Origin of the sequence: Streptomyces sp. cg40, assembly GCF_050320165.1 — a bacterium.
GTDB lineage: Bacteria > Actinomycetota > Actinomycetes > Streptomycetales > Streptomycetaceae > Streptomyces > Streptomyces hokutonensis.
In genome coordinates, this window is record NZ_CP190128.1 from 8,922,788 (window position 1) to 8,979,357 (window position 56,570).

The 56,570-nt window shown below is 71.9% G+C and carries 51 protein-coding genes and 2 pseudogenes (2 of these 53 running past the window's edge); 22 read left to right on the forward strand and 31 right to left on the reverse strand.

What is annotated here, in order from left to right; genetic code table 11:
- A protein-coding gene (locus tag ACQHII_RS40280) for a DedA family protein (RefSeq protein ID WP_427923873.1) crosses the window boundary here: on the forward strand, positions 1-260 show its end. 385 nt of this gene lie to the left of the window's left edge; the window shows 260 of its 645 coding nt (coding positions 386-645); its start codon lies off the left edge, out of view; the stop codon is at positions 258-260.
- Positions 261-344: 84 nt separating this feature from the next.
- Here ACQHII_RS40280 and ACQHII_RS40285 read toward each other — a convergent pair whose 3' ends face one another.
- Positions 345-872, reverse strand: coding sequence for a gamma carbonic anhydrase family protein (locus ACQHII_RS40285; RefSeq protein WP_427923874.1), 528 nt, complete (start codon positions 870-872; stop codon positions 345-347).
- A 108-nt stretch (positions 873-980) separates the two neighbouring features.
- Here ACQHII_RS40285 and ACQHII_RS40290 point away from each other — a divergent pair, with 108 nt between their 5' ends.
- Positions 981-1,778 carry an acyltransferase gene (locus ACQHII_RS40290; RefSeq protein ID WP_427923875.1) on the forward strand — a complete coding sequence of 266 codons (798 nt, stop codon included), beginning with the start codon at positions 981-983 and terminating at the stop codon, positions 1,776-1,778.
- Between the two features lie 49 nt (positions 1,779-1,827).
- Here the strand turns inward: ACQHII_RS40290 and ACQHII_RS40295 are convergent, their stop codons facing one another.
- Entirely contained in the window at positions 1,828-2,685 is an 858-nt protein-coding gene (locus tag ACQHII_RS40295; protein ID WP_427923876.1) for an EamA family transporter, read from the reverse strand.
- Between the two features lie 116 nt (positions 2,686-2,801).
- On the opposite strand from ACQHII_RS40295, the gene ACQHII_RS40300 reads away from it, so the two are divergent.
- Positions 2,802-3,386 carry an XRE family transcriptional regulator gene (locus tag ACQHII_RS40300; RefSeq protein WP_427923877.1) on the forward strand — a complete coding sequence of 195 codons (585 nt, stop codon included), beginning with the start codon at positions 2,802-2,804 and terminating at the stop codon, positions 3,384-3,386.
- Positions 3,387-3,417: 31 nt separating this feature from the next.
- Positions 3,418-3,975, forward strand: a complete 558-nt coding sequence (locus ACQHII_RS40305) for a YbaK/EbsC family protein (protein WP_427923878.1) — start codon at positions 3,418-3,420, stop codon at positions 3,973-3,975.
- 2 nt (positions 3,976-3,977) lie between these two features.
- Here the strand turns inward: ACQHII_RS40305 and ACQHII_RS40310 are convergent, their stop codons facing one another.
- Positions 3,978-5,012, reverse strand: coding sequence for a cation diffusion facilitator family transporter (locus tag ACQHII_RS40310; RefSeq protein WP_427923879.1), 1,035 nt, complete (start codon positions 5,010-5,012; stop codon positions 3,978-3,980).
- 71 nt (positions 5,013-5,083) lie between these two features.
- Between ACQHII_RS40310 and ACQHII_RS40315 the strand changes: the two genes are divergently transcribed.
- The gene (locus ACQHII_RS40315) at positions 5,084-5,431 is read left to right on the forward strand and encodes an ArsR/SmtB family transcription factor (protein ID WP_427923880.1); all 348 of its coding nucleotides are present in this window, start codon (positions 5,084-5,086) and stop codon (positions 5,429-5,431) included.
- Between the two features lie 7 nt (positions 5,432-5,438).
- Here the strand turns inward: ACQHII_RS40315 and ACQHII_RS40320 are convergent, their stop codons facing one another.
- From ACQHII_RS40320 to ACQHII_RS40340, 5 genes are all read right to left on the reverse strand, one after another.
- Positions 5,439-6,659 carry a 4-hydroxybenzoate 3-monooxygenase gene (locus tag ACQHII_RS40320; RefSeq protein WP_427923881.1) on the reverse strand — a complete coding sequence of 407 codons (1,221 nt, stop codon included), beginning with the start codon at positions 6,657-6,659 and terminating at the stop codon, positions 5,439-5,441.
- A gap of 79 nt (positions 6,660-6,738) precedes the next feature.
- Positions 6,739-7,164: a hypothetical protein gene (locus ACQHII_RS40325; protein ID WP_427923882.1), complete on the reverse strand. Its 426-nt coding sequence runs from the start codon at positions 7,162-7,164 to the stop codon at positions 6,739-6,741.
- A gap of 87 nt (positions 7,165-7,251) precedes the next feature.
- A complete protein-coding gene (locus tag ACQHII_RS40330) occupies positions 7,252-8,889 on the reverse strand; it encodes an APC family permease (protein WP_427923883.1) in 1,638 nt (545 codons plus the stop codon).
- 166 nt (positions 8,890-9,055) lie between these two features.
- On the reverse strand, positions 9,056-9,469 hold the full coding sequence (locus tag ACQHII_RS40335; protein WP_427923884.1) for a CoA-binding protein: 414 nt from the start codon (positions 9,467-9,469) through the stop codon (positions 9,056-9,058).
- 384 nt (positions 9,470-9,853) lie between these two features.
- A complete protein-coding gene (locus ACQHII_RS40340; protein ID WP_427923885.1) occupies positions 9,854-10,849 on the reverse strand; it encodes a LacI family DNA-binding transcriptional regulator in 996 nt (331 codons plus the stop codon).
- 193 nt (positions 10,850-11,042) lie between these two features.
- Here ACQHII_RS40340 and ACQHII_RS40345 point away from each other — a divergent pair, with 193 nt between their 5' ends.
- Positions 11,043-13,001, forward strand: coding sequence for a hypothetical protein (locus tag ACQHII_RS40345; RefSeq protein WP_427923886.1), 1,959 nt, complete (start codon positions 11,043-11,045; stop codon positions 12,999-13,001).
- A gap of 13 nt (positions 13,002-13,014) precedes the next feature.
- On the opposite strand, the pseudogene ACQHII_RS40350 reads toward ACQHII_RS40345, so the two are convergent.
- Positions 13,015-15,070: pseudogene (locus tag ACQHII_RS40350) on the reverse strand (BTAD domain-containing putative transcriptional regulator).
- A gap of 119 nt (positions 15,071-15,189) precedes the next feature.
- Here ACQHII_RS40350 and ACQHII_RS40355 point away from each other — a divergent pair.
- The 4 genes from ACQHII_RS40355 to ACQHII_RS40370 all read left to right on the forward strand — a co-directional run bounded on the left by ACQHII_RS40355 (position 15,190) and on the right by ACQHII_RS40370 (position 17,806).
- On the forward strand, positions 15,190-16,074 hold the full coding sequence (locus tag ACQHII_RS40355) for an alpha/beta fold hydrolase (protein WP_427923887.1): 885 nt from the start codon (positions 15,190-15,192) through the stop codon (positions 16,072-16,074).
- Positions 16,075-16,138: 64 nt separating this feature from the next.
- Positions 16,139-16,471 carry a DUF190 domain-containing protein gene (locus ACQHII_RS40360; RefSeq protein ID WP_427923888.1) on the forward strand — a complete coding sequence of 111 codons (333 nt, stop codon included), beginning with the start codon at positions 16,139-16,141 and terminating at the stop codon, positions 16,469-16,471.
- A gap of 31 nt (positions 16,472-16,502) precedes the next feature.
- Positions 16,503-17,267: a hypothetical protein gene (locus ACQHII_RS40365; protein ID WP_427923889.1), complete on the forward strand. Its 765-nt coding sequence runs from the start codon at positions 16,503-16,505 to the stop codon at positions 17,265-17,267.
- Positions 17,264-17,806: a SixA phosphatase family protein gene (locus ACQHII_RS40370; protein ID WP_427923890.1), complete on the forward strand. Its 543-nt coding sequence runs from the start codon at positions 17,264-17,266 to the stop codon at positions 17,804-17,806. The genes ACQHII_RS40365 and ACQHII_RS40370 overlap by 4 nt, the downstream gene beginning before the upstream one ends.
- 8 nt (positions 17,807-17,814) lie before the next feature.
- Here the strand turns inward: ACQHII_RS40370 and ACQHII_RS40375 are convergent, their stop codons facing one another.
- Both ACQHII_RS40375 and ACQHII_RS40380 read right to left on the reverse strand, forming a co-directional pair.
- On the reverse strand, positions 17,815-18,639 hold the full coding sequence (locus ACQHII_RS40375; RefSeq protein ID WP_427923891.1) for an SDR family oxidoreductase: 825 nt from the start codon (positions 18,637-18,639) through the stop codon (positions 17,815-17,817).
- A 5-nt stretch (positions 18,640-18,644) separates the two neighbouring features.
- Complete coding sequence (locus tag ACQHII_RS40380; protein WP_427923892.1) at positions 18,645-20,630, reverse strand: amino acid transporter; 1,986 nt, start codon at positions 20,628-20,630, stop codon at positions 18,645-18,647.
- A 125-nt stretch (positions 20,631-20,755) separates the two neighbouring features.
- Between ACQHII_RS40380 and ACQHII_RS40385 the strand changes: the two genes are divergently transcribed.
- Positions 20,756-21,382, forward strand: a complete 627-nt coding sequence (locus tag ACQHII_RS40385) for a YigZ family protein (RefSeq protein WP_427923893.1) — start codon at positions 20,756-20,758, stop codon at positions 21,380-21,382.
- A gap of 27 nt (positions 21,383-21,409) precedes the next feature.
- Here the strand turns inward: ACQHII_RS40385 and ACQHII_RS40390 are convergent, their stop codons facing one another.
- Positions 21,410-23,389, reverse strand: coding sequence for a protein kinase domain-containing protein (locus ACQHII_RS40390; protein ID WP_427923894.1), 1,980 nt, complete (start codon positions 23,387-23,389; stop codon positions 21,410-21,412).
- Positions 23,390-23,489: 100 nt separating this feature from the next.
- The gene (locus ACQHII_RS40395; protein WP_427923895.1) at positions 23,490-24,218 is read right to left on the reverse strand and encodes an IclR family transcriptional regulator; all 729 of its coding nucleotides are present in this window, start codon (positions 24,216-24,218) and stop codon (positions 23,490-23,492) included.
- A gap of 315 nt (positions 24,219-24,533) precedes the next feature.
- Between ACQHII_RS40395 and ACQHII_RS40400 the strand changes: the two genes are divergently transcribed.
- Positions 24,534-25,697: an exonuclease SbcCD subunit D gene (locus ACQHII_RS40400; RefSeq protein ID WP_427923896.1), complete on the forward strand. Its 1,164-nt coding sequence runs from the start codon at positions 24,534-24,536 to the stop codon at positions 25,695-25,697.
- A 166-nt stretch (positions 25,698-25,863) separates the two neighbouring features.
- Positions 25,864-28,854, forward strand: a complete 2,991-nt coding sequence (locus tag ACQHII_RS40405; RefSeq protein WP_427923897.1) for an AAA family ATPase — start codon at positions 25,864-25,866, stop codon at positions 28,852-28,854.
- A gap of 11 nt (positions 28,855-28,865) precedes the next feature.
- Here the strand turns inward: ACQHII_RS40405 and ACQHII_RS40410 are convergent, their stop codons facing one another.
- Complete coding sequence (locus ACQHII_RS40410) at positions 28,866-29,312, reverse strand: Lrp/AsnC family transcriptional regulator (RefSeq protein WP_200711081.1); 447 nt, start codon at positions 29,310-29,312, stop codon at positions 28,866-28,868.
- A gap of 125 nt (positions 29,313-29,437) precedes the next feature.
- On the opposite strand from ACQHII_RS40410, the gene ACQHII_RS40415 reads away from it, so the two are divergent.
- Together ACQHII_RS40415 and ACQHII_RS40420 are read left to right on the forward strand one after the other, a co-directional pair.
- The gene (locus tag ACQHII_RS40415; protein WP_427923898.1) at positions 29,438-29,878 is read left to right on the forward strand and encodes a rhodanese-like domain-containing protein; all 441 of its coding nucleotides are present in this window, start codon (positions 29,438-29,440) and stop codon (positions 29,876-29,878) included.
- Positions 29,879-29,972: 94 nt separating this feature from the next.
- Complete coding sequence (locus ACQHII_RS40420; protein ID WP_427923899.1) at positions 29,973-30,491, forward strand: immunity 21 family protein; 519 nt, start codon at positions 29,973-29,975, stop codon at positions 30,489-30,491.
- A 76-nt stretch (positions 30,492-30,567) separates the two neighbouring features.
- On the opposite strand, the gene ACQHII_RS40425 is transcribed toward ACQHII_RS40420, so the two are convergent.
- A complete protein-coding gene (locus tag ACQHII_RS40425) occupies positions 30,568-32,259 on the reverse strand; it encodes a DUF885 domain-containing protein (protein WP_427923900.1) in 1,692 nt (563 codons plus the stop codon).
- 33 nt (positions 32,260-32,292) lie between these two features.
- Positions 32,293-32,787, reverse strand: coding sequence for an Lrp/AsnC family transcriptional regulator (locus tag ACQHII_RS40430; RefSeq protein WP_388110137.1), 495 nt, complete (start codon positions 32,785-32,787; stop codon positions 32,293-32,295).
- Positions 32,788-32,847: 60 nt separating this feature from the next.
- Here ACQHII_RS40430 and ACQHII_RS40435 point away from each other — a divergent pair, with 60 nt between their 5' ends.
- A complete protein-coding gene (locus tag ACQHII_RS40435) occupies positions 32,848-34,119 on the forward strand; it encodes a trans-sulfuration enzyme family protein (RefSeq protein WP_427923901.1) in 1,272 nt (423 codons plus the stop codon).
- On the opposite strand, the gene ACQHII_RS40440 is transcribed toward ACQHII_RS40435, so the two are convergent.
- The 5 genes from ACQHII_RS40440 to ACQHII_RS40460 all read right to left on the reverse strand — a co-directional run bounded on the left by ACQHII_RS40440 (position 34,088) and on the right by ACQHII_RS40460 (position 43,053).
- A complete protein-coding gene (locus tag ACQHII_RS40440) occupies positions 34,088-35,539 on the reverse strand; it encodes a GNAT family N-acetyltransferase (protein WP_427923902.1) in 1,452 nt (483 codons plus the stop codon). The two genes, ACQHII_RS40435 and ACQHII_RS40440, sit on opposite strands and share 32 nt — an antisense overlap.
- A gap of 144 nt (positions 35,540-35,683) precedes the next feature.
- On the reverse strand, positions 35,684-38,347 hold the full coding sequence (locus ACQHII_RS40445) for a DUF6493 family protein (RefSeq protein ID WP_427923903.1): 2,664 nt from the start codon (positions 38,345-38,347) through the stop codon (positions 35,684-35,686).
- Positions 38,344-39,747 (reverse strand): SWIM zinc finger family protein, encoded by a 1,404-nt coding sequence (locus tag ACQHII_RS40450; protein WP_427923904.1) that lies wholly within the window; start codon positions 39,745-39,747, stop codon positions 38,344-38,346. The genes ACQHII_RS40445 and ACQHII_RS40450 overlap by 4 nt, the downstream gene beginning before the upstream one ends.
- A gap of 141 nt (positions 39,748-39,888) precedes the next feature.
- Positions 39,889-41,472, reverse strand: a complete 1,584-nt coding sequence (locus ACQHII_RS40455; protein WP_427923905.1) for an alkaline phosphatase D family protein — start codon at positions 41,470-41,472, stop codon at positions 39,889-39,891.
- A gap of 105 nt (positions 41,473-41,577) precedes the next feature.
- Complete coding sequence (locus ACQHII_RS40460; RefSeq protein WP_427923906.1) at positions 41,578-43,053, reverse strand: PLP-dependent aminotransferase family protein; 1,476 nt, start codon at positions 43,051-43,053, stop codon at positions 41,578-41,580.
- A 47-nt stretch (positions 43,054-43,100) separates the two neighbouring features.
- On the opposite strand from ACQHII_RS40460, the pseudogene ACQHII_RS40465 reads away from it, so the two are divergent.
- A pseudogene (locus ACQHII_RS40465) lies at positions 43,101-43,937 on the forward strand (DMT family transporter); the annotation flags it as partial.
- A 45-nt stretch (positions 43,938-43,982) separates the two neighbouring features.
- On the opposite strand, the gene ACQHII_RS40470 reads toward ACQHII_RS40465, so the two are convergent.
- A complete protein-coding gene (locus ACQHII_RS40470) occupies positions 43,983-44,813 on the reverse strand; it encodes an alpha/beta fold hydrolase (RefSeq protein WP_427923907.1) in 831 nt (276 codons plus the stop codon).
- 110 nt (positions 44,814-44,923) lie between these two features.
- Positions 44,924-45,577 carry an NADPH-dependent F420 reductase gene (locus ACQHII_RS40475; RefSeq protein WP_427923908.1) on the reverse strand — a complete coding sequence of 218 codons (654 nt, stop codon included), beginning with the start codon at positions 45,575-45,577 and terminating at the stop codon, positions 44,924-44,926.
- A 109-nt stretch (positions 45,578-45,686) separates the two neighbouring features.
- On the opposite strand from ACQHII_RS40475, the gene ACQHII_RS40480 reads away from it, so the two are divergent.
- Together ACQHII_RS40480 and ACQHII_RS40485 are read left to right on the forward strand one after the other, a co-directional pair.
- The gene (locus ACQHII_RS40480; RefSeq protein ID WP_427923909.1) at positions 45,687-46,571 is read left to right on the forward strand and encodes an RNA polymerase sigma-70 factor; all 885 of its coding nucleotides are present in this window, start codon (positions 45,687-45,689) and stop codon (positions 46,569-46,571) included.
- Between the two features lie 239 nt (positions 46,572-46,810).
- On the forward strand, positions 46,811-47,572 hold the full coding sequence (locus ACQHII_RS40485) for a GntR family transcriptional regulator (protein ID WP_427923910.1): 762 nt from the start codon (positions 46,811-46,813) through the stop codon (positions 47,570-47,572).
- A gap of 172 nt (positions 47,573-47,744) precedes the next feature.
- Here ACQHII_RS40485 and ACQHII_RS40490 read toward each other — a convergent pair whose 3' ends face one another.
- The 3 genes from ACQHII_RS40490 to ACQHII_RS40500 all read right to left on the reverse strand — a co-directional run bounded on the left by ACQHII_RS40490 (position 47,745) and on the right by ACQHII_RS40500 (position 50,830).
- On the reverse strand, positions 47,745-48,899 hold the full coding sequence (locus ACQHII_RS40490) for an ROK family transcriptional regulator (RefSeq protein ID WP_019070977.1): 1,155 nt from the start codon (positions 48,897-48,899) through the stop codon (positions 47,745-47,747).
- A gap of 99 nt (positions 48,900-48,998) precedes the next feature.
- Positions 48,999-49,661, reverse strand: a complete 663-nt coding sequence (locus tag ACQHII_RS40495; RefSeq protein ID WP_427923911.1) for a response regulator transcription factor — start codon at positions 49,659-49,661, stop codon at positions 48,999-49,001.
- Positions 49,662-49,675: 14 nt separating this feature from the next.
- Positions 49,676-50,830, reverse strand: a complete 1,155-nt coding sequence (locus tag ACQHII_RS40500; RefSeq protein WP_427923912.1) for a sensor histidine kinase — start codon at positions 50,828-50,830, stop codon at positions 49,676-49,678.
- Positions 50,831-50,938: 108 nt separating this feature from the next.
- Between ACQHII_RS40500 and ACQHII_RS40505 the strand changes: the two genes are divergently transcribed.
- From ACQHII_RS40505 to ACQHII_RS40515, 3 genes are read left to right on the forward strand one after another with little or no spacing between them, the layout of a single operon-like run.
- Positions 50,939-51,859 carry an ATP-binding cassette domain-containing protein gene (locus tag ACQHII_RS40505; RefSeq protein ID WP_427923913.1) on the forward strand — a complete coding sequence of 307 codons (921 nt, stop codon included), beginning with the start codon at positions 50,939-50,941 and terminating at the stop codon, positions 51,857-51,859.
- 2 nt (positions 51,860-51,861) lie between these two features.
- On the forward strand, positions 51,862-52,584 hold the full coding sequence (locus ACQHII_RS40510; RefSeq protein WP_427923914.1) for an ABC transporter permease: 723 nt from the start codon (positions 51,862-51,864) through the stop codon (positions 52,582-52,584).
- Between the two features lie 58 nt (positions 52,585-52,642).
- Positions 52,643-53,059: a hypothetical protein gene (locus ACQHII_RS40515; protein ID WP_427923915.1), complete on the forward strand. Its 417-nt coding sequence runs from the start codon at positions 52,643-52,645 to the stop codon at positions 53,057-53,059.
- Between the two features lies 1 nt (position 53,060).
- Here the strand turns inward: ACQHII_RS40515 and mug are convergent, their stop codons facing one another.
- The 5 genes from mug to ACQHII_RS40540 form a co-directional block, all read right to left on the reverse strand.
- On the reverse strand, positions 53,061-53,633 hold the full coding sequence (gene mug, locus ACQHII_RS40520) for a G/U mismatch-specific DNA glycosylase (RefSeq protein WP_427923916.1): 573 nt from the start codon (positions 53,631-53,633) through the stop codon (positions 53,061-53,063).
- A gap of 8 nt (positions 53,634-53,641) precedes the next feature.
- On the reverse strand, positions 53,642-55,084 hold the full coding sequence (gene purB, locus ACQHII_RS40525) for an adenylosuccinate lyase (protein ID WP_019070970.1): 1,443 nt from the start codon (positions 55,082-55,084) through the stop codon (positions 53,642-53,644).
- Between the two features lie 73 nt (positions 55,085-55,157).
- The gene (locus ACQHII_RS40530; protein ID WP_427923917.1) at positions 55,158-55,499 is read right to left on the reverse strand and encodes a DUF4326 domain-containing protein; all 342 of its coding nucleotides are present in this window, start codon (positions 55,497-55,499) and stop codon (positions 55,158-55,160) included.
- Between the two features lie 6 nt (positions 55,500-55,505).
- Entirely contained in the window at positions 55,506-56,288 is a 783-nt protein-coding gene (locus ACQHII_RS40535; RefSeq protein ID WP_427923918.1) for an SGNH/GDSL hydrolase family protein, read from the reverse strand.
- 67 nt (positions 56,289-56,355) lie between these two features.
- Positions 56,356-56,570: the end of a hemolysin family protein gene (locus ACQHII_RS40540; RefSeq protein WP_388110167.1), read on the reverse strand. The gene runs 799 nt beyond the window's last position; only the last 215 of its 1,014 coding nucleotides appear in the window; its start codon lies off the right edge, out of view — the gene reads right to left on this strand; the stop codon is at positions 56,356-56,358.

Consider the following 56,570-nt stretch of genomic DNA (forward strand, 5'->3'; position numbering starts at 1 on the left):
CGCTCGCGGGCGTACTGCACATGCCCTACTGGAAGTTCCTGACCGCCAACCTCCTCGGCGGAGTCGTCTGGGCAGGCGGCACGACGGCAGTCGTCTACTACGTAGGCATCGTCGCCGAGGACTGGCTGAAGCGTTTCTCGTACTTCGGCCTGGCAGCGGCGGTACTGGTGGGCCTGGCCTCCATGCTGATGGTGAGGCGCAAGGCCCAGAAGATGTCAGCAGAGAAAAAGGAACCCGCACCGGCAAACGCCGGCGAGTAACGAAGGGGCGCGGGGCTGTGTTTGATATGCGGCTCCGCCGCGTGGGCGCGCCCAGCCACAGCCAACCCGCACCCGCCAGCCGGTCTACTGATGCACTTCGCGATGCGCCTTGGCCAACTCCGCGTACATGGTCCCGTTGAGGGTCAACCCTTCCCGTTCCTCACTGGTAAGTGCCCGCCGCACCTTCGCCGGCACCCCCGCGACCAGTGACCCCGCCGGCACCACCATCCCCTGCGGCACCAACGCCTGCGCGGCAACCAGCGAACCCGCCCCGATCACCGCCCCGTTGAGCACCGTAGCCCCCATCCCGATCAAACAGTCGTCCTCGACGGTCGCCCCGTGCACAACGGCGTTGTGCCCCACGGACACCCGCTCCCCGACAGTCACCGGAAACCCGGGATCGGCGTGCAGCGTGCAGTTGTCCTGGATATTGCTGCTCGCCCCGACGGTGATCCGCTCGACGTCACCGCGCAACACGGCGCCGTACCAGACGCTCGCCCCCGCGGACACCGTCACATCCCCGATCAGCGACGCCGTGGGGGCGACGAACGCCGACTCGTCGACCTTCGGTTCCCGGCCGCCGATACCCGTGATCAACGCCTTGTGCGTCATCGTGCTCTCCCTCTCGTCGAAGACACCCGCACCGTATGTCATGCGGTGGGGCGAAGATCACAGCGGCCGGACCTCATGGGTGCGGCTCACGCTGAGTACCGTGAGCGGGTGCCCAAGCGCAAGAACACGTTCTCGAAATGGCCGCGCCACCTCGCGCAGCGCGCCGTCCACACAGGCTGGGCCTGGGTGCAGCGCACGGGCTCGGTGACGGCCGAGAACCCCGGCCGCTTCCGCTTCGGCTCCATCGGCGAGGCCACCCGCCTCGCCTTCCCGCTCGGCACCGTCTTCGGTGAACCGTGGATCCACCTCGGCGCCCACTGCATCGTCGGCGAACAGGTCACCCTCACCGCGGGCCTGATGCCCGACCTCGACCTCGGCCCCGACCCGATCCTGCGGCTGGGCGACGGAGTCGTCCTCGGCCGCGGCAGTCACGTCATCGCCGACACGACGGTCACCATCGGCAGCGACTGCTACTTCGGGCCGTACGTCTACGTCACCTCCACGAACCATTCCTACGACGACCCGCACGAGCCCATCGGCAAGCAGTGGCCGCGCATGGAACCCGTCGAGATCGGACCGGGCTGCTGGATCGGCACCGGCGCGGTGATCCTGCCGGGTGCGCGGATCGGCCGGAACGTGGTGGTGGCGGCCGGCGCGGTGGTCCGGGGGACCGTGCCCGACCACGCCGTGGTGGCGGGGGCGCCCGCACGGGTCGTACGCCGCTGGACTCCGGCGGAGGGCTGGCAGCCGCCGTTGCGGACGCCCGCGCCGGTGCCGATCCCCGAGGGCGTCACGCCGGACCAGTTGAACGCGCTGGCGGGCCTGGACGAGGAGACCGCGGCGCGGCTCGCCGAACTCGACGACGACACGATCGCGCGGCTGGCTGAACTGGACGCGGAAGCCTGATCCCGCACCGGGGCGGAGGCCCGCACCGGCCCCCACCCTCCGTTGCTGCTCACCCCGTGGCGAGCAGCAACGTCCCCACCAACGCGAGCCCCGCCCCCGCGGCCTGCACAGCCCGCAGCCGCTCACTCAGGAATCCTCGCGCGGCCAGGGACGTCACCACCGGATAGAGCGAGGCGAGCACCGCAGCAACGGTCACCGGCCCGTGCTGCGCGGCGATCGAGTACGTCCCGTTGGCCGCGACATCGGCGAGCCCCACGAAGGCCAGCGCGGGCAGCGAACCCCAGCGGAACCCGCCTTCCGGGAGCGCGATCCCGCCCCGCCGCACGGAGACGTAGAGCGCGGCCCCACCCGTGGCCACGTTCGTCAGCCGCTGCACGAACAGGGCGAGGAACAGGCCGGTGACGGTGGTGGACGCCTCCGCGATCAGCGCGAACACCGTGCCGAAGCCGAGCGCGGCGATCAGCGTGAGCAGGATGGTCTGCCGCTGCACGGGCGCACCGCGCAACTGCGGTCCGCCCGCCAGGACGACTCCGGTAACGGCGACGGCGATCCCCGCCACCTGCATCAGACCGGGCCGCTCCCCGAGGAACAGCCCGACGCCGACCGGCACGGCGACGCTCAGGGTGGCGAGCGGTGAGACGACGCCCATCGGGCCCAGCGCGAGCGCCTTGTAGAAGGAGAGGAGCGCGATCGGCCCCACCAGTCCCGCCGCGAACGCGAACCACAGGCGCGGCCCGGCCTCGCTCCAGCCTCCGGTGGCGATCACGACCGCGCCGAGCACGGCCGCCGCGATCCCCTGCGACACCACGACGACCGTCAGCGCGGGGGACCTCCGGGTCAGCAGACCTCCGCCGAAGTCGGCCAGCCCCCACAGGAGGCTGGTGGCCAGGGCGAAGAATGCTGTCACGGGGTGCCTCGCAGTACAGTTCGGTGAACAATCGGGTGCATCACACCGTAGTTCAGCAAAGTGAACTCTGTCATCCATGATATTGAACTAAATCGAACTGAAGGTATGGACGGAACGTGTCGGACCTCGACCTGCTGAACCAGTCCCTGGCGCGCAACGTCAAGCACTGGCGCTCGGTGCGCGGCTTCACCCTGGACGTACTGGCCGCGCGGGCCGCCGTCAGCCGGGGCATGCTCATCCAGATCGAGCAGGCCCGCACCAATCCCAGCATCGGTACGGTCGTCAAGATCGGCGACGCCCTCGGGGTCAGCATCACCACCCTGCTCGACTACGAACAGGGCCCGAAGGTCCGCATCGTCCCTGCCGACCGGGCGGTACGGCTGTGGCACACCGAGGCCGGCAGCTACAACCGCCTCCTCGCCGGCACCGAGGCGCCCGGACCGCTGGAGATGTGGGACTGGCGGCTGATGCCGGGGGAGAGCAGCCCCTCCGAGCCGCACCCCACCGGCACCGTCGAACTCGTCCATGTCACCGCCGGCGAACTGACCCTCACCGTGGACGGCGAGGACCACCTCGTCCCGGCCGGCGCGAGCGCCACCTTCGAGGCCAACACCCTGCACACATACGGGAATCGGGGCGAGGTACCGATGGAGATGGTGATGGCGGTGTCCGTCCCGCCGGTGCACCGGGACGCCCCGTGAACGGCCGCCGCACGACTGTTAGCGTGCCGTCATGCGCGCACCCATCGGACACTTCGACCACGCCACCCCGGCCCCCGACTGCCTCGGCGAACTGATCCGCCCGGTCGCCGAGGCAGTGCGCGGCTGGCACGGCAGCGTCCCCGCCGAGCAGATCGTCTACGTCGACACCGACCCGGAGTGGGCCGACACCGCCACCTTCGTCGAGCACTACGGCCGGGAGCTGCTGGAGCAGTCCGCGAACTGCGTGGTCGTCGCCGGGAAGCGCGGCGGCGAGACCACACTGGCCGCCTGCGTGGTCCTGTCCACCACCCGCGCCGACGTCAACGGCCTGGTCCGCCGCCAACTAGGCGCCCGCAAGGCCTCGTTCGCCTCCATGGACACGGCGACCGGCGAGAGCGGCATGGAGTACGGCGGCATCACACCCATCGGACTCCCCGCCGACTGGCCGGTGTTGGTGGACTCCGCCGTCGTCGACCTCCCGTACGTCCTGGTCGGCAGCGGACGCCGCCGCGGCAAACTCCTCGTCCCCGGCAAGGCGTTCGCGGAGATTCCGGGCGCGGTCGTACTCGAAGGTCTAGGGGTCGCCTGACCTCAGGCCATGCTGTGGTGGTGGGCCAACTCCCCGTGCGGGTCGGCCTCGCCCGGCACCGGTGCCGGGTCGGCGTGCACCAGAGCCGCGGTGAGCCTCGGCACCGCGTGCAGCAGCGCGTGTTCCGCCGCCACGGCGACGGCGTGGGCCTGCCGTACCGTCGCCTCCCCGTCCACGACCACCGCCACCTCGGCGCGCAGCCGGTGCCCGATCCAGCGCAGCCGCAACTCGCCCACCCCACGCACCCCTTCGACCTCCCGGACGGCGTGCTCGGCCCGGTCCACGAGTTCGGGATCCACGGCGTCCATCACCCGCCGGAACACCTCGCGCGCCGCGTCCCGCAGCACCAGCGCGATGGCGGCGGTGATCGCCAACCCCACGAGCGGATCGGCGAGTTGCCACCCCAGCGCCGAACCGCCGGCGCCGATCAGCACGGCCAGAGAGGTGAACCCGTCGGTACGGGCGTGCAGTCCGTCGGCGACCAGCGCGGCCGACCCGATCTCCCGCCCGACCCGGATCCGGTACCTGGCCACCCACTCGTTGCCGACGAAACCGGCCAGCGCGGCCCCGGCGACCGCCATGACATGCGTGACCGGCCGTGGATCGAGCAGCCGGTCCACCGCCGCCCAGGCCGCGAAGGCCGCCGACGCGGCGATCGTCAGCACGATCGCGATCCCGGCCAGGTCCTCGGCCCGGCCGTAGCCGTAGGTGAAGCGCCGGGTCGCCGCGCGGCGGCCGAGCACGAACGCGATGCCCAGCGGTACGGCGGTCAGCGCGTCCGCCGCGTTGTGCACGGTGTCGCCGAGCAGCGCGACCGACCCGGAGACGACCACTACGACCGCTTGCGCCAGGGACGTCGCACCGAGCACCGCGAGCGACACCCAGAGCGCGCGCATCCCGCGGGCCGAGGACTCCAGGGCGGAGTCGAGCTTGTCGGCGGTCTCGTGGGAGTGGGGGGTGAGGAGGTGTCGGATGCCCTTGGGGGAGTGGTGATGATGGTGCTCGTGATCATGGGTGTGGTGGTGCTGGTCGCTCACGTGCGTCCCCTTCCGGTGCGTGGGTGGACGTACGGCGCCCACAGAACCATTATGTGCGTATGGGTGCACGCATGCACCTATCGCCTGCGCACGATGCGCATCCGCGCACCCCGGGCGAGGAACAGTTCGCGCTGGCCGCCGAACTCCTGGCCCTGCTCGGCGACCGCACCCGCCTGACCCTCCTCCATGCCCTGGCGGCGGGCGAGGCTGACGTCACCACGCTCACGGAGGCGTGCGACGCGGCCCGCCCGGCCGTCGGCCGGCACCTGGCGCGGCTGCGTCTCGGGGGCCTGGTGACCACGCGGAAGGAGGGCCGCCGGGTGATCTACGCGTTGAGCGACGGTCATCTGCGACGGCTCGTCGACGAGGCGTTGAACGTGGCGGACCACCGGGTGAGCGACCGCCCGCCGCACGACTGACGGTCCGTCAGCCGGCCGGGTCCTTGCCGAGGTACGACTCCGCGAACGCGAGCCCGGCGGAAGGGGATTGGAAGACCCGGCGCAGTCGCGCGAGGGTGGTGCCCGCGAGGTACGGGTCGCCGGACGAGGCGCCGTGGTACACCTCGGAGAGCCAGCGGGAGAACTCCTGGTACTCCCAGACCCGGCCCAGACAGGCCTCGGAGTAGCCGCCCAGGCCCGCCGATTCGCCCCTCGTGAGGTGGGCGACGAGCGCGTCGCCGAGCAGGAAGGCGTCGTGCAGGGCGAGGTTCATGCCCTTCGCGGCGATGGGCGCGGTGAGGTGGGCCGCGTCGCCCGCGAGATGGAGCCGGCCGAACACCATCGGTTCGACAACGTAGTTGTGCATGTCGAGCACGCGCTTCTCGATCAGCCGGCCCTCGGTCAGCGGCGGGGCGCCGGTCGCGGCGAGCCGGTGCTGCAACTCCGACCAGACGCGGTCGTCCGACCAGTTGGCGGGGTCGTCGCCGGGCGGGCACTCCAGGTAGTAGCGGGTGACCTCGGGGCTGCGCGCCATGTGCCCGGCGAAGCCGCGCGGATGAACGCCGAACAGGACGCAGTCCGAGGACGGCGGCGCCTCGGCGAGCAGCGCGAGCCAGCCTATGCCGTAGTCGTGCCGCGCGACGCGGGCCCGCTCCGGGGGTATCGCGGCCCGGCTCACCCCGCGCGCACCGTCGCAGCCCGCGACGAAGTCCCCGTGCACGAGCTGCCGTTGACCGGTCTCGTCGGTGTACGACACCGCCGGACGGTCGGTGTCCAGGTCGTGCAGCTCGACGTCCCGCACGCCGAAGCGGATCTCGCCGCCGCGCACGTCCGCGTACTCCCGCACCAGGTCCGTCACCAGCAACGGCTGCGGATAGACGTAGTGGTGATGCCCCGTCAACTCCGTGTAGGAGAACCGGTGCCGCTGCCCGCCGAAGCGGAACTCGCACTGGGTGTGCCGCTGTGCCCGTTCCAACAGGTTCTGGGCGAGGCCGCGTTGCTCAAGGCCGCGGACGGCCCACTCCTCGATGACCCCGGCCCGGGGCCGCTGTTCGATGAACTCCCTGGTCTCGGTCTCCAGGACCAGACAGTCGACTCCGGCCGCGCGCAGGATGCAGCCGACGGTGAGCCCGGCGGGTCCCGCGCCCACGACGACGACCGGAAAGCGGGGAGCGGAGGGCGAGTTGGGGTGGGGGGAGGCAGAAGTCACCGGCCCAGTATGACGGTGTCCGGACAACCCGAAACCGGCCGCCGGGACGGGGGCCGGTTCGGATCGCGGGGAAGTCGGATCAGGAGTGGATCTTGATGGGGGTGGTGCAGAGGCTCTTGGCGGCGATGTCGCCGGTGACCTCGCTCAGGCAGAGCCGCATGGTGGTCCCGTTGGCGTACTTCTTGTTGAACTTCGCGGGGAAGTAGACGCCATAGTCGTCTTCGGTCTTCGGCGACTTCTTGCTGGAGGCCAGCTTCCCATTGATGTACAGCGTCAACTTCGGCTTGCCCGAAATCCCCATGAAGCGCCCGTAGATTGAACTGACGGTCCGGCCGGTTCCCTTCACTTCGAGGCACACCATGTTCGACTCCTCAGTCGTCACCTGGTGAGTCGAGCACTCATGCGCCGACGCGAACGCGGTGCCGGTACCGGTGAAGACGAAGACAGTGGTCAGTAGCGGTGCAAGGAGGGCCAGGGCGGCGGTCCGCAGGTTTCTGGTCTTCACTGTGTGCTGGTTCCCCGTTCTGTGTTCTGAGTAATTCCGCCTGATATTCAGGGTCTTGTTCGATGTTCGCCGCAGTGGCGAGGGAGGTCAGTGCGCGGGCGCGTCCGTGATCACGACCTCGTCGATGCTGCGCTCGATGTCCTCGACCGTGGACGAGGTCGCCTTGGCCCAGTAGTAGATGACTAGGGAGAAGGCGGCGATGAGCAGGATGTCCCACCACAGCGGGATGTTGCCCTGGCCGCCGAAGCCGCCCTGCCAGGAGATCAGGCCCATGCCCAGGAGGTAGACGGGCAGCCACTGCGCGGCCTTGAAGTCCAGTCGGGGCGCGTCCGGCAGGTTGTTGCTGTGGGCGTAGTAGGCGTAGCCGCCGAGCAGGAGGTAGCCGAGCAGGATCGCCAGGCCGAGCCGCCACAGGGTGTCCCAGCCCGCCCAGTAGATGATCAGGTTGGCGACCACGAACGACAGCGGGGAGATCAGCTTGCCGGCCGGCAGTCGGTACGGGCGTTCCAGGCGCGGCAGTTTGTCGGCGAAGACGCCGTAGGCCAGCGGAGCGCCCGCGTACATCAGCACGCTCGCCGAGGTGATGAAACCGACCAGCTTGTGCCAGCTGGGGAACGGCAGGAAGCAGATCACGCCGGTCACGAAGGACATGATCAGGCCGAACCACGGCACACCGCGCGCGTCGGTCTTCGTGAAGAGCTTGGGGGCGTAGCCGTTCTTCGCCAGGCCGTAGGAGACGCGGGAGGTGGCCGTGGTGTAGATCAGGCCGGTGCCGCCGGGGGAGATGATCGCGTCCAGGTAGAGGATCCAGGCCAGCCAGCTGAGGCCGAGCAGAGTCGCGAGGCCGGCCCACGGGCCGCTGTCGCCCTTGAACGCGAGGTGGCCCCAGCCGTTGGCGAAGGTGCTGTGCGGCAGTGCGGCGATGAACACCACCTGGAGCAGGACGTAGATGACGGCACCGATCGCGACCGAGCCGAGCGTGGCGCGCGGCAGGTCCCGCTTCGGGTTGCGGCTCTCGCCCGCCAGCTGGATGGCCTGCTCGAAGCCGAGCAGAGCGAAGATGATGCCGCTGGTGCTGATCGCGGTGAGGACGCCCTTGGCGCCGAAGGGCGCGAAGCCCTCCGAATGGAAGTTGGCGGGGTGGAAGTTGCTCGCGGCGACGATGAAGATCGCGCCCAGTGGGACGGCTATCTTCCACCAGGTCGCGGCGCTGTTGGTGTGCGCGAGCACCCGTACGCCGAAGAAGTTCACGGCGACGAAGACCGCCATGAGCACGATCGCCACCAGCAGACCGCTGGTGGTCAGGGTCTTGTCGGCGTGCTGGAAATGCTGCGCCCACTTCCAGTGACCGGCGTAGCCGATCATGGCCTCGACCTCGATCGGCGCCACGGTCGCGGCCTGAAGCCAGGAGAACCAGCCGAACGACATCCCGGCGAGTCCGCCGAACGCGTAGTGCGGGTAGCGGGCCGTACCGCCCGCCACCGGGAACATGCCGCCGAGTTCGGCGTGCACCAGCGCCAGCAGCACGATCGCGACCGCGCCGATCACCCACGAGATGATCGCCGAGGGACCGGCCTGGATGACCGCGTCGTGTGCGCCGTACAGCCACCCGGAGCCGATGATCGAGCCGACCGACGCCCATGTCAGCCCGATCAGGCCGACATCCCTCCGCAAGCCGCTCGGATCCCTGGTGGCCTCCGGGACGGACTGGTCAACACTCACCATGTCAAGAGGCCTCTCGAAGTCAGCACGCATGCTTAACGGACGGGAGGCCTCAGGCTAGGAATGAATGAACACTTACAGAAGTCCGTTGCCTGAAATTTGACTTGCCTTCGAGGGCTTCTTTGACATGCCCACAGGCTTCTTACAGGGCCTTCTTACTCTGTCCGCCTCAGCCGCGGCCGAGCCGCGGTATCTCGATCGCCGGGCAGCGGTCCATCACCATCTCCAGACCCGCTGCCCGGGTCCGCTCGTACGCGGTCTCGTCGATCACGCCCAGCTGGAACCAGACGGCCTTCGCGCCCTTGGTGACCGCCTCGTCCGCGACCGCCCCGGCGAGGTCGCTGTTGACGAACACGTCGACGACGTCGACCTCGAAGGGGACGTCCGCGAGCGAGGCGTACCCCTGCTCGCCGTGCACCGTCTCCGCCTTCGGATGGACGGGGACGACGCGCTTGCCGAAGCGCTGGAGCACCTCCGCCACGCCGTACGCCGCGCGGGACCGGTTCGAGGACAGGCCCACGACCGCCCAGGTGTCACCGGACTCGGTGAGGATCTTGCGGACCGTTGCTGAGTCGCCGTACACGCTCGGCCTCCTTGATGTGCGTGCGGAGTCTGACGCGTGACACAACGGCGCACGGCGGGCGGGGATTCCCTCAGTGCGAGACCACCGAGGTGTCGAGGCAGCTGTCGTGGTGGTTGTGGGCGATCTCGATCCCGTGCTGCCCGTGAAGGCGATGGAGGCATACAGCTCACGCGTCTCGGCCCGCCCCGGGTAGAGCTGGCAGGTCCCCTTGGAGAAGGCGATTCTGACCGGTCGGCCGTGATCGACCTTCTTCGCGTGCCGCAGCGCCGCGACCACGGCGGGCGACGGGTCCTCCGCCGCCCACGAGCAGCGCGAGCACCACCCCAAGAAACACGGACCTGGACCGAGACCTAGCCCCTCAATGGTCTTGACGAGCAAGGGAGTTCAGGCTTTCGGCGCCGCCGTGCTCGCGCGGATCACCAGCTCGGGGTCGAAGAGGAGCTCGCCGACGGGGACGTCACGGTTGCCGACCAGGGCGAGGACACTGCGGCCCGCCTCCGAGGCCAGCCGGTCGGCCGGCTGGCGGACCGTGGTGAGCGGCGGGTCGACGAAGTCCATGATCATGGAGCCGTCGTAGCCGACCACCGACACATCGCCCGGGACGTCGTACCCCTGCCGGCGCGCGCCGCGGATCGCGCCCAGCGCCATGTAGTCGCTGGCGGCGACGATCGCCGTCGCGCCCCGGCCGAGCAGCGAGATCGCGGCGGACTGGCCGCCCTCCACGGTGTACGACTGCCGGACCACCCACTGCTCCGCGTCCTGGACCCCGCGCTTGGCGAGCGAGGCGACGAACCCGCTGACCCGCCGGTCGGCCGGCCGGTTGCCGACCGGCCCCGAGGCCATGCCGATACGGCGGTGGCCGAGCCGGTACAGGTGGTCCACCGCGAGTTCGGCGGCCAGCAGATCGTCCGTGGAGAAGACCGGCGCCTCGCTCACGCCCTCGAAGCGGCCGTTGATCCCCACGAACGGGATCCGGCGCGAGCGCAGGAGTTCGTACGCCTGCGGATCCGCGCCCTCGATCGTGTTGCTGGCCGAGAGGAAGACCACGGCGGCCACACCCCGGTCGGCGAGGGAGGTCACGAAGTCCAACTCCTGGACCCCGCCCGGGAAGCACGGGCACAGCACCGTCTTCAGACCGTGCGGGGCGAGCACCGACTCGATCCGTTCGGCGACATCGGCGAAGAACGGGTTGGAGACCAACTCGGTTACCACCGCGACGAGTTGCCCCCGCGTCTGCCGCTCGTAGCCGAGGTCGGCCATCGCCTGCTCGACGGCCTCGCGGGTCCTGCGCGATACGCCCTGGCGCCGGTTGATGACCCGGCTGACCGTGGCCTCGCTCACCTGCGCCCGGTCCGCGACTTCGGTGATGCCGACCTTCATACGGTTCCCTCCACCCCAACTTGCAGCAGTCGACTGAAAACTTTCAGTCCAACCTCCCGCGCAACATAGCAGCGAAACTGCGTGTCTTCCACGTTTCTTGCGCATGACCATTGAACCGCCACTTCGGCCCCTGCTAGCTTTCCGGCCACCACGCGGCGCCCATCCCGCAGTGACCGAAGACCCGGGAGACCCGATGAAGCCCTCAAGGCTCATGCTGCTCACCGCTGTTGCCCTGCTCGCACCGATGGCGCCCGCTCTGTCGGCCACCGCGTCCGCCGCTCCCCGCCCCCAACTCGCCATTCCCGACCCCGGGTTCGAGAACGGCGGCGTGGGCTGGACCTTCACCCCGGGCGCCGGCGTCGGCACCGGCAACAGACACGGCGGCCAGCGCTTCCTCTACCTCGACTCCGGCGCCGGCAAGAGCGGCCAGACGACCGTCGTCGCGCCCCGCGACGGGAGTTACGACTTCTCCGCGTGGATCGGCAGCGCGGGCACCGGCGGCACGTACACGGTCCGGCGCAACGGCGTGACCGTGGGGACCATCACCTTGCCGCAGCACCCCGGCTACGCCCGCTACACCATCAGCGACGTCAGGCTGAGGACCGGCGACCGGCTCCAGATCGAATTCGGCTCCGGCACCTCCTGGGTCAACGCCGACGACCTGATGATCTCGCCCGCCGCGCCCGCCGACCCCAAGGTCACCTCGTCCGACCCCTCGGTGGTCGAGATGTTCGCCTGGGCGCAGAAGAAGGCCAACAGCTGGGTCCAACTGCCCGGCACGGTGGGCCCGGTCAACGTCGACGAGCACCAGACCGGCGGCACCGGAACCGCGACGTACGAGCCCACCTACTGGGCCGGATACGCCAACCGCAGCGCCTACTACTCCCGCGACATGACCCACCAGCTCGTCGGCGCCCACCTCATCGGCCTCGACACCGAGAACGAGACGATGCTCCGCTCGTACGCGGCGTCGGCCACCGCCGAGAGCAAGTACTTCCCGGTCTGGTCCCTCAACTTCGACGCGAAGACGTACCTGAGCATCGACTACAAGAGCCCGGACAAATTCGTCCGCGAGGTGCCGGCCACCTTCGAACTCGTCGAGAAGGCAGCCCAGGCCTACCTCTGGACCGGCGACCGCAGATACGTGGACGACCCGGTGCTGTGGGACTTCTACCGCCACGCCACCGAGCAGTTCATCGACCTGCACAACTCCGCCAAGGACAACGGCAAGGTCAAGGTCGCCGAGGGCACCGGCCAGGGCATCTTCGCCGGCGCCGCCAGCTACAACGAACAGGACGGCGACGACCTCGCCGAGGCCGGCGACACCATCGCCACCGAGTACCAGGCTTACCTGGCGATGGCCGTGCTCGCCCGTGGCAAGGGCGACACCAAGCTGGCGAAGTCCTACGACAAGAAGGCCGCCGACCTGAAGACGTACTTCAACGACACCTGGAGCGGCACCGGCAGCGGCGCCGACATGGTCCGCGCCTACACCGTCTCCGGCACCCCGGTCACCGGCTGGGGCAAGGAGAACAGCGTCTTCATGCCTATGAAGCAGATCATCGACCCCGGCGCGCGCAACAACGCCTACCTCGACTACATCCAGCAGCAGGAACTGGGACCGCAGGGCTCACCCAACATCGAGTCGACGACCTACCTGCCCGACATGTTCTTCAAGAACAACCGCCCCGACACCGCCTGGCAGTGGATGCAGAAGATCTACGGCGAGCGCGAGACCCAGCACGTCAACTCCAGCCAGGGCCCCGACGGCGACTACCCCGAGGTGTCGTTCACGCTGGTCAGCCAGACCATCCAGGGCCTGATGGGCATCACACCGGACGCGCCGGACCACAAGGTGACCACCCAGTCCCAGCTGCCGACCGGAATGAAGTGGCTCCAGGCGGCGGACGTCCCCATCGGCACGGACACGGTCACCGTGCGGCACGACGGCGCCACGAAGACCACGCTCACGAACAACTCCCGCAAGGACTCCTACAGTTGGGAGGCCCGCTTCCCCGGCGTCCACAAGAAGATCGAGGTCAACGGCGTCGCACAGCACGTGCGCGTGAAGACGGTCCACGGCGTGACCTACACCTACGCGACGCCGACCGTCCGGGCCGGGGCGACGGCGGTCGTGCAGGTCGGCGGCTGACGCGAACTCCCGCTCACCGAGGGCCCCGTAGCGCGCCGGCGAGATCGTCGAGATACCGCGCGACGGGGCCCAGGGCGACCAGGCCACTGCCCGCCCCGGCCAACTCGGCTGCGGCGGGCGTCAGTTCGGCGTGTGCACGCTCCATCATGTCCCGGTCGCCCACGCCGATCGCCGCCCGCGCGGCCAGGCACCACAGTGCCTCGAACAGCAGGTCGCGCGGCGGCTCCGGGAGGGAACGCAGCGCGGCCCGGGCGTCGTTGGGCCGCCCCTGGGCCAGCGCCACGAGCGGCCGGGCCCACGGTTCGTACGGACCCCAGTCGACGGGTTCGTCGGTCTGCGCGGGCCGCCCGTTCCGCACCCGCAGACACAGCAGGGCCAGCGGCAGCAGCCCGTGCTCCAGCCCGGGCATTCCGGCTCCGTCCAGCCGCAGCGCCGCGTCCTGGTAGGCAGCCTCCACGTCCTCCGGCCGCGCACTCCCGCTCTCGGCGATCCGCACCACCCGGTACCACTGGGTGAACACGCCCACCAGCGGCAGTTCATGACGCTCCGCCAGCTGCTCGGCGGCGGCCGCGTGCCGGTCCGCTCCGCCGAAGTCGGCGAGGGCGCTACGAGCCTGGAGCCGGACGAGATGGCCGAGCACTTCGTGGGTGACGAGGCCGTGCCGGGCGGACAGGGCGACCAACTCGGCGCCGATTGCGTCCCGTTGCGGGGCGAGGCCGGCGCGCTCGAAGGTCTGCATGAACACCCCGTTGAGGGCGAAGGCCAGCAGCGCGGGGTCGTTGAGCCGGCGGGCGATGCCTTCCGCCTGGCGGGCGGCCTGGGGCCCGCGCGCGGAACGCGTACCGCGTGACTCCTGAGCGATCGTGGCCAACAGGCGGGCCCGCACCGCGAGTTGGGCGTCCGGCGGGAGCGCGGCAAGGGTGCGCTCGGCGGCGGCCACGGTCTCCGCCGCCAGCCGGGGATCGTCTACACGGGTCCAGATCGCCGGGACGTCGTAGGCGCCGATCACCCGCGCGGTGAGCTCCGGATCGCCCAGCTCGGCCGCTGCCGCGATCGCCGCGAGCCGATGCCCACGGGCCGCCTCCAGCCCGCCCCCACCGGTCACCGCGAGATCCCGCAACAGCCCCACGGCCGACTCCAGCCGCACCCGGGCACCGGCCGCCACGGTCCGGTCGTAGGCGGCGGTGGCGGCTGCCCACACTTGGTCCGCGGGACCGCTGTCCGCTGGCGAGTGGCCTTGTTCGTGTGGGCCGTTTGCTGCCTGTGCCTGTGCCTGTGCCCGTTCCCGCGGACTGCCGGGCCCGGTGTCGAGGTGCGGAGCATGCTCCAGGATGTCCGCCTCCAGCCGGCGCAGGGCCGGCCCCGGGTCCGCGCCGAGTTGTTCCACCAGGAGGGTGCGCGCGGCGCAGTACCGCGAGGGCGTCGCCCTGGCGGCCGGTGCGGTACAGGGACAGTGCCAGCAGTCGCCAGGCGTTCTCGCGCCAGGGGTGTTCGGCCGTATGCGCGTCCAGGTCCGGCACCGCCTCCGCGGCCCGGCCCAGGGTGAGTTGGGACTCGGCGCGGCGTTCGACGGCGTGCAGGCGCAGCTCGGCGAGGCGGGAGCGTTCCGTGCGGGCCCAGGTCTCCGCGTCGAAGTCGGCGTAGGCCGGTCCGCGCCACCAGCCGAGGGCCTCCTCCAGGTGGGTCAGTGCCCGTTCCGCCGGCAGGGTTCCGGCGGCGGTCACCGCCCGCTCGAAGCGCCAGGCGTCCACGGCCTCCGGTGCGGCCCGCAGCGCGTAGCCCGGGCCTTCGGTGACCAGCAACTGGGCCGGTGCGCGCGGTGGGCGCTCCGGTTCCAGGGCCCGGCGCAGGGCGGCGACGAACGTGCGCACCGCGCCCACCGCGTCGGCGGGCGGCTCCTCCCGGCCCGCCCACAGATCCTCGACCAGCCGCCCGACCGGGACGACCCGGCGCCGGGCCACGAGCAGCCGGGCCAGCACCGCCCGGTGTCGCGGCCCCCGCAGGGCGATCACGTTCCCGGCACCGTCCCAGGCCGTCACCGGCCCCAGCACCCCGAACGCGATCTCCATCACCGACCACCCTTTCCGGGGCATCGCCCCAGGTCACGGTAGCGCGCTCACCCGTTGCTCATCGGCGGGCGGCACGCTCGAAGACAGCAACGACAGCACAGACGAAAGCAGGGCGCACCATGCCACCGACCATCCCCGGCTTCACCTACCACCGCGTTCCCGTCGCGGACGGCGTGTCCCTGAACGCGGCCGTGTCCGGTTCCGGCAGCCCGGTCGTGCTGCTGCACGGCTTCCCGCAGACCCACCTCATGTGGCGCCATGTCGCCGCCGACCTCGCGGCCGACCACACCGTGATCTGCCCCGACCTGCGCGGCTACGGCGCGAGCGACAAGCCCGCCGAGACCGACGGGTCCGGTGACGGCTACGCCAAGCGCACCATGGCCGACGACATCGTGAACCTGGCCCACGCCCTGGGACACGAGCGCTTCGCCCTCGCCGGTCACGACCGCGGCGCCCTCGTCGCCTTCCGCGCCGGACTCGACCACCCGGACACCGTGACCCACCTCGCCTGTCTCGACGTACTCCCCACCCTCGACATGTGGGACGTGATGCACGGCGTCACCGCCGCCGTCGGCTTCCACCTCTACCTGATGGCCCAACCCCCGGGCCTGCCCGAGGAGTTGATCGCCGCCGCGCCCGACGCGTTCTTCGGCCACTTCCTCGACCTCTGGACCAACGACCCGCAGGCGATCCCCGCCGACGTCCGCACCGCCTACCTGGACGCCTGCCGCGCCGCGGTCCCTTCCATCGTCGCCGACTACCGAGCCTCGGCCGGCGTCGACCTCGCCCACGACCGGGCCGACCGGGACGCCGGAAACCACCTGCGGATGCCGGTCACCGTGCTCCAGCAGGACTGGGGCGCCGCCCTCGGCTTCGACGCGGCGGCGCTGTGGCGCGACTGGGCGCCTGACCTGCGGCACTCCACCGTGACCTGCGGCCACTTCATGGCGGAGGAGGCACCCGCCGACGTGGCCAAGGCACTCCGGGACCTGCTCGCCCGCTGACCGCGTTCCCCCTTGCCGGACCGCGCAGTACCGTCGGGACAGTCCCCACGGCAGGGGGTGCCCGATGCCCGCGCCCGACCCGCTCGCCGCCCGTCTCACCGTCCACCTCGACGCTTCCGCGCTCTGGCACCACAGGCCGGCCTACGCCGAACTCGTGCACCGCGCCCACCGCGAGGGCCTCGCCGGAGCGAGCGTCTTCCACGGTGTGACGGGGTTCGGCGCGGGCGGGACCAGGGCCCGGCATCTCCGCGATCACGGGCCCTGCCTGGTGATCATCGTGGACGACGAGCGACGGCTGCGTTCGTTCCTGCCGTGCGTGGCCGACCTGCTGGCCGAGACGGCGGCCGTCGCGACCCTGGACCAGGTACGGATCCATGTGCCGGACAGGCCTGCATGACCCCCGCGACTCCGGCCGGAAGAGAGCGAACATGCGTGCGTACGGCCCTCCACCCGCCTACGCTCGGGCCGTGCTGCGCATCATCGACGCCCGAACCGGCGACTCCACCGAAGCCGCCCCCGCCCGCCGTGGCCTGACCAGGGTCGAGGCGCACGCGTCGGGCCTCGATCCCACGGCACTACGTGTCCTCCTCGTCGCCGACCTCCTCGTACGCGCCCTCGAACTCGGCGGCACACCCGTGTGGGCCCTGCTCACCGGCGATCACGAGCAGGCCGAACTCCGGGCCGCCGTCGGTGCGTTGGGCATTCGCCCGTTCGAGCACGGCGGAGACGTCGGCTCCGGACTCGGCGAGGCGCAGGTCCTCCACGTGGCCGCCGGGAGCGAGGCGACACCAGGGGGAGTCCTGGTCGCCGTAGCGCCCGTGGAATCCCCTGCGACCGCTGCCCCGGACCTCTCCGACCCGGGTGCGTTCCGGCTCGCCCTGCTCTCGCACCCGCGGGACCTGCCGGTGCGGCTCGACGCGGACGGGCTGGAGGAGGCGCGGCGGACCCTCGCGCACTGGCGGGCGTCGGTCGCCGACTGGGCGCGGCGGCCCTCGCGGCCGGTGCCCGACGAGGTGCGGGCCGAGCTGCGGAGCGCCTGGGAGAACGACCTGAACGTGCCTGCCGTGCTGGGGGTGTTGCGGCGCGTGGAGACCTGGCCCGACCTGCCGGACGGTGCCCGCTTCGAGACGTACGCCTACGCCGACCGGCTCCTCGGGCTCGAACTCACCCGTGACATCGGGTCGTTGGCGTGAACGCCCGTTCCGGGGCCCGCCCGCTGCGCCGACTGGTCGTGCTGCGGCACGCCAAGTCGGCCTGGCCCGAAGGCGTTCCCGACCAGCTACGGCCCCTTGCCCCGCGCGGTCTCCGCGACGCCCCGGCCGCCGGGATCGCGCTCGCCGAGGCGGACTCCCTGCCGGACCTCGCGCTGTGCTCCACGGCCGTACGGGCGCGCCAGACCTGGGAGTTGGCGTCGTCCCAGTGGGGCACCCCGCCGCCGGTGCGGTACGAACCGCGGCTCTACGCGGCCGATGTGGAGGATCTGCTCGACGCCGTGCACCAAGTGCCGCACGAGGTCGAGACGTTGCTCGTCGTCGGGCACAACCCCGGCCTGGAGGAACTGGTCCTCGAACTCGCCGGTGACAGTCTCGACGACGCGCTCGACGAGGTCCGGGTGAAGTTCCCGACCTCGGCCATCGCGGTCCTGGCCTGGCACGGCCGCACCTGGCAGGACCTCGCCCCGGGCACGGCCCTGCTGACGGGCCTGACCGTGCCGAGGGGCAAGAAGAAGTAGGCCCGCTTCTAGGGGAGTCGGAGGAACTCCCGGGCTCCGCGCAGCCGGGTGCCCAACCGCTCCTGCGTGGCCCGGCCGTCGAGGCGGACGTCGAGGGCCATGGACGTCCCCTCTCCCCGCCCGGCGGGGAGCCGGCTCGCGTCGAGTCCGTCGCGGCGGGCGATGAGCACGCCGAGCTCGTGGCGGCTCAGGGCGTCCGGGCCGGCCAGATGGAACATGCCGGATCCGTCGGACAGCGCGAGTTCCAGCAGTGCGGCGGCCAGGTCCCCGACATGGACCGGGCAGCGGACGACATCGGTGAACAGAACGCCCTCGCGGGCACCGGCGGCCAGTTCGTGCACCATGCGCTCGTGCGCGGAGCCGCCGTGGCCGACGATCAGCGAGGTGCGCGCGACCGCCGCGGCCGGTGTCAGGAGGCGTACGGCGGTCTCGGCGGCGGCCTTCGCCGCGCCGTACGGGGTGACCGGGTCGGGCGGGCAGGACTCGTCGTAGGAGATCCGCGAACCGGAGAACACGGCGTCGCTGGAGACATGGACCAGGCGGTGGCCGTGGCGTGCCGCCGCCATCGCCACGCGGACCGAACCGTCGGCGGTGACCGCCCAGTCGCTCAGTCCGCTGGTCGCGTTGATGATTACGTCCGGAGTCAACTCGGCCAGGAGGTCGTCGAGTCGGTCGGGCGCGCGGAGGTCGAGCCGGTGCCAGGAGACGCCGAGCGGCGCGGTCTCGGGGCGTACGGAGCAGTACGTGGCCGCCGTGGCCTCGCCCGCCGCGCTCGCCCGGCGTACCAGTTCCGTGCCGAGGAAGCCGCTGCCGCCGACGATCAGGAGCCTCACGGCGGTCAGCCGACGTGGACGCGGGGCCGAAGGTGCCGGTCCGGTTCCGCGCGGCGCAGTACCTCGCGGGTGACCGGGGCGACCTCGCCGTCCCCGAAGACCAGGAAACGGATCAGATGACTGACCGGGTTGCCCTCGGTCCAGTCGAAGTAGGCGTGCGGGACCTCACCGGTGCGGTCCCGCAGGGCGAGCAGCACCGCGGCGATCGAGTTGGGCACGGTGGGGCCTTCGACCCGGAGCCGCCGTACCCCGTACTTCTTGTCGCCGCGCACGGCGATGTCCGCCGTGAAGTCCGAGGAGTCGCGGACGATGACCTCCACGAAGAGCACCGGGCCGCCCTCCGGGATGTGGGTGTGTTCGCGCTGGCTGTACTCCTTGGCGCGGTACTCCCGACTGCTGTGCTCCTGCGGCTCGTTGGCGATCAGCCGCAGCGGCCCGGAGCGTGCCGCCTCGTCGATGAACCGGGCCGCCGTGTCGTCGAACGTGACCTCGGCGGCACGGAGTTCGAACGCGCGGTGGATGCGGGAACCGAACGACGTCGCGAGGATCAGCACGATGAAGATCCCGGCGATCTTGATGCCGTCGGGCCGTTCGATGACGTTCGTGACGAGGGTGTACGCGAAGACGGCGGTGATCGTGCCGAACCCGAGCGTGGCCTTGCGGTGGCCGCGCTTGTGCACGGTGACCGTGGAGGCGAAAGCGGCGGACAGCATCAGGACCAGCACCCCGGTCGCGTACGCGCCGCTCTGCGCGTCGACGCTCGCGTGGAACCAGAGCGTGATCAGCACCGCCGTCACCATGAACACGAGGACCAGCGGCCGCACCGCCCGCGTCCACTCGGGCGCCATGCCGTAGCGCGGCAGATAGCGGGGCACGAGGTTCAGCAGTCCGGCGAGTGCGGAGGCGCCCGCGAACCACAGGATCGCGATCGTCGAGACGTCGTAGAACGTGCCGAAGACCTGGCCCAGGTGCTCGTGCGCGAGGTAGGCGAGGGCGCGGCCGTTCGCCGGGCCGCCGGTCTTGAACGCGCTCTGCGGGATGAGGATGGTCGTCGCCAGGCTGGACAGCAGCAGAAAACCGGACATGATCACGGCGGCCGTGGTGAGCAGCTTGCGGGTCTCGCGGATACGGCCCGTGGGCTTCTCCCAGGTGTCCGTGGGATCGCCCTTGACCTGCGGCATCACCGCCACGCCCGTCTCGAAGCCGGACATGCCGAGGGCGAGCTTCGGGAACACGAGGAGCGCGACGCCGACCATCGCGAGCGGTGAGGAGTGTGCGGCCGTCATCGCGTCCGTCCAGTCGCCGATCTTCACCGGATGGCTCAGCACCTCCCAGGCCGACACCGCGAGCACCACCAGGTTGAGCGTGAGATACACGCCCACCAGCACCACCGCGATCCCGATGGCCTCCCGGAAGCCCTTGAGGAAGACCGCGCCCAGCGCGCCGACCAGCACCAGCGTGATCCAGGTGTTGCCGCCGTGCATCCAGCCCGGCGCGAAGGGGTTCTCCACGACGTGCGCCGCCGCGTCCGCCGCCGACAGGGTGACCGTGATCATGAAGTCGGTCGCCGCGAAGCCCAGCAGCACCAGCACGAAGATCTTCCCCGACCACCACGGCAGCAGTCGCTCCAGCATGGCGATCGACCCCTCGCCGTGCGGGGACTCGTGCGCCACCCGCCGGTACACCGGCAGCGCCCCGAGCAGCGTCAGCGCGATCAGCACGACCGTGGCCAGCGGCGACAGCAGCCCTGCCGCGAGCGCGGCGATACCCGGCTGATAGCCCAGCGTGGAGAAGTAGTCGACGCCGGTCAGACACATGACCCGCCACCACCGGTGCCCCTCGTGCTCCGGGTTCGGCGTGGCGTGCGGCCCAGGATGCCGGGCACTCTGCTCGCTCAGCCCCTCCAGCAGCCAGGCCCGGCAGCGCTCGGCGGCGGACCCCGAATCGCCGGACTCCACGCTCTCCGTCGGGTCCACCTGCGCGCCGGTCATGCCGAGAACTCCCTGAGGTCGAACGCCCGCGCCCGCCACCCGGGCAACGAGCAGCGAGTATCCACCACATCGTCACCCGTACCCGGACCGGGGGCGACCCCTGACCCTGTGCATAGGCTGGCCGGATGCAGGACGAGTACCGCACAGTGGCCCGGCCGGGCGTGCACGAGACCGAGGTCAATCGCTCGCGCTTTCTGTGCGCCCTCGCCCCGGCGGGCACCGAGCAGGAGGCCCAGGACTTCGTCGCCCGTATCCGCAAGGAGCACGCCGACGCCACGCACAACTGCTTCGCCTACGTCATCGGCGCCGACGCCGCGATCCAGAAGGCGAGCGACGACGGCGAACCCGGTGGCACGGCCGGTGTCCCCATGCTCCAGATGCTGCTGCGCCGCGACATGCGGTACGTCGTCGCCGTCGTCACCCGCTACTACGGCGGCGTCAAGCTCGGCGCGGGCGGCCTCATCAGGGCCTACGGCGGCTCGGTCGGCGAGGCGCTCGACGCCCTCGGCACCCTCACCCGCCGCCGCTTCCGGCTGGCCACCGTGACCGTCGACCACCAGCGGGCCGGCAAGATCCAGAACGACCTGCGCGCCACCGGCCGCGAGGTTCGCGATGTCCGCTACGGCGAGGCGGTCACCATCGAGATCGGGCTGCCGGACGCCGATGTGGACGCCTTCCGGGCGTGGCTGGCCGATGCGACGGCGGGGACGGCGGCGCTGGAGCTGGGCGGCGAGGCGTACGGGGACGCCTGACCAGCTCCGAGTCTTTCTGATGCTTCGTCAGGAGTGCCAGTTCCAGACCTGGTTGGGGCTGCCCGCGCAGCCGAAGGTCTGGACGGGCTGACCGTCCTGCCCCGACTTGTCGGCCTCCGCGTCCAGACAGAAGCCGTCCGGGGCGCTCACCAGGGTCCCGGCGCTGCCCAGTTGCCAGCGTTGTGCGCTCAGTCCGTCGCAGGTCCTGGCCCGGATCTTCGAGAAGTTCTGGCCGACCGTATCGGCGTCGGCGTCCAGGCAGCCGTGGTTGCCCTGATTGACGACGAGGTACTGGGACGCGTGGTCGGGCACGCGGTACAGCGCCCACTTCTGGGCCGCCGTGCCGTTGCACCCCCACACCTGCACCTCGGAGACGCGGGCGTCGAGACACCGGGCGACATCGACGGCGCGCACGCTCTCGGTGACGGTCACCGAACCGGTCCTGACCGGTCCGCGCTCCGTGCCGTACAGCAGTTTCATGGTCTGCGCGTCGACCGAGCCGCTCGGGGCGGTTCCGGCCTCGGTCTGGAACGCCTTCACCGCGTCGCTCGTCTCCTTCCCGTAGTCGCCGTCGACCGTGACGTGCAACCCGTAGCCGGCGAGGAGGAGTTGGAGGGCCTTGACGCAGTCGCCGCGGGAGTGCGAGGCGATCTCGGCGACGCACGAGGCGATCCGGATGTCGAGGGTCGCGGGATCGTGGGTGTCCGGCGCCTGTGTAGGGCTCTGCGACGCCACGTTCCCCGTCCCCGGCCGGGTGGCGTCCGAGGTCGGTGAACTGTTCGGCGCCGAGGGCGAGTTCTCCGGTGCGGCCGCTGTCGAGGACGACTTCGACCCGGCACCGGCCGACGTCCCGCTGCCGTCGTCGTGGTGCAGCAGCAGCGTCGCGGTGATGCCGCCGGCGACCAGGACGGCCGCGGCGGCACCCGCGATCAGCTTTCGGCGGCTCCCTGGCGTGAACCCCCTTTTCCCGGGCGCGACTTGGGACTTGCCGGGCTCTTCGGCAGGCGGTTCGGGGGGCGTCGCCGCGGGACGGACGGCGGGGGAGAGCGCGAGCCCGGGGGACGCCTCGCGCCCGGGAGCCGCGCGCGGCGGTTCGCCGACCGGCCCGGACAGCTGATGCCCGATGGCGGTCCTGAACACGGCTTCGGGCAACGGCCGTTGCTCGGGGTCCTTGTCCAGGCAGACGCGGATGAACGCGGCCAGGTCCGCGTCGACGGCCGCCACCTTGTCGAGGGTCTCCTCCCGGGGCGGGTCGAAGGCCACCCGGTGCAGCACGTCGACGCCGGTGCCCTCGCCGAACGGTGCCTCCCCGGCGACGGCGTAGGTGAGCGTGGAGGCCAGCGAGAAGATGTCCGAGGCGGCGGTGACCTCCTGGCCGCGGACCTGCTCCGGGGACATGTAGGCGGGGGTGCCCACGTTCTGGCCCGTGGCGGTGATCGAGGTGCCGTCGGTGGCCTGGACGACCCCGAAGTCGATGACGCGGGCGCCGTCGGCACCCAGGATGACGTTGGAGGGCTTGAGGTCGCGGTGCACCAGTCCCGCGCGCCAGATCGCCTCGATCGCCCGTCCCACGTCGCCCATCAGCCGCCAGGCCGCCGCCGCGCCGACCGGTCCGCGCGCGTCGACCAGCTGGTCCAGCGTGGGCCCGGGTATGTACTCGGTGGCGACCCACACCAGGTCCTCGTCGCAACCGCTGCCCAACAGCCGTACGATGTGCGCCCCTTGGATGCTGTCCAGGGCGCCGACCTCGCGCTCGAAGCGCCTGCGGAACTGCGGGTCCTCCGCGTACTCGGGGCGGATCACCTTCACGGCGGCGGGCCCGGTGGCGCCGGTGGCGTCGCGGCCGAGATAGACCCGGCCCATTCCGCCGCTGCCCAGCACCGACAGCAGGCGGTACGGGCCCGCCTGCCGGGGGTCGCTCTTCCGCAACGGGACCACGGGCGGCGGTTCCATCCCCGCCGCCGCGTAGGCCATCGTTTCGGACCGACCGCGGTACTCGACTGGCATGGGAACCCTGCGTCTCTCGCGTGGTGCGTGTGACGTGAGGTTAGCGCAGCTCCCTTATGGGACAGGGGAGTTGAGGGTTTCCTGTGGGGAGTCGGCCGCCTCAGGGGCGATCCGTGTCGCCGAGGCTGCGGGAGATCGAGCGGGCGCAGGTCCGCGCCGCGGAGACCAGGGAGGCGCGCACCGGACCGTCCGCGCAGACCCGGTCGGCGGACCCCGTGACGCTCACCGCCGCGACGGCGCCCCGCCGCCGGTCGCGGATCGGTACGGCGATCGACGCCGTGCCGTCCCTGGCCGGTCCGGGAACGCAGGCCCAGCCGCGGTCCCTGACGGCCTCCGCACTGTCGGCGAGAGCCGGTGAACTCGCGGGCGGCTCAGCCGAATGGGACGCATAGGCGCCCAGGACCGCACCCAGCGCCGTTCCCCCGAGGGGCACGACCGTGCCGGTCTCCAGGACCTGCGGTGTGTTGTCGGGGCGGAAGACGTGATGGACGATCAGCACGCCCGACCGGTGCGGCACACCCACGTGCACCGCCTCCCCGGTGCCCCGGGCGAGATCGTCGGCCCAGGCCAGGGCATGGGCCCGTAACTCATGGGTCTGGAGGTACCTGCCGCCCAGCCGCGCCAACTCCGCGCCCAGCCCGTACTTGCCGGACACCGGATCCTGCTCGACGAGGCCCTCCTGCCGCAGGGTGCGCAGGATGCCGTACACCGTGCCCTTCGGCAGACCGAGCGAGGCGGCGGCGTCGGAGAGACCGAGCCGTCCCTCACCGGTGGCCAGCAGCCGTAACAGCGCGGCGCCTCGGGACAGCGACTGGATGGGACCTGGCATGGAGTGAGTGTGGCATGCAGCAATGCTTTGGGGAGTGGGGCAATTGAGACACCGGAGGACCGGCGTACGGTGGGGAACCCCGACGACGAGCACCGCGACCGCGGGTTCGGGCTGGGCTTCCACGTCGTGACCGACCCCGTGGGCGTGGGCTCGTTCGGAACGCCGCCGACTGCGCAACTTTGTGTGCCAGGCCATGACATAAGGGGTGTTGGGTGTCGACATAAGGGATATATGCGGCGTCTTGTTCGACAGGTCAGGCGCGAGCGTGTGGCCGTGGTGAAGCAGGGGGGCCACAGGCGCTAGCGTGGTGGCTCCATGAAACTGCTGCACACCTCCGACTGGCACCTGGGCCGGGCGTTCCACCGAGTGAACATGCTCGGGGCCCAGGCCGACTTCGTGACCCACCTCGTCACCATCGTGCGCGAGCACGCGGTGGACGCCGTGGTCGTGTCGGGAGACGTGTACGACCGTGCGGTCCCGCCGCTCGCCGCCGTCGAGCTCTTCGACGACACCCTGCACCGGCTCGCCGACCTGGGCGTGCCCACGGTGATGATCTCCGGGAACCACGACTCGGCCCGCCGCCTCGGCGTCGGAGCGGGACTGATCGACCGCGCGGGCATCCACCTGCGCACCGAGCCGTCGGCCTGCGGGACACCCGTGGTGATTCCGGACGCGTTCGGCGACGTGGCCTTCTACGGGCTGCCGTATCTCGAACCCGCCCTGGTGAAGGCCGAGTTCGGGGTGGACAAGGCCGGGCACGAGGCAGTGCTGGCCGCCGCCATGGAGCGCGTCCGCGCCGACCTGGCCACCCGCGCGCCCGGCACCCGTTCGGTGGTCCTCGCCCACGCCTTCGTCACCGGCGGCGAGGCCAGCGACAGCGAGCGGGACATCACCGTCGGCGGGGTCGCCGCCGTACCGGCCGGGGTCTTCGACGGCGTCCACTATGTGGCCCTCGGGCATCTGCACGGCTCGCAGACCATCACCGGGCGCGTGCGCTACTCGGGCTCCCCGCTGCCGTACTCCTTCTCCGAGGCCGACCACCGCAAGAGCGTGTGGCTCGTCGACCTGGACGCCGACGGGACCGTCACCGCCGAGCGCGTCGACTGCCCGGTGCCGCGCGAACTTGCCCGGATCCGGGGCGCGTTGGAGGACCTGCTCGACGATCCGGAGCTCGCGCGGCACGAGGAGGCGTGGGTCGAGGCGACGCTTACCGACCCGGTGCGCCCGGCCGACCCCATGGCCCGGCTCACCGAGCGCTTCCCGCACACCCTCAGCCTGGTCTTCGACCCCGAGCGGTCCCCGGACGACCCCGACGTGTCGTACGCCAGGCGTCTCGCGGGCCGCAGCGACCAGGAGATCGCCGACGACTTCGTCGCCCATGTGCGCGGTGCCGGGCCCGACGATGCCGAACAGACCGTGCTCCAGGAGGCGTTCGACGCGGTGCGCGCGGACGCCGTGGTGCGGGAGGTGACGCCGTGAACGCGCGGCGCTCGGGAGAACAGGGAAGCGGCGCCGCGAACGCGCGGCCCCGGGAACGAGTGAGCGCGCGGCCGGCGGCACGAGTGAGCGTGCGGTTCTCGACGGGATTGAGCGCGCGGTTCTCGGCGAGATCGAGCGCGCGGTTCTCGGCGGGAGAGGGGGTGCGATGAGGCTGCACCGGCTCGACATCACCGCCTTCGGGCCCTTCGGCGGCTCGCAGACCGTCGGCTTCGACGAACTGTCCTCCGCCGGTCTCTTCCTCCTGCACGGCCCGACCGGCGCCGGCAAGACCTCCGTCCTCGACGCCGTCTGCTACGCGCTCTACGGCTCGGTGCCCGGCGTCCGCCAGTCCGGCCAGGGGCTCACCCTGCGCAGCGACCACGCGGCACCCGCCACCCGCACCGAGGTCCGGCTCGAACTGACCGTCTCCGGGCGGCGGTTGGAACTCACCCGGCAGCCGCCCTGGGCCCGCCCCAAGAAGCGCGGCACCGGCAGCACTCTGGACAAGGCGCAGAGCTGGCTGCGCGAGTACGACGCGAGCGCCGGCACCTGGAAGGACCTCAGCCGCTCGCACCAGGAGATCGGCGAGGAGATCACCCAGCTGCTCGGGATGAGCCGGGAGCAGTTCTGCCAGGTCGTGCTGCTGCCCCAGGGGGAGTTCGCGCGGTTCCTGCGCTCCGACGCCGAGGCGCGCGGCAAGCTGCTCGGCCGGCTCTTCGACACCCACCGCTTCGCCGACGTCGAGAAGCGGCTCGCCGACCGGCGGCGCGCCACTGAGGCCCAAGTCAGGCAGGGCGACGCCGAGTTGCTGGCCGACGCGCACCGCATGCAGCAGGCGGCCGGGAACGCCATGGAGCTGCCGGACCTCGCACCCGGCGAACCCGGCCTCGCCGCCGAGGTGTTGGGCGCGGCGGCCGTCGCCCGCAGCACCGCGCGCGAACAGCTGACCATCGCGCACAGCCGCCTCGCCGCCGCCGAGTCCGCCCGGGCCGCCGCCGACCGGGAGCTGGCCGACGTACGCGAACTGGCGCGCCTGCAACAGCGGTTCGCGCAGGCGCGGGAGCGGGCCGCGCTCCTGGAGGAACGCGCCGACGGCTATCGGCAGGCACAGGCGCGGATGGAGCGGGCGCGCAAGGCGGAGGCGGTGGCGCCGGCGCTGGAGCTGCGGGAGGCCGCCGAGACAGAGCACCGGGAAGCCGCCCGGGCCGAGGCGCGCGCACGCGATCTGCTGCCGGAAACCTTCGCGGGTGCCGGGGCGGCCGGGCTCACCGCCGCCGCCCGCCGGGCCGCCGAGGAACTGGGCGGCCTGGAGTCGGCCCGCCGCGCCGAACAGCGCCTGACCGAACTCGGCGTGGAGCGCGCCGAGTTGGACCGGCAGGAGCGCGCAGACGAGGACGTACGGCAGGAGGCCGAAGCCTGGCTCGCCGGGTGGGACACCAACCGCACGGGCCTGCGGACGCGGATCGAGTCCGCCCAGGAGGCCGCGAGCCGGGCCGAACAGCTCGCCGTGCGCCGCGAGCCCGCCGAGCGGCGGCTCCGGGCGGCCCGGCAGCGGGACCAGTTCGCCGGGGACACGGAGGACGCCCAGCGACAGGTGCTCGCCCTTGCCGAACTAGCCGTCGGGGCCCGCGCCCACTGGCTCGACCTCAAGGAACAGCGGCTGAACGGCATCGCCGCCGAACTCGCCGCCCACCTCACCGACGGCGAACCCTGCGCGGTCTGCGGTGCCTCCGAACACCCCGCGCCCGCACGCAAGTCCGCGGAACACGTCGACCGCGCAGCCGAGGAACAGGCCCTCACCGCCCACCAGCACGCCGAGGAACAGCGCACCGAGGCCGAGCGTCGCCTCGCCCTCGTTAGGGAAGCGCTCGCCGCGGCCACGGCGGAGGCGGGGGACACCCCGACCGGTCAACTTGCCGACGAGTGCGCGGAGTTGGAGCGGCTGTACGAGCAGGCGCGCCGGGACGCGTCCTGGCTGCACCCCGCGACCGAGGAGCTGCGGCGGGCCGAGCAGGAGCACGACCGGCGGACCGGCATCCAGCAGCAGGCCGCCCTCAGAGCCGCCTCCCGTACGACCCTCCGCGACACCCTCGACCGTGAACGCGCCTCGCTGGAAGAGGAGTTGGCGCAGACGCGGGGCACCGCCGACAGCGTGGCGGCGCGCGCCGACCAGCTGGAGCGGCAGGCCGCGCTGCTCACCGACGCCGCCGACACCGCACGGGTCGCCGAGGACACCGCGCAGCGCCTCAAGGACGCCGACGCGCGGCTTGCCGACGCAGCTTTCCGCGCCGGTTTCGACACCCCGCAGGCCGCGGCCGACGCCCTCCTCGACGACACGGCCCATCGCGACCTCCAACGGCGCCTGGACGCCTGGCAGTCGGAGGAGGCCACCGTACGGGCGGTCCTCGCGGAGGCCGACACAGTGGCGGCCGCCCAACAGGCCCCCGCCGACCTGGACCTGGCGGAGCGCGCCGCGGGCGCGGCCGAGCGGCGGACCCGGGACGCGGCCTCCGCGCGCGACGCGGCGGCCCGGCGCTGCACCGAACTCGACCGGCTCTCCGCCCGGTCGGCGGCCGGGGCACGTCAACTGGCGCCGCTGCGCGAGGAGTACGACCGGGTGGCCCGCCTCGCCGCCCTCACCGCGGGCACTTCGGCGGACAACGAACGCAAGATGCGCCTGGAGTCGTACGTCCTCGCCGCCCGGCTGGAACAGGTGGCCGCCGCCGCGACCGTACGGCTGCAACGCATGTCGTCAGGCCGCTACACCCTCGTCCACTCCGACGACCGGGCCGGACGCGGGCGCAGCGGACTCGGGCTGCATGTCGTCGACGCGTGGACCGGGCGCGAGCGGGACACGGCGACGCTGTCCGGCGGCGAGACGTTCTTCGCCTCGCTCGCCCTCGCGCTCGGACTCGCGGACGTCGTCACCGACGAGGCCGGCGGGGTCCGGCTCGACACTCTCTTCATCGACGAGGGCTTCGGCAGCCTCGACGAGCAGACCCTCGACGAGGTCCTCGACGTCCTCGACTCGCTGCGCGAACGGGACCGCAGCGTCGGCATCGTCAGCCATGTCGCCGACCTGCGGCGGCGCATCCACGCGCAGCTGGAGGTCGTGAAGGGGCGGGCGGGGTCGGCCGTACGGCAGCGGGGGCGGTGAGGTCGGTGAGGTCAGTGACCGAGCGGGCGGCGGGGGAGCGGTGAGGAGTAGACGACGCTGGTGGTGACCGAGCCCAGCGCGCCGATCTTCCCCGACACCTCCTCCAGGTGGCGCATCGAGCGGGCCGCGACCTTGATCATGAAGCAGTCGTCGCCCGTGATGTGATGTGCCTCCAGGATCTCGGGCGTCACCGCGACCAGGTCGTGGAACGGCTTGTAGTTGCCGTTCGGATAGCGCAGCCGCACGAACGCCAGGATCGGCAGGCCGAGTCGCTCCGGGTCCACGACCGCCGTGTACCCCTGGATCACCCCGGCCTCCTCCAGCCGCCGCACCCTTTCGGTGACCGCGCTCGCGGACATGGACACGGCCCGGGCCAGCTCGGCGAAACCGGCCCGGCCCTCCCGCTGGAGGACGTCGAGGATGCGCCAGTCGGTGGCGTCCGGGGAATACGCGGTCATACCTGAGAAATAGCAGGGGAATCCCCGGCGGATCAAGCCGGACGCCGGGAATTGTCACTTCAGAGGACCGGCCGCCGACCGTAGATTTCCGGGTGTCAGGACACCTCGGTGAAAGGCCGGCCTCCATGAGCAGCACCACCTCCGCGGCAGCCGCCGCCCACTTCCGCGCGAGCCTCGCCTTCCACAGCGACGTCTCCGACGTCGCCGCCGCGCTCGCTTCCGGCGATCCCGCCTTCGTCCTCGTGGACTCACGCTCCACCGAGTCCTGGGACCAGGGGCACATCCCCGGAGCGGTCCACCTCCCCGCCGCGCTCGTCCCCGAACAGGCCGGGCGACTCCTCGACAGATCCGTGCCGGTGGTGACGTACTGCTGGGGCCCCGGCTGCAACGGCGCCACCCGTGCGGCCCTCGCCCTCGCCGAACTCGGTTACCAGGTACGGGAGATGCTCGGCGGCTTCGAGTACTGGGTGCGCGAGGGCTTCGAGTTCGAGACCTGGGAGGGGCGGGAACGGCGCGCGGCCGACCCGCTGACGGCACCGGTCGCCGCGGCCGACTGCGGCTGCTGAAACCGCGAACGGGCTGTATCGGTAAGCGAGTTGGCGGCGCGCGTGGCGGCTCGAACCATGAACATGTGGGCTCGCTGTGCGTTAGGTTCTGCCCATGGTGCGATACGCGGAGCCGGACACGGCGGTGCAGTGGGTGGAATCGGGCGGCGGGCCGCTCATCGCGGTACCGGAGACGGTGCTGCCGTTCTGGACGGGTGCCGACGGCGACGAACTGGCCTCGGACTACGACCGGGCGTGCGAGGTCGGCGGCGGTGTCGGCCTGCTGCCGGTGGGGGACAGCGCGGCCCTGGTCCTGGGCGACGAACCCGCCTCGACGTCCTTCCTGCCGGAGCACGGCACCTTCGTACGGTGGTGTGCCGCGGACTCCGAGGACGAGCTGCTGGCCGGTGTGCCCGCCGCGCTCGCCTCCGCGACCTGGGAGAACGAGGTGCGGTGGGACGTACCCGGACCGCTGGTGCTGTTCGACTCGGCATGGCCCGGACGGGACTCCGAGGGCACCGAACATCTGAAGGTCGACCTGGAACCGGGACGCTACGCCGTCCGCGCGGGCCGAGCCCAGCCGGGCCCGGAGACCTGGCTGGGCCTTGTGCAGCTACGACGACTTCCCGACTGACCTGGGGTCGATGGAACTTCGGCCCCAGGTGCCAACTGGCCCGGCGTTGAAGGGACTTCGCCCCCGGGTGCCGGCGTCAGAGCTGTGACAGCTCGTCCACCAGGTCGTCGAGGCCGAGCGAACCCTGCGACAGCGCGGCCATGTGCCACGCCTTCAGGTCGAAGTCCTCGCCGTGCCGCTGCCGTGCGTTCTCCCGGCCCAACAGCCAGGCGCGCTGGCCGAGTTTGTAGCCGATGGCCTGGCCCGGGATCGTGAGATAGCGGGTCAGCTCGCTCTCCACGAAGTCCGCCGGACGGCTGCTGTGCGCCCCGAAGAACTCCTGCGCCAGCTCGGGCGTCCACCGCTCACCGGGGTGGAACGGCGAGTCCGCCGGGATCTCCAGCTCCAGATGCATACCGATGTCGACGATGATCCGGGTGGCCCGCATCATCTGCCCGTCCAGGAAGCCGAGTCGCTCCTCCGCGTCGGCCAAGTAGCCCAGCTCGTCCATCAGTTGCTCCGCGTACAGCGCCCAGCCCTCGGCGTTGGCGCTCACCATGCCGACGGACGCCTGGTAGCGGGACAGGTCCTCGGCGACATGCGCCCACTGGGCGAGCTGGAGGTGATGGCCGGGGACGCCCTCGTGGTACCAGGTCGAGACGAGGTCGTAGACCGGGAACCGCGTCTGTCCCATGGTCGGCAGCCAGGTGCGGCCCGGCCGCGAGAAGTCCGACGAAGGCTGTGTGTAGTACGGCGCCGCCGCACTGCCCGCCGGCGCGATCCGCGACTCCACCCGCCGTACCCGCTCGGCGAGTTCGAAGTGGGTGCCGTCCAGCTCCTCGATCGCCCTGTCCATCACACTCTGGAGCCAGTCACGGACCTCGTCGACACCCTCGATGTGCCGCCCGTGCTCGTCGAGGTGGGCGAGCGCCACCCACGGGGTCGCGGCGCCGGGCAGGATCTTCTCGGCCTCCCGCTTCATCTCCGCGAGCAGCCGGTGGTACTCGGACCAGCCGTACGCGTACGCCTCGTCGAGGTTCAGCTCCGTACCGTTGTAGTAGCGGGCCCAGCGCGCGTACCGCTCACGGCCCACCGTGTTCGGCGCGCCCTCGATCGCCGGCGCGTACACGTCCCGCAGCCAGTCCCGCAGTTCCACCAGGGCCGCGGTCGCCCCGCGGGCGGCCTCGTCGAGCTCGGCGCGCAGGGTCTCGGGTCCGGCCGAGGCGAAGTCCTCGTACCAGCCGCGCCCCTCGCCGTCCGGGTCCGACCACTCGGTGAGCTGGCCGATGAAGGTGGCCGTCGGGCGCGGACCCGCGAACAGCTTCCGGTCCAGGCCCAGTTGGAGGGACTCGCGGTAGCCGGCCAGCGCGGCGGGCACCGCGCGCAGCCGCTCGGCGATCGCCGCCCAGTCCTCTTCGGTCTCCGACGGAGTCACCGTGAACACATCACGCACCGAGTGCGCGGGGGTGTGCATGTTGCCCACCTCGCGCAGACCCTCCTCCGTGTCGTGCACACCGAGTGCGGCGGTCAGCCGCTCGCGCAGCAGGCGCGCGCACCGGCGCTCCACGCCGCTGTCCGCGCCGGGTCGGCGCTCTGCCTCGTCGAGCTTCGCGAGGGTCGCCCGCTGAAGCTCCGCGAGTCGTTCCTGACCTGCGGGGGAGAGATCGGGCAGCCTGCTCGAACTCTCCTTCACGCCGAGATACGTACCGATGACCGGGTTGAGGGCGATGAGATCGTCGACGTAGGCGTCGGCGACCTGCCGGGGCAGCGGAGTATTGGTCTGCGACATGAGGACCATCCTCATACCTGGGACTTCTCCCCGTCACCCCGATTCGGCTACGGGCGTGGCAAGCGGCAGCAAGGGCCCGCAGTCCCACTGCTGGAAGATCAACCGGGTCTCCACACGCGCCACCTCCCGCTGTGACGTGAACTCGTCCAGGACCAGCCGCTGCAAGTCGGCCATGTCCGCGACGGCCACATGGACGAGATAGTCGTCCGGCCCGGTCAGATGGAACACGGTCCGCGACTCCGGCAGCGCCCGCACCCGCTCCACGAACGGCCCCACCAGCTCCCGCCGGTGCGGCCTGACCTGCACCGACAGCAGCGCCTCGAGACCGCGCCCCAACTTCGCCGGATCGAGCCGCAGTTGATGCCCGAGGATCACACCGGCCCGGCGCAACCGCGCCACCCGGTCCAGACACGTCGACGGCGCGACCCCGACCTGCGCCGCGAGCTCGCGATACGTCGCCCGGGCGTCGTTCTGCAGCAGCCGCAGCAGATGAAGATCCACCGGATCGAGTACGACAGAGTCGGTCATCCGTCGAACGTAACACGGAGTTCTGGCATGCGTACCCGGTCGATGTTCACCCTTCTCTCCATGGACACAACGAGCCTGCACCCCACCCCGGCCCGCCGGGCGCTGGACACCGAAGCCGTGCACGCCGGCCGTGACGACCTGGCCCGGCAGGGCCTGCACGCCGCGCCCATCGACCTGTCGACCACCTACCCGTCCTACGACAGCCGTGGCGAGGCCGCCCGCATCGACGCCTTCGCCACCACCGGCGCCGAACCGGACGGCCCGCCCGTCTACGGCCGCCTCGGCAACCCGACCGTCGCCCGCTTCGAAACCGCCCTCGCCCGCCTCGAAGGCACCGACAGCGCGGTCGCCTTCGCCAGCGGCATGGCGGCCCTGACCGCCGTCCTACTGGCGCGCGCCTCACTGGGGCTGCGACACATCGTGGCCGTACGGCCCCTCTACGGTTGCAGCGACCACCTGCTCACCGCCGGACTGCTCGGCTCCGAGGTGACCTGGACCGACCCGGCCGGCATCGCCGACGCGCTGCGCCCCGACACCGGCCTTGTCGTCGTCGAGTCACCGGCCAACCCGACCCTCGCCGAACCCGACCTGCGCGCGATCGCCCACTCCTGCGGCTCGGTGCCCCTCCTCGCGGACAACACCTTCGCCACGCCCGTCCTGCAACGCCCGATCGAACACGGCGCACGTCTCGTCCTGCACAGCGCCACCAAGTACCTCGGCGGGCACGGCGACGTGATGGCGGGCGTGGTGGCCTGCGACGAGGAGTTCGCCGGCCGACTCCGTCAGATCCGCTTCGCGACCGGCGGCGTACTGCACCCCCTGGCCGGCTACCTCCTGCTGCGCGGCCTCGCGACCCTGCCGATCCGGGTACGCGCCGCGTCCGCCACCGCTGCCGAACTCGCCCGCCGCCTCTCCGCCGACCCGCGCGTGGCCCACGTCCACTACCCGCGCATCGGCGGCGCGATGATCGCCTTCGAGGTACATGGCGACCCCCACGAGGTCATCGCCGGGGTCAGCCTCATCACCCCGGCGGTGAGCCTCGGCAGCGTGGACAGCCTGATCCAGCATCCGGCGTCGATCAGCCACCGGGTGGTGGAGGAGACGGACCGGCGGGGGGCCGGGGTGAGCGACCGTCTGCTTCGGTTGTCGGTGGGGCTGGAGGATGTCGAGGACTTGTGGTCGGACTTGGACAGGGCGCTCGCGCCCGTCCTCAGGGGCGCGGGGCTGCATTCATCTGCGGCTCCGCCGCGGGGCGCGACCAGCCACAGCGCGCCCGCACCCGCCGACTCAGCCGCCATCGCTACGGCGCTTCGGCCCTCCCGAACTCCGTGACCTCGGCAGCTCCCACCGCCGAACCCAACCGCGCCGTGACCACCAACGTCCCCTCCTCGATCTGATAGTCGAGCGGCAGCTCAAGCCCCCGCATCGCCGCCACCATCCCCGTGTTGGACGCCTGCGTCACGGCATACACGCTCTCGCAGCCGGCCTCGACAGCCATCCCCACCAGCCGGCCAAGCAACTCGCTCCCGATGCCCCGCCGTTGCCAGTCGTCCTCGACGAGCAGCGCGACCTCCGTCTCGTCCCCGTCCCAGAGCAGGTGCCCGAGTCCGACGATCCGTCCCGACGCCGTTTGCACCGCGAGCGTCCGCCCGAAGCGCGGAGAGAGCAGGTGGTTGAGATAGCGGTCGGCGTCACCGACCGGCCCGTGGTACCGCATGCCGAGCGTGCGCGCCGAGCAGCGCTCGTGCATCTCCCGCGCCGCCTCCAGATCGCCGGTGTCCGCCCTCCGCACGGTGATCGCGTTGCCCTCGGGCAGCGTCAGCACGTCCTGGCTGCGCGGGATGCGCGGACCGAGCCGGGCGTCCAGCTCCACCAGGGCCCGCGCCCGGGCGAACTCGGTGGGCGTGAACGGCAGATACGGCCGCTCCACGGTGATCACTCCGCCTTCCGGCGCCCGCAGGCGCATGACCGTGTCCTCCAACGACCCCTCCGTGGGCATCGGCTCCGGCTCGCGTCCCTTGCCCGAAGTGGTCGCGGGCAGCGAACGGATGGTGCACCGGCCGAGCAACTGCCGCAGCGCCAGCGGCAGTTCCGCCGCGTCCAGGGCCGTGCGGGTGGCCAGGCCCAGGACCCGGGTCGGCGCGTCCACCAGATCGTGGGCGTCGGCCCGCTCGATCCAGGTGCTCGAACCGCCGGCCGTCGCCACCACCCGGGTGATCTCGGAGGCCGCGACCTCGCCCGGCGCCCGCAGCAGGAACTCGTCCACCGTGCCCTCGGCCAGCGGATGCGTCTGCAGGCTCAGGATGTCGACCTGCCGTCCGGCCAGCGCCGTGCACAGCGCGGCCAGCGATCCGGGCGCGTCCCGCACCGTGGTCCGCATCCGCCACAGCGTGGCCGGCTCGGCGACGCCGTCGGGCGCCACGGACGACTGCTGGGACTCCGGCTCGGACCCGCTCGGGGACTCCGACTCGGAGGGCCCGGCCTGCCGCACCCGTGCGGCGGACCGGGCGCCGGTATCGCCCGTAGGAGGTGCGTGACCGTGGCGGCGTGACCACCATGTGTGGAACCCCGCCGTGGCGATCAGCGCCAGCGCGGAGATCGCCAGCAGCGTCGGGCCCCCGGGCCCGTGCCCCACCAGATTCGCCACGACGTCCGCCACGGCGACCGCCGTGAACAGCGCCGCCAGCTCCACCAGGTCGCGCCGCCAGTGGTGCACCGGACGCCCGTGCCTGGCGCGCGTCACATCAGACATGTCTCGACTCATGCAACCACTGTGAAGGAAGGGTGTTGCGTGATCACGAACGCTCTGTGACCGACCGGTAAAAGCATGGTTCTGTACCTTTTGCCGTTCTTTTTGCGAGTGCGCTGCTCTGAAGGTCAGCCCCGGTGTCCTACGTCATGCGGCCACCCCCGCCACCAGCGCGGTGCGCAGCCGACGTGCCTGGGTGACCAGTCGGGACGTGCCGGTCCGGTCCGCCGCCTGCGCCAGATGCGGCAGCTCGCCCCGCGCCCCGGACCGCTCCGCGCACTCGGAGGCCACGGCGAGCAGGTCCCCGAGCCCCCGCGCCGGCGTCGGCTTGATGTCCCCGTCGAGATCGGCGAGCAGCGCGGTCAGGGCGTGCCGGAGGATCCCCCATATGCTCGTGTTCGCCCCGGTGGCGGCCCCTGTCCGCATCGACTCGGCGAGCCGCGAGGGCTTCACCGCCCCGCTCCGCACCAACTGCCCGAGATCCGTGCCCAGCCGCTCCCCGTCCAGCTGTCCCCGTGCCGCGAGCACCAGCAACGCGTCCACCGCGGCGAGCCGGTCCTCGGGGTGCCGGGCGCCGAGCCCGTACGCCAGACACAGGTGCGTCGCCTCACCGGCCACGCCGTCGGACTCGGCGAGCAGAGCGAGTACGGCGGCAGCGCCCCGGGCGTCGTCCACGGCCGCGGTGGACACCTCCCGCACTATCCGCACCGCCACCAGCTCGCGCAGCTCGGGAAGTATCGCGAGCCAGTGCCGCTGCATGTCCCGGTTCCAGTGGAAGCAGTGCCAGCGCTCGCCGTAGACCGTCGTCGGCCGTCCGAGCTCCCGGAACCCCGCCGGGAAGTCAGCCTGAAGTGAGACGAGTTCACCGAATTCGAGCTGGACGCGGGCCCCGGTGGACCGTCGTCGGCTGGTGGGCGGCGCGGGTTCCCCGGACGACAGCCAGCGGGCGAGCCGGACGCCCTCGGCCGTACCGAGCGCCGCCGCGCGCTCGGCCGCCACCGCTGCCGCCGCCCGGTCCGTGCGGCGCACCCGCAGCAGCGCCTGCGCGAAGTCCGCCGCCGAGACCCGCGCGTCCAGCTGCCGATAGGTGTCGAGCCGGGCCACCAGTTCGTCTGGCTCCAGCAGGCCCGTGTTCCAGCTGGGGGTCGACAGCAGGAACGGCAGCGGCTCCGCGCGGATGCGGTACGCCACCTCCCAGACGCGTGCCTCGAAGGCATGGGACAGCGGGCTGTGTCCGCATGACCGGGACCGGGAGCCGCCGTGCTGGACGGCGTTGTGGAGTGTGGCGGTGTGCACCTTGCCCCGGAGCGTGGCCAGCAGGAGGTCGAGGCTCTCCGCCACGGTGTTGAACCCGTGGTGATTCTTGCTGAAGCGGTTGTCGACACGGACGTCGTCCGGATCGGAGCCGCCCCACCAGAGGCGCGCGCACACCGGCCCCAACGCCTCCACCAGGGCGTCCCGGTCCTGGTAGGCGTGGCGGACGAGTCCGTCCAACGCCCGCTCGAACGCCGCCACATCGCTGTCGGATGCCATCAACGCCCCTACTTCCTCGGCGAGTTCGACCGCCGACTCGGGAGCCGGTGCGAGGCGGACCGGCGTCGGGGGTGGCGGAAGCACCTCCTCATGGACCGCCGCCTCCGCGGTGACCGGCGCCGCCCCCAGCGTCTCGACCGCACGCGCGCGCAGCGCCGGGACCAACTGGTCGGCCGCCGAAGCGAGTTCGGCCCGCACCTTGGAGGAGTCGACCTTCTTCAAGTGCCGCTCGACCAGTTTCAGCGCCCGCTCCTGAACCTCCGTGTCCGCGTGCCCGAAGGCGAACGCGAGCGCGGGCAGCACCTCCGCGGCGGCCGACGCGTCCTGTGCCAGCACCTTCCCCAGCAGCACGAGCTGCGCCCGGACGAGCTTCTTCTCGGACCTGAACAGCACCGCGTCGGACAGCTCCGCCAGCCGGCGCGGCGTCAACTCCCCGTCCAGAGCGAGAGAACCGAGCACCGTCTGGGCGTGCGAGGCCGCGGTGGGCACCGCGTCCGAGGTCAGGGCCAGCCAGTCGGCGATGTGCTCCCGCTCCTCCTCACGAGTGAGGGCGAGCCCCTTCAGCACGCGCAGGAACGCCCGCTGATCGAGCGTCGAACCGCCCCGCAGCAGCCGGGCCACGCAGGCGTCCACCGTCCGCTTCCGGTCCAGGGCGCCCTCGACGCTGAGCCGGGCGATCGCGTCGACCCAGCCGTCCACGTTCTCCTTGGACGACCACTCCATGGGACCGGCGACGTCGTTCGTCTCGAACAGCGCGGCCATCAGCTCCGCGAGGTGGGGATCCCTGCGCAGCCGGTCGAACAGGGTGTCCCCGAGCTGCCACAGCTGACCGGTGTGCGACACCCAGGCCTGCACATAGGTCTCCGTCGTCGGCACCGGACAACCGGAGAGCCGGACCAGACCCGCCATCAGCTCGTACGACACCCCGGCGGAGGCCGGCCGCCCGGCGAGGCGGTGTGTCACATCGGCCAGCCAGGAGGCATCGCGGTCGCCCAGGATGTGGATCAGCAGCGCCGCCGACGACTGGGACCAGCGCATGTCGCTCCCGGCGATCCAGCTCACCGCGGCGGCCGCCCCCGTCTCACAGGCGGCACCGGCCGCGTGCAGTGTCGGATAGACGTGGCGGGACGGATGACCCCACGGCGCCGTGCGCAGCTCCTTGCGGAGGTCCTTCAACTCCGGCAGGAACGCCCGGCGTTCGGCATCCGTCAGCCCGTCGAGCAACCCCACCACCTCGGCCGTCCGTCCCGCCCGTACCGCTTCCATCAGCGCACTCATCGCACACCCCCGTCGACCCGCACCATGTCCCGCTCCACCGCGGCACCCCGCCGCACCATCCGTACCGCCAGCGCGTGCTTGCACGGCCCGCGCCCGCCCCGGTACTTCGCCCACCACACACAGCTGCAGCTCAGCGCCCCCGCCTCGTCCCGCACCCGGTGCACATGACCGTCCTCGGCCGTCACCGTGCCGATCGCGCCGTCCAGCCGCACCGCGTCCGCGGCCACCAGCGCGAGCGCCGAGCGCAGCCGCGGATTGTGACGCTCCACGCGCCGCGCGTCGTACGGCAGTTCACGGTGGAAGTAGGCCGCCTCCGCCGTGTCGTACCCGACGCGCCCGGAAGTGCCCAGCCGGACGAGCGCGGCGCGGACCCGCTCGGGGGTGAGCCCCGAGGATGCGGCCAGGTCGCCCACGTCGATGCGGGGCTCCCAGGCCAGCAGCACGGCGATCAACTCGGCGTCCTCGCCCGCCTCGTCGGTCGCGAGCGCGTCCAGGAAACCTCCCTCGCCGGAGAAGCCGCGCGACGCGTCCGGCGACAGCGTGAGGGTCAGTCGCATCCCCGGCAGGACCGCCTCCCACGCACCGGCAGTGGCGTCGGCGCCGGTGACGGAGGGGCCGTAGATCCGCAGGGACGTCGCATGGCGCAGGACCCGCTGGAGGGCGATCAGCCGCTCCGGCCCGGGCAGGCACACCGTGCCCGGGACGGGGCGGGTGGTGGGGCGCAGGCTGCGGCCCGCCGGTACGACCCAGCGGGGGCCGCTCGCGGCGCCGCGCGCACCGGCCTTCGGGAGCGAGCGCAGGAAGCGGACCGCCTCCGCCGCGGGCAGCTCGCCCCGCAGGTCGAAGCCCGCCGCTATGACCTGGGCCTCCGCGAAGCCGCGCAGCCAGCGGTCCGGGAGCGGCACCTTCTTCTCCAGCACCGGGCCGTCCAGTGTGGTCACGGCCAACTCCTCCGGGCCGACCCGGAGATGGAGCGGATCGTCCGGGCCGATACGCGAAAGGGCTTCTCGCAGCGGGTTGTTGACGTCGACGTTCGTCGTGCCGTGTCCCACCTCGCCGCCGTCGAGACCGGGGCCGAGGACGTCCAGTCGCGCGTACACCCCGCCGCAGCCGGAGAAGGACTCGAAGCGCAGCCGGTCACCGCCCGCCGTCACCACCGGGTCGAGCGAGGCGGCCAGTTGGCGCTGGTAGTACCGCGTGCCCGCAACGTCTGCCACCGCCAGCAGCGCCGCCGAGGCCACCTGAGGCGAGGTCAGGAAGCCCGCGAAGAAGCGCGGATGGTCGGTGACACCCGAAGGCGTCGCCCCCTGGGAGGTCTCCAGCCCGAGGCGCCGTCCACTCTCCGACGACTCCAGCACGGAGGGTCGGCGATAGGTCACGGCCTGCAAAGATCGCGTCATGGAAAAACCGTAGAGGCCGCCACTGACAATCGGCCTGACCTGCGAAAACGCGGGATTGGGCGCGGATGCCGGCGTGCCGCGACACGCACCGCGCACCGGGGGATGACGCCGGTGCGCGGTACAGGTTCGAGGGTAGTGGAGTTACTGACCGACCCGTCCCGGCTGAAGGGTCTGCGTGAACAGCACGGTGCCGTCCGACTCGCGCAGACGTACCGTCAGTTCCCCGCTGTGGCCGTCGATGTCGACCTCGCCGAAGAACTGGTAGCCCTCGGCCGGCGACACGTTCGCCACGGTCGGTGCCTTCACGAACACCCGCTCGGGACCGAAGGTGTTGTCGAGGTCGTTGGCCGGGAAGGCGCCCGCGTTCAGCGGGCCGGAGACGAACTCCCAGAACGGCTCGAAGTCGGTGAACGCGGCGCGCGAGGGCTGGTAGTGCTGGGCGGAGGTGTGGTGCACGTCCGCCGTCAGCCACACGGTGCCGGTGATCCGCCGGTGCTTGATGTACCGCAGCAGCTCGGCGATCTGCAGCTCACGCCCCAGCGGCGCGCCCGGGTCGCCCTGCGCGACCGCCTCGATGTTCGCCTTGCCCTCGGTGGCGTCGGGCACGACCAGACCGAGCGGCATGTCGGCGGCGATCACCTTCCACACCGCGCGCGAGCGCGACAACTCCCGCTTGAGCCACTCCAGTTGCTCGCGGCCGAGGATGCCCTGCGGGTCCACGGTCTGGTTGTCGGGCGAGTTGGCGTTGCGGTAGGTCCGCATGTCCAGGACGAACACGTCGAGCAGCGGACCGTGCCGCATCACGCGCTGCACCCGGCCCTCCTTCGCGCCCGGGCGCAGCGTCGAGACCGGGAAGTACTCGCTGAACGCGCGCCGGGCGCGCACCGCCAGGGCGTCGACGCTCTTCTCCGTGTAGCGGGTGTCGGTGGCGGCGATCACCTCGCCCGGATACCAGTTGTTGCGGACCTCGTGGTCGTCCCACTGGATGATCGAGGGCACCTGGGCGTTGAAGCGCTTGAGGTTCTCGTCGAGCAGGTTGTAGCGGAAGTTGCCGCGGAACTCGGCCAGGGTCTCGGCGACCTTGGACTTCTCCTCCGTGGTGACGTTCCGGTACAGGCTGCCGTCGGGCAGAGCCTGCGTCGCCGTGATCGGACCGTCGGCGTAGATGTTGTCGCCGCTGCACACGAAGAAGTCAGGGTCCAGCTCGGCCATCGCGTCGTAGATGCGGTATCCGCCGAGGTCCGGGTTGATGCCCCAGCCCTGGCCCGCCAGGTCACCGGACCACAGGAAGCGCACTCCGCGCCGCCCGGTCGGCACCGTACGGAACGTGCCTGCGACGGGTTCGCCGGTGCGGCGCGGGTCGTCGGGGTCGGCGAGCAGGACCCGGTAGTGGATCTGCTGCCCCGAGGGCAGCCCGCGCAGCCGGGTGGTGCCGGTGAAGTCGGTGTCCGGGCCGAGCAGCGGACCGTGCCACCGGTGCGGGTTGCGGAACGACCCGGTGGCCGAGGTCTCCACGACCATCCGGGCCGGGCGGTCCGAACGCACCCACACCAGGCCGGAGTCGGAGGTCACGTCCCCCGCCTGCACACCCCAGCCCGCCTTCGGACGTCCGGACAGGGCGAAGGCCGGCGCGGCGCCGAGGGCGGCGGGCACGGTCAGGGCCGCCGACGCGGCCAGAGTGCCGCGCAGGACGCTGCGGCGGGCGGGGAACGGGCGATGCGACATGGGGTTGCGCCTCCACGGACGGGATGCGGTCAGGGTGCACCGCCACAACTACTGGTGCGCCGCAGCGCGCACGGAAACCACGGGTGAACAACGGAACGCGTGACATCAGAGGCCGTCCGTGTGCCGGGCACCGGCCATCAGACGTACACCCGCGCGGATCCGCCCCGGAGACAGATGCGCGTACCCGAGGACCAGCCGTACGACCGCGTCGTCGGCACGCGCGTGTGCGTAGGCCGTGAGCGGGCGCATCGCGACACCGGCGGAGGCCGCCCGTTCCAGGAAGTCGTCCTGGGGGCCGTACTTCTCCGGGAGTTCGGCGATGACGTGCAGTCCCGCGGCGATCCCGGTGACCTCCGCTCCGGGGAAGTGTTCCTCCAGGGCGGCGACCAGGGTGTCACGCCGCTGCCGGTAGGCGCGCTGGCAGCGGCGCAACTGCCGGTCGTAGTCCCCGCGTTCCAGGAACCGGGCGAACAGCGCCTGGTCGAGGGTCGGGTGGCCGAGGTCCATGGTCCGTTTGCGCTCCACGACCTCGTCGGCCAGGGACTCCGGCACCAGCAGCCAGCCGAGCCGCAGCCCCGGGGCGAGCGATTTGCTGACCGAGCCCGCGTAGGCGACATGCTCCGGGTCGAGGCCCTGGAGGGCGCCCACGGGGGCGCGGTCGTAGCGGAAGTCGCCGTCGTAGTCGTCCTCGAAGACCAGGCCGTCCACCGAACGCGCCCAGTCGAGGAGTTGGGCCCGCCGCCGCGCGGAGTAGGCGATGCCCGTGGGGAACTGATGGGCGGGCGTCACCACCACGGCCCGCACACCGGACGCCCGTAGTGGCCCGATGGCCAGGCCCTCGTCGTCCAGGGGCAGCGGTACGGTGCCGACGCCCGACGACGCGTACAGGGCGTCGTGCTGCGGGCTGCCCGGGTCCTCGACGCCGACGGTGCGCATCCCGCGCGCGTGGAGCACGAATCCGAGCAGCGCCGTCGCCTGAGCCACTCCGGAGACCACGATCAGCCGCTCGGGATCGGCGACCACGCCCCGGCGGCGCGCCAGCAGTTCCGCGAGAGCCGTACGCAACCGGGGCAGCCCGCGCGGATCGGGATAGCCGAGCAGATCGTGCGGCGACTCCGCCAGCACACCGCGCTGCGCCGCGGCCCAGGCGGCGCGTGGGAACAGCGACAGGTCGGGTGTTCCGGGCACGAAGTCGACCCGGGCGCCGGGGGAGCGCGGTGCGAGATCACGCGCGCGTGGCCGCGCCGCCCGCACGGCACCGCTCACCCAGGTGCCCGCGCCCCGGTCACTGCGCAGATACCCCTCCGCCGTCAATTGCTCGTACGCCTCCGTGACCAGCCCTCGCGACACCCCGAGGTCGGCCGCCAGGTCCCGGCTCGACGGCAACCGCGTGCCCGGCGCCAGCCGCCCCGAACGCACCGCCTCGCGCAACGCGGCCTGGAGCGAACGGCCACGCGTGCGTGCCGGTGTCGAGACGGCGGGCAGCAGCAGCTCCCACGCGGCGGAACCCGTCAGCCCCTCAGGATCGCTCAGCCCCTCCGGATCGGTCGACCCGTCCGGATTGGTCCGCGATGACGTCATGGAAGTGGACCTTAATCCGGACCGCCCTGCTGCCTAGCGTCGCCGCCATGACCGCAACCGCCGCCCGCGGCGCCCCGCTCGCCGCCTTTGCCTGCGTCCTCGTCGGCGCGTCCTTCACCGCCAACAGCGTGCTCGGCCACTACCCGTACGCGGGCGGCCAGTTCCTGCGCTACGGCCTTGCCTGCCTGCTGCTGCTCCCCTTCACCGGCAAGGACGCGACAGCCCGGCTACGGGCGCTCACGCCACGTCAATGGGCCCGCCTCGCACTCCTCGCGGCCATCGGCATGGTCGGCTTCAACCTGGCCGTCATCGCCGCCGAACACAGCGCCGAACCGGCCGTCCCGGGTGTCTTCGTGGGCTGCGCCCCCGTGGTCGTCGCGACCCTCGTCCCGCTCCTGGAGGGACGCCGTCCGCGCAGGATCGTGCTCTACGGGGCGTCGCTCGTCGCCGTCGGCGCGTTCACCGTCCAGGGGTGGGGCCGTACGGACGCCGCCGGAATCGCCCTCTCCGGGTGCGCACTTGCGGGGGAGGTGGGCTTCGCGGTGCTCGCGGTGCCCGTGCTGCGCCCCCTGGGGCCGCGGTTGTTGTCGGCGATCGTGTGCGGTGTGGCCGCGATCGAGGCCGCGGCGGCCGGGCTGCTCCTCGACGGGAACGGCTGGCTGCGGCGACCCGACACCACCGAGGCCGCCGCGCTGCTGTGGCAGGCGGCGGTCGTCACGGTCGTCGGCTTCGTGTGCTGGTACATGGGCCTGCAACGGATCGGTGCGGAGCGCGCCACGCTCTTCTCCGGCCTCATCCCGGTCGCGGCGGCCGCGACCGCGCCGCTCGTCGGAACGGGCGCCTACGGGGCCGCCCAGGCCGTCGGCAGCGCCCTCGTCGGCGCCGGAGTGGCCCTGGGATCAGGTGCGTCGACGCGGTTCCCGCGCCGGTCAGCGGCTGCCGTCGAGGATGACGCGCGCGACCAGCGCCGGGTCGTCGCTCATCGGGCAGTGCCCGCAGCCGGGCAGCCGCACGAGCCGCGCCCGCGGGATCAGGTGCTTGGCCCGGACGCCCTGGCGGCGCAGCAGCAGCCGGTCCTGGCTGCCCCAGGCCACGGTGACCGGCAGGCCGGGGAGGTCGTCGGTGAACTGGACGGTCGTGCCGGCCCGGAGAGTGTCGTCGAACCCGGGGGCGTTGACCAGCGCGAGCGTCTCGGCGACCACGGCCTCGGGTGAACGGCGGCCGGGGCGGGCGTAGATGGTGCTCGTCAGGGCGGTGCGGCCGGCCACCGTGCGCGACAGGCGCTCGACCATCGGGAGCGGCATCCGGCGGGCGATCCCCCGCATGGTGAGCAGCACCCCGAAGGCGTAGCGGCGCTCGGCCTCGGACCAGAACCCGGCCGGGGAGAGCGCGGTGACGGACCGCACGACCTTCTCGCGGCCCAGCTCCAGGGCCAGCAGACCGCCGAGCGAGTTGCCCGCGATGTGGGGCCGGTCGAGCCCGAGCGCCTCGCAGAACGCGCCGAAGACGGCGGCCGTCGTGGACAGGTCGTACGCCAGCCCCTCCGGCAGCGCGGGTGAGGCGCCGAACCCGGGGAGGTCCACGGCGATCACGTCCCGCTCGGTCGCCAGGATGTCCACCACCGGGTCCCAGGCCTGCCGGTGATGACCGATGCCGTGCAGCAGGAGCAGTGGTTCGCCGCTGCCCACGCGCGCGTAGGACAGCGTCACGGTCCGCGGGCCGTGCGGAGAGGGGACCGGGAAGGAGACGGTGGCGGACATGGGGATGCTCCTCGTCTGGACTCGCTGACAGACGCCGTACAGGCCGTGTAGACAGCTTGTCAGCAAAAGCTACCGACCGGTAGCCCCCGTCGCCGCAGACCTGGAGGACCTCAACGCGCGCTGCGCACCTCAAGGTTGAACTCGCCGTGCCCGAGGGTCCGGAACAGGTTCACCCACAGCGGCAGCATCATCTCCGCGGCGCGCGCCGACTCGATGCCGCCCAGGTCCAGCACCCGGTGCGCGGGCCAGCCGAACTCCCCGAGCAGGGCCGCCACGTGCGACTTGGCCTCCGCGTCCTCGCCGCACACGAACACCTGGTGCCCGCCCGGCACGAGTGAGGGGTCCACCATCACCCGGCAGTTCACGGTGTTGAGGGACTTCACCACGCGCGCGTGCGGGAAGGCGCGCTGGATCTGCTCACCCATACTGTCCGACTCCACCGGCGACAGCCTGAGCCGGCCGTCCTCGAACGCCAGGGGATTGGAGACGTCCAGGACGACCTTGCCGTCGAGATGCTCCGCCCCGGCCGCCTCCAGCGCGGCGAGCGCCACCCGGCCGCCCACCGCGTTCACGATCACCTCGCCCGCCGCGGCGGCCTCCGCGAACGTACCGGCACCCGCTCCGGCCCCGGCGCTCCCGGCCCACTTCACGGCGGCCGGATTGTCCTTCGTGCGCGAGCCCAGGGTCACCTGGTGCCCCAGCTCGACCAACTTGCCGCCCAGGGCCTGGCCGACCTCGCCCGTGCCCAGCACCGCGTATCGCATCGCCACCTCCGCAAGGGGCCGCCGGACGCCGTCGGCCCGTGGCCGATTCTGCTCCGGGACGCACGGATTTCTCCTGGACAGGGCCGCACGCGTCGCATGGGATAGGACCGTGACCACCGACACGCCGACCGACGTCTTCGAAGACCACCGCCCCGTCCTCATGGGAGTCGCCTACCGCATGCTCGGGCGGGTGGCCGACGCCGAGGACGTCGTCCAGGAAGCCTGGCTGCGCTGGTCCGGAGCCGACCACCGCGCGGTGCGCGAACCGCGCGCCTACCTGGTACGCGTCACCACCCGCCTCGCGATCGACCGACTGCGCCAGATCAAGGCGCGCGGCGAGACCTACGTCGGCCCCTGGCTGCCCGAGCCGTACGCCACCGACTTCGGGGACACCGTCCCGGACGCCGCCGAACGGGCCGTCCTCGCCGACTCCGTGTCCCTCGCCGTACTCGTCGTCCTGGAGTCGCTGTCGCCGCTGGAGCGCGCCGTGTTCGTCCTCAGGGAGGCCTTCGGCTACCCGTACGCCGACATCGCGGCCATGCTCGACCGCGGCGAGCCCGCCGTGCGCCAACTCGCCGGACGAGCCCGCAAGCACGTCGACGAAGGGCGCCCGCGCTACGACGTCGACCCGGCCCAGCGCCGCGATCTGACCGAGCGGTTCCTCGCCGCGGCGTCGGAGGGCGACCTGGCGGGCCTGATGGAACTGCTCGCGCCGGACGTCCGACTGGTCGGCGACAGCGGCGGCAAGACCAAGGCGCCGCTGCGGATCCTGGAGACTGCGGACAATGTGGGCCGCTTCCTGATCGCCGTCGCGGGCAAGGGCATTCCGGAGATCTCGTTCCGCTTCCTTGAGCTGAACGGCGGCCCTGCGGTGCTGATCCTTTCGGGTGACAAGCCCGACAGCGTCTTCCAGGTGGACGTATCCGCCGGACGCATCCGGTCCGTGTATATCGTCCGCAACCCCGACAAGCTCCGCTCGCTGGCTTCCGCTTAGCCGAGCCACGGACAGGGCCCCCGTTTCGCGACGGGGGCTTTGCCGTCGTGTCACGAAACGCGCCCTTTACGAACGCCCTGTGAACGCCCCATGGCAACCGCTCTCTGTGTTGCCTGTGGGATCGAGGATTGGTCTTGACCAAGGGTGTGGGCCGTCCTATGGTCACTGATAAGTGAAACAACCTTTAATAAACAAGGGCGCTAAAACGCGGCCGGACCACGGCGATTGCGGAGGACAGGGTGGGGACCACGCAGTTGGAATCGGTGCCGGAGCCGAAGTACTGGCATCTCAAGACAGTGCTGAGCGAGGCACTGGACTCCGAGTTCTCCGTGGGCGAGATCCTGCCCAACGAGCGAGACCTGGCGGCCCGCTTCGGCGTCGCCAGGGCCACACTCCGGCAGGCTCTGGAACAACTCGAACTGGAAGGCCGGCTGCAGCGCCGCCGCGGCGTCGGCACGACCGTCGCGCCGCCGCGCATGGGTGTCGCCGTCGGCACCGAGCAGCACGCCTGGCCGGGCGCCGCGGAGGACGCCTGGCAGTCCGTCGACTGCGTCCTGGCGGCTCCGCCGGCGGCCGTGGCCGAGGTCCTGGAGACCGCTTCCGAGGAACTCGTGCACACCGTACGGCGCTCCCGGGTGAGCCACGGGCAGCCGGTCGCCGCCGAGCTGCTCTACATTCCGGAGTCGTCGGTGCCCGACCTCTCCGCGATAGACGCTCCCTCCGCGACCGCACGCGCGCGTGCGGTGCTGCGTGAGCTCCAGCGCCTCGAACTGGAGGGCCAGGACCGCGCCGTAGAGCTCGGCTCGGCCCGCGCGGACGACGCCAAGGAACTCGACCGCCTCCCGGGGGCACCGGTCCTCGTCGTCACGACCCGCTTCTTCGCCGAGGGCCGCACCGCCGCGGTCTCCGTCGCGACCTACCGCGCGGACACCTGCCGCCTGACCTTCGCCGACTCGGGCGGCGTGGAAATCCACCACGGCCCGGAACGCCAGGCTTCCTGACGGCAGTAACAGGTCATCCGTAGCGCGCCCCGGAACTCCACCGGGGCGCGACGCGTTGGCGCAGCCCTGAAGGGGCGCGGGGCTGTGTCGATTTGCGGCTCCGCCGCGTGGGCGCGCCCAGCCACGACGGCGCCGCACCCGACAAACGACACCAGCGCACTCACCCGCCAAGCTAGCGCCGCGTCACCGTGCCCTCGACCGCGAACAGTTGCTCCTCGACATGATCGAGAGCGAGCCGCAGCGCCCCCGTGGCCGCAGCCGCCTCGCCCAGCAACGACAGGGCCACCTTCGGCGGCCGGAGACAGTACCGCGCCAACTCCCGCCGCAGCGGCTCCAGTACGCCGTCCAGACCGGCCGCCCAGCCGCCCACGACGACGAGCTCGGGGTCGAGGGCCAGGACCAGCGCCGCCACGTCGTGCACCAGGCGCTGTATGAAGCGGTCGACCGCCGCGCGGGCCCGCTGGTCGCCGTCGCGGGCCAGCGCGAAGACCTGCGCGACCGCCTGCTCGTCCAAGGGGTGCAGCGGTTCGTCCGTCGTGGACAGCAGCGTCTCCGGAGTCACGTCCCGGCCCAGCAGATGCAGCGCTCCGATCTCACCGGCCGCCCCGCGATACCCCCGGTGCAGCCGGCCCCCGATCAGTGAACCGGCGCCGGGGCTGAGTCCCGCCAGGACCATCACCATGTCGTCGGACTCGGTCGCGGCGCCCTTCCAGTGCTCGGCGACCGCCGCCGCGTTCGCGTCGTTCTCGACCAGCACCGGGCACTTGAAGGAGCGGCTAAGCCGCTCGCCCAGGTGCAGTCCCGTCCACTGGGGCAGCGCGGTGCCCAGCCGAACGGTCCCGTCCGCCTCGACGATGCCCGGTGTGGCGACCCCGACCGCCCGCAGCGAGCCGCGTGCCACTCCGGCCCGGCGCAGCAGCTCGGCGACCGCCGTGCGCAGCCGCTCCAGACGCTCGTCCGCCGACGCCGTCTCGTCGACGTCCTTGGCGATCGCGCCGAGCACCCGGCCGTCCAGATCGGCGAGGAGCACGGCGACGCGATGTGCGCCGATCTCCAGGCCCAGCAGATGCCCGGCCTCGGCCCGGAACCTGAACCGCCGCGCGGGCCGCCCCTGGCGCCGTACAACGCTCTCGTCGGCCGCCTTCTCGACGACCAGCCCGGCCTCGATCAACCCCTCGACGACACCCTCGACGGTCGGCCGGGACAGACCGGTCACCCGGGTGATCTCCGTCAGCGTGGCGCAGTCCGTGGCACGCAACGCGTGCAGCACCACCGCGGAGTTGATCCTCCGCAGCAGCGAGGGGTCCCCGCCGGTCAGCCCCGCCAAGGTCTGTCCTCCCAGCTCGTGCGCGTGTTGGGCGGATCGTACTCGGCGCGGCGGACCCCGGCGAGTGCCGGGCGCCCCCGACTCATGAGCCCCACCGGATCACCCGGGCGCCACGAACCCGGACTCGTACGCCGCGATCACCGCCTGGGTCCGGTCCCGCGCCCCCAACTTCGCCAGTACGGCGCTCACATGCGACTTCACCGTCTCGGTGCCGACGACCAGCCGGGCGGCGATCTCCGCGTTCGACAAACCCCTGGCCATCAGCCGCAGCACCTCGCCCTCACGCTCGGTCAGCCGGGCCCGTTCCAGCGCCGCGCGCGCCGCCCGGTTCCCGCCGCCGTCGCCGTACTCCGCCGCCAACTGCCGTACGGATGCCGGGAACAGCAGCGACTCGCCCTCGGCCACCAGCCGCACCGCGTGCACGATCTCGGCCGGCCGGGCCCGCTTCAGCAGGAACCCGTCGGCACCGGCCCGCAGCGCCTCGTACACGTACTCGTCGTTCTCGAAGGTCGTGATGACCAGGATCTTCGGCGGGTCCTCGACCGTCCGCAGTACCGCGCGCGTGGCCTCGATGCCGTCCAGGAGCGGCATCCGTACGTCCATGGCGACCACATCGGGCCGCAGCTGCCGCACCAGCGGGATCACCGCGGCCCCGTCGGCGGCCTCCCCGACCACCTCGATGTCCGGCTGTGCCTCCAGCACGGCCCGCAGGCCCGCGCGTACGAGGGGTTCGTCATCGACCAGGAGAACGGTGACCGGCATCCGGCCACCCTAGATCAACCCAGCGGCAGCTCCGCATGCACCTGCCAGTCGCCCTCGTCGGGCCCCGTGTGCGCCCGGCCCCCGAGCAGCGCGGCCCGCTCGCGTATGCCCCGCAGCCCACTGCCCCTGCCCGGGCCGGATATCGCCGCCGTCAGCGGATTGCGCACCTCCAGATCGAGCGTCCCGTCCGCGACCCGGATACGGACCCGGACGGGTACCGACCCCGCGTGCCGCAGCACATTCGTCAGCGCCTCCTGAAGAATCCGGTACCCCTCCCGGGACACCGGTCCCGGCACCGTCTCCAACGGCCCGGTCACCTCCGCGTCGACCTTCGCCCCCGACGCCCGCGCGGACTCCCACAGCCGATCGGCGTCCACCAGCGTCGGCCGACTGCTCACCGGCCGCTCCGCCTCACGCAGTACACCCAACACCCGCTCCAGATCCTCCAGCGCGGCCCGGCCGGTCTCCTCGATGGCACCCAGGGCACGCTCGGTGAACTCCGGGTCGCCCGCCGTCCGGGCGGCACCCGCCTGCACCACCGCCACCGTCAGCGCGTGTCCGATGGAGTCGTGCAACTCCCGCGCGATGCGGTTGCGCTCCAGCAGCTGCTCGGTGCGCTCCTCCAGGGCGGCGAGCTGCTCCGCGCGCGAGGGACCGAGCAACACGCGGGCCGTCGACGTGGCCACCTTGCCGAGGACGACGACGGCGCCGTACAACGCGATCACGGGGAGCGGTGCCAGCCAGGCGTACCACCCGCTCGGTGACGCCTCTTTGAGGACCCATACGTCGTCGGGCACGTGCCCGCGTGCGATCTCGACCAGCTGGAAGGAGATGACCGGGAACCAGACGCAGGCGAACGTGGTCACCCAGCCCAGCGCCATCCGGGCCTCCAGCCACAGCACGGTCCGGCCCCGGTCCCGCCAGGTCGCCGAGGGTGCCACGGAGATCCCCGGGTCCTGCTGCCCCGGCGTCAGCAGCAACTGCGCCTGCACTCCCTCGCCGATCCGCACGGCCGGGATCAGGCCGACCGGGATCAGCATGAGCGCGGGTGCGTACGGAGTGTCCGGGCTGATGAAGAGCCACACGCTGGTGATCAGCATCGGCACCCAGAGGTGCAGCAGACGCGTGTACGTCGTCCCCCGGAGCAGCGGGCGTAGGAAGCGGGCCATTCCGACATCGTGACAGCCGGCACCGACAATCGGCCTCCCCCCGGCGGGGGAGGCGATCTCCACCGGCGGGGGAGGGCCCAACTCGCCGGAACAGCAAGGCTGTTGGTCATGACCAGCATCGACGTACGAGACCTCGCCAAGGAGTACGGCACCCGGCGGGCCGTGGACCATGTCACCTTCTGCGTCCGTCCCGGCAAGGTGACCGGCTTCCTCGGTCCCAACGGCGCCGGGAAGTCCACCACCATGCGCCTCGTCCTCGGCCTCGACCGGCCCACCTCCGGAACCGCCACCGTCGGAGGCCGCCCCTACGCCGAGCTCACCGAGCCGCTGCGTCACGTGGGCGCCCTGCTCGACGCCCAGGCCGCCCACGGCTCCCGCACCGGCCGCGACCACCTGTGTGCCCTGGCCGCGAGCAACCGCATCCCGGCCGCCCGGGTCGACGCGGTGCTGGAGGAGACGGGACTCGCGTCGGTGGCCCGACGCCGGGTGAAGACGTACTCCCTGGGCATGCGGCAGCGGCTGGGCATCGCCGGTGCACTCCTGGGCGATCCCGAAGTCATCCTGCTGGATGAGCCGTCGAACGGCCTGGACCCCGAAGGCATCGTCTGGATCCGGGAATTGCTGCGCCGCCTGGCGGCGGAGGGCCGCACGGTCCTGGTCTCCAGCCACCTCATGAACGAGACCGCCTCCTTCGCCGATCACCTGGTCGTCCTCGGACGCGGCCGACTCCTCGCCGACACCCCGATGCGGGACTTCATCGACGCGCGCGTGCAGCCCCACGTACGCATCCGTACGACGGACGCCGGTGCCCTGAAGGCCGCACTCGCCGGGCACGGCCACGACGCCGTGGAACACGAGGACGGGCACTGGATCGTGACGCACGCACGCGTGGACGAGATCGGCACCCTGTTGTCCGCGGCGACCGTACCGATCCTCGAACTGGCCTCCGCGGAGGGCACGTTGGAGCAGGCCTACCTCGATCTGACCACCACCGAGACCGAGTTCACCGCACCGCACCAGGAGGCCTGACCATGGCATTCGCGCCCGTGTTCCACTCCGAGTGGATCAAGATCCGTTCCCTGCGCTCCCAGATCGCGTCCCTCGCCACGATCCCCGCGGTGACGGCCCTCTTCTCCGCGCTCGCCTCGTCCGACACCGGGGGAGACGACTTCGACCCGCTCGTCTCGGTCTTCTTCGGCGTGAGCTTCGGACAGATCGCGGTGATCGCCTTCGGTACGGCCGCCGTGTCCTCCGAGTTCCAGGGCGGAGCGCTACGGCTGTCGCTGGCCGCGGTGCCGCGCCGGGGGCGCTGGTTCGCGGCCAAGGCGACGGCGATCGCCGTACCCGTGCTGGTCGTCGGCCTGGTCACCGGCGTCGTGACGCTGCTGGTGGGCAAGGCGGTGCTCGGTGCCAGGGCCGATGGGCTCGGCTGGGCGGTGCAGGTGCGCGGGGTGGCCGGCTGTGCTGTCTATCTCACGCTGATGGCGCTGTTCGCGGCCGGTCTCACTGCGCTGTTGCGCAGCGGTGCGGCGACGCTGGGCATCCTCATCCCGTTCCTGCTGATCGTGTCCTTCGTCATCGGCGACATGTCGAACAACATCGCGGACCTGCTGCCCGACCGGGCCGGCCAGGTGGCGCTCCACGCGACCTGGGACGGCGCGATGGGCCCGTGGACCGGGCTCGCGGTGACGGCGCTGTGGGCGGCGACGGCCTTGGCCGCGGGGGCGTGGAGCGTGCGGCGCCGGGATGCCTGATCCGGGCAAGTCACTGACGCCCCGCCAATTGTCAGTGGCAACCGCTTTACTGGATCACATGGATATCGTCGCGAAGCACCTGGCCGCCATCGACCGGCTCTGCGCGCAGGAGTTCCCTGCGGAGCCGAGCGCCTCGGGTCGCTGCGCGGCCGGGCCGGGCCACTTCACGGTGGAGTTAGAGACCGACCAGGAGCTGACGGCGGACGACGTCGACGCCTTGCGGCAGGGTCTCGCGGAAAGGCTGAACGACCGCCTGGGCGAACAACTCCCTTGGCCTCAGCTCACGGTGAGGGTGCGCATGGAGCGGGGCGAGGAGATACCGGAGCCCTGGGCCGCACTCGCCGACCGCACGAATGCGCTGAACGTCTGGGAGGCACAGGACACCGGCCGCTGGATCGCTCTAGGCGTGGCCGACCGGGACGAGGAGGACGCGATCCGCCTCCTCGTCGCGGTCACGGACATAGACCCACCGTGACCTACTGGTCCCGTGCGGCCTCCCGCAACCGCCCGAACTCCTCCGCCATCGTCGCCGCCGTCCAATGCGCGTTCAGCCCGCTCGGATTGGGCAGCACCCACACCCGCGTGTCCCCGAACATCCGCTCCTGCGGCCCCACTTGAGCCCGGCGGTCGTCGAACGCGGCCCGGTAGGCCGTGACGCCCAGCACCGCCAGCCACCGCGGCTGCCACCCCGCCAGCTTCGACGCGAGCGCCTGCCCGCCCTCCCGGTACTCCTCCGCGCTCAGCTCGTCGGCCCGTGCCGTCGCCCGCGCCACCACATTCGTGATGCCGAGCCCGTACGACAACAACTCGCCCTGCTCCGAAGGCTTCATGAGCCTCGGTGTGAAGCCGGACAGCTGCAGCACCGGCCAGAAGCGGTTGCCGGGACGGGCGAAGTGATGGCCCGTGGCCGCCGTCATCAGACCCGGGTTGATCCCGCAGAACAGCACACCGAGGCCGTCCGCGACGACGTCCGGTACGAGACGGTCACGGGCGGCCTCCAGCTCTGTCTGGGTGAAGCACTTCGGGGGCGTCGAGGGCGTCGAGGGCATCGGAGGCGTCAGAGGATCGCCCCGGGGGTGTAGCCCGCGGCCTCCGGGTGCTGCTTCGCGATCTCCTCGACGCGGGCGACCACGGCGGCGACCTGATCGGCGGCGGCGCCCGTGAAGGACAGCTTGTCGGCCATCAGGGCGTCCAACTGGGCGCGGTCCAGCGGGATGCGCTCGTCGGCGGCGAGCTTGTCGAGCAGTTCGTTGCGCTCGGCACCCTGCTCGCGCATCGCCAGCGCGGAGGCGACCGCGTTCTCCTTGATGGCCTCGTGCGCGACCTCACGGCCGACACCCGCGCGGACGGCGGCCATCAGTACCTTGGTCGTCGCGAGGAACGGCAGATAGCGGTCGAGCTCACGCGCCACGACGGCCGGGAACGCGCCGAACTCGTCGAGCACGGTCAGGAACGTCTCCAGCAGCCCGTCGAGCGCGAAGAACGCGTCGGGCAGGGCCACCCGGCGCACCACCGAGCAGGAGACGTCGCCCTCGTTCCACTGGTCGCCCGCCAGCTCGCCGGTCATCGACGCGTAGCCGCGCAGGATGACCATCAGGCCGTTGACGCGCTCGCAGGAGCGGGTGTTCATCTTGTGCGGCATCGCGGAGGACCCGACCTGGCCCGGCTTGAAGCCCTCGGTGACCAGCTCGTGCCCGGCCATCAGCCGGATCGTCTTCGCGAGCGAGGAGGGCGCCGCCGCGACCTGCACCAACGCCGTCACGACCTCGTAGTCCAGCGAGCGCGGGTACACCTGCCCGACCGAGGTGAACGCCTGCGAGAAACCGAGGTGGGAGGCGATCCGCTGCTCCAGCTCAGCGAGCTTCGCCGCGTCGCCGCCGAGCAGGTCCAGCATGTCCTGGGCCGTGCCCACCGGGCCCTTGATCCCGCGCAACGGGTAACGGCCGAGCAGCTCCTCGACCCGGCCGTAGGCCACGAGCAGCTCGTCGGCGGCGGTCGCGAAACGCTTGCCCAGGGTGGTGGCCTGCGCGGCCACGTTGTGCGAGCGGCCTGCCATGACCAGCTCGCCGTACTCACCGGCCAGCTTGCCGAGCCGGGCCAGGACGGCCACCGTACGGTCGCGCATCAGCTCCAGGGAGAGCCGGATCTGCAGCTGCTCGACGTTCTCCGTCAGGTCACGGGACGTCATGCCCTTGTGGACCTGCTCGTGCCCGGCGAGGTCGTTGAACTCCTCGATCCGCGCCTTCACGTCGTGCCGCGTGACCTTCTCGCGCTCGGCGATCGAGGCCAGGTCGACCTGGTCGAGGACGCGCTCGTAGTCCGCGATCGCCGCGTCCGGCACCTCGATCCCGAGGTCCTTCTGGGCCCGCAGCACAGCGAGCCAGAGCTGCCGCTCCAGCTTCACCTTCTGCTCGGGGGACCAGAGCGTGGCGAGCTCGGTGGAGGCGTAACGTCCGGCGAGGACGTTCGGGATGCGGGGCTTGGCGGCAGCGGAAGTCACGTGTACGGATTCTACTGGCGATTCGTGCAGGCCAGCGCCACAGTCCCCTTCGTCGGAAGCTACGAGACCTCCGTCACCGTCGCGAGTCCGCGAGCTCGGCCAGCACCCCCGCGTGGCACGGCAGCGGTGCGCACCAGCAGGCCAGCGTCCGTCCGCGCAGCTCCGGCACGAGGGCCAGCAGGTCGGGGCGTTCCAGCAGATACGCCCGGTACCTCGCCATCACCTCCGCGCGCGTGCCGTCCCGGCGGCGCGTGGGGGTGTCGTAGGCGAAGGGGTTGTAGAGCGGGTGGCGGGGGAGGTCCCAGCCGCCGAGGGTCCAGCGGCGGCCCACGTAGACGAGGTCCGTGGGGGCGAGTTCCAGCCGGGGGCCGTACTCGTGGATCCGGCCCCTGACGTTGATCACCCGCGTGGTCATGGGGAGTTACGCCGCCGGGCCCTCGTAGGGGAGGAGATCGGGGCGCTTGGGGGAGCGGCCGTCGCCGGAGGAGCGGCCGGTGAGGCGGCGGCCTATCCAGGGGAGGAGGTACTGGCGGGTGAAGCGGACGTCCTCCACGCGGCGGGCGGTCCAGTTCGGGGGCGGGGTCGGCGGCATCGGGGTGCGCCACTCCGGGTCCTCCGCCTCGTAGCCGAGGGTCTGCCACACGGCCTCGGCGACGCGGCGGTGACCCTCATCCGTGAGGTGGAGGCGGTCGACGTCCCACGCGCGCGGGTCGGCGAGCGAAGGGGCGCCGTACAGGTCCACGACGAGGGCGCCGTGCCGGTCGGCGAGGTCGTCGACGCAGGCGAAGAGCTCCTCCATGCGCGGCCGGAAGCGCTCCAGGACCGGACCCTGGCGGCCCGGGCTGCGCATCAGCACCAGGTGCTTGCACGCGGGCGTGAGGCGCTCGACGGCCTCCTCCAGGAGGGCACGCACCCGGCCCATGTCGCACTTGGGGCGCAGGGTGTCGTTCAGGCCGCCCACCAGCGTGATCACATCGGGCTGCATGGCCGCCGCCGGTCCGACCTGCTCCTCGACGATCTGCGCGATCAGCTTGCCGCGCACGGCGAGGTTGGCGTACCGGAAACCGGGCGTCCGGGCGGCCATCCGGCCGGCGAGGAGGTCGGCCCAGCCCCGGTAGGTGCCGTCCGGGAGCAGGTCCGACATGCCCTCGGTGAAGGAGTCGCCGATCGCGACCAGGCTGGTGTGCGTGGGATTCGTCTGCATGGCGACGAAGATGATATCCCGCGTCCATACCCGCCGGTCGGTCCCCCTCCCCGACCGGGGCCCGGGCCTACGCCCGCTGCCCGAACAGCTCCCGCAGCACGTCCTCCATGGTCACCAGACCGGTCAGCCGCCCCTCCTCGTCGAGGACCGCCGCGAGGTGCGTACGGCCCCTGCGCATCGCGGTGAGGACGTCGTCCATGGGTGTGCTCTCCCGGATGTTCGCGATGGAGCGCATGTCCTCCACCTTGAACGGCTCGTCCCGCGGTGAGGCGTCCAGCGCGT

Coding starts and splice junctions, on each gene's coding strand:
- ACQHII_RS40435 (WP_427923901.1), top strand. CDS start 32,848: ATGGACACAACGAGCCTGCACCCCACCCCGGCCCGCCGGGCGCTGGAC.
- ACQHII_RS40440 (WP_427923902.1), bottom strand. CDS start 35,539: ATGTCTGATGTGACGCGCGCCAGGCACGGGCGTCCGGTGCACCACTGG.
- ACQHII_RS40315 (WP_427923880.1), top strand. CDS start 5,084: ATGCACCTATCGCCTGCGCACGATGCGCATCCGCGCACCCCGGGCGAG.
- ACQHII_RS40460 (WP_427923906.1), bottom strand. CDS start 43,053: ATGACGTCATCGCGGACCAATCCGGACGGGTCGACCGATCCGGAGGGG.
- ACQHII_RS40365 (WP_427923889.1), top strand. CDS start 16,503: ATGCGTGCGTACGGCCCTCCACCCGCCTACGCTCGGGCCGTGCTGCGC.
- ACQHII_RS40345 (WP_427923886.1), top strand. CDS start 11,043: ATGAAGCCCTCAAGGCTCATGCTGCTCACCGCTGTTGCCCTGCTCGCA.
- ACQHII_RS40395 (WP_427923895.1), bottom strand. CDS start 24,218: ATGCCAGGTCCCATCCAGTCGCTGTCCCGAGGCGCCGCGCTGTTACGG.
- ACQHII_RS40360 (WP_427923888.1), top strand. CDS start 16,139: ATGCCCGCGCCCGACCCGCTCGCCGCCCGTCTCACCGTCCACCTCGAC.
- ACQHII_RS40445 (WP_427923903.1), bottom strand. CDS start 38,347: ATGAGTGCGCTGATGGAAGCGGTACGGGCGGGACGGACGGCCGAGGTG.
- ACQHII_RS40305 (WP_427923878.1), top strand. CDS start 3,418: ATGCGCGCACCCATCGGACACTTCGACCACGCCACCCCGGCCCCCGAC.
- ACQHII_RS40500 (WP_427923912.1), bottom strand. CDS start 50,830: ATGGCCCGCTTCCTACGCCCGCTGCTCCGGGGGACGACGTACACGCGT.
- ACQHII_RS40455 (WP_427923905.1), bottom strand. CDS start 41,472: ATGTCGCATCGCCCGTTCCCCGCCCGCCGCAGCGTCCTGCGCGGCACT.
- ACQHII_RS40495 (WP_427923911.1), bottom strand. CDS start 49,661: ATGCCGGTCACCGTTCTCCTGGTCGATGACGAACCCCTCGTACGCGCG.
- mug (WP_427923916.1), bottom strand. CDS start 53,633: ATGCCCTCGACGCCCTCGACGCCCCCGAAGTGCTTCACCCAGACAGAG.
- ACQHII_RS40355 (WP_427923887.1), top strand. CDS start 15,190: ATGCCACCGACCATCCCCGGCTTCACCTACCACCGCGTTCCCGTCGCG.
- ACQHII_RS40425 (WP_427923900.1), bottom strand. CDS start 32,259: ATGTCGCAGACCAATACTCCGCTGCCCCGGCAGGTCGCCGACGCCTAC.
- ACQHII_RS40285 (WP_427923874.1), bottom strand. CDS start 872: ATGACGCACAAGGCGTTGATCACGGGTATCGGCGGCCGGGAACCGAAG.
- ACQHII_RS40430 (WP_388110137.1), bottom strand. CDS start 32,787: ATGACCGACTCTGTCGTACTCGATCCGGTGGATCTTCATCTGCTGCGG.
- ACQHII_RS40410 (WP_200711081.1), bottom strand. CDS start 29,312: ATGACCGCGTATTCCCCGGACGCCACCGACTGGCGCATCCTCGACGTC.
- ACQHII_RS40380 (WP_427923892.1), bottom strand. CDS start 20,630: ATGACCGGCGCGCAGGTGGACCCGACGGAGAGCGTGGAGTCCGGCGAT.
- ACQHII_RS40475 (WP_427923908.1), bottom strand. CDS start 45,577: ATGCGATACGCGGTGCTGGGCACGGGCGAGGTCGGCCAGGCCCTGGGC.
- ACQHII_RS40400 (WP_427923896.1), top strand. CDS start 24,534: ATGAAACTGCTGCACACCTCCGACTGGCACCTGGGCCGGGCGTTCCAC.
- ACQHII_RS40450 (WP_427923904.1), bottom strand. CDS start 39,747: ATGACGCGATCTTTGCAGGCCGTGACCTATCGCCGACCCTCCGTGCTG.
- ACQHII_RS40420 (WP_427923899.1), top strand. CDS start 29,973: ATGGTGCGATACGCGGAGCCGGACACGGCGGTGCAGTGGGTGGAATCG.
- ACQHII_RS40505 (WP_427923913.1), top strand. CDS start 50,939: ATGACCAGCATCGACGTACGAGACCTCGCCAAGGAGTACGGCACCCGG.
- ACQHII_RS40385 (WP_427923893.1), top strand. CDS start 20,756: ATGCAGGACGAGTACCGCACAGTGGCCCGGCCGGGCGTGCACGAGACC.
- ACQHII_RS40415 (WP_427923898.1), top strand. CDS start 29,438: ATGAGCAGCACCACCTCCGCGGCAGCCGCCGCCCACTTCCGCGCGAGC.
- ACQHII_RS40530 (WP_427923917.1), bottom strand. CDS start 55,499: ATGACCACGCGGGTGATCAACGTCAGGGGCCGGATCCACGAGTACGGC.
- ACQHII_RS40390 (WP_427923894.1), bottom strand. CDS start 23,389: ATGCCAGTCGAGTACCGCGGTCGGTCCGAAACGATGGCCTACGCGGCG.
- ACQHII_RS40340 (WP_427923885.1), bottom strand. CDS start 10,849: ATGAAGGTCGGCATCACCGAAGTCGCGGACCGGGCGCAGGTGAGCGAG.
- ACQHII_RS40510 (WP_427923914.1), top strand. CDS start 51,862: ATGGCATTCGCGCCCGTGTTCCACTCCGAGTGGATCAAGATCCGTTCC.
- ACQHII_RS40470 (WP_427923907.1), bottom strand. CDS start 44,813: ATGTCCGCCACCGTCTCCTTCCCGGTCCCCTCTCCGCACGGCCCGCGG.
- ACQHII_RS40405 (WP_427923897.1), top strand. CDS start 25,864: ATGAGGCTGCACCGGCTCGACATCACCGCCTTCGGGCCCTTCGGCGGC.
- ACQHII_RS40330 (WP_427923883.1), bottom strand. CDS start 8,889: ATGGTGAGTGTTGACCAGTCCGTCCCGGAGGCCACCAGGGATCCGAGC.
- ACQHII_RS40535 (WP_427923918.1), bottom strand. CDS start 56,288: ATGCAGACGAATCCCACGCACACCAGCCTGGTCGCGATCGGCGACTCC.
- ACQHII_RS40515 (WP_427923915.1), top strand. CDS start 52,643: ATGGATATCGTCGCGAAGCACCTGGCCGCCATCGACCGGCTCTGCGCG.